This window comes from Corynebacterium sp. HMSC055D05, assembly GCF_001810365.1.
Lineage (GTDB): Bacteria > Actinomycetota > Actinomycetes > Mycobacteriales > Mycobacteriaceae > Corynebacterium > Corynebacterium coyleae.
Window position 1 is genome coordinate 76,928 of the sequence record NZ_KV801051.1, and the last position, 56,063, is coordinate 132,990.

A 56,063-nucleotide genomic window follows, 5' to 3' on the forward strand; every position below is an offset into this window, starting at 1 on the left:
AGGGCGACGTCCTAGGCCGCTAGACGAACGGGGCATTAGGACACAGAACGCAATTGCTCTGCAGCTGGCCTACCAGGACTCGAACCTAGAATGACGGTACCAGAAACCGTAGTGTTGCCAATTACACCATAGGCCATTGTTTTTCAGTCCTGACCTGCGCTTTCCGTTTCCGTTCCGCGCTGTCTGCCTGAACAACATGGAGTACTATAACCATGAATCGCTATGTGTACCAAATCCGCAGGCCACCGCATAGAAACGCGGTGGCCTAAACGTACGAAAACAACAGCGTTGTAGTTCCTACTCCGTAGCGCTCCTACTCTGCAGCCTGGTACGGCGTAACGGCGCGGGCAGCTTTGAGACGCTTCAGCGTGGACTCACGGCCAAGCAGGTCCATGGACTCGAACAGCGGCGGGGACACCGCGGCACCAGTGGTGCCCACGCGCAGGGCGCCGAATGCGACACGCGGCTTGAGCTCGAGGTCCTCGATCAGCGCCTTGTTCAGCGCTGCTTCGATGTTCTCGGTGGTCCACTCCCCCTCACCGATCGCCTCAAGCGCTGCAATACCGGCATCCAAAGGCTCGACGGCGGTGTCTTTGAGGTTCTTCTTTGCACTCTTCTCGTCCAGCACCAAGTCATCGTCCGCGATGACAAGGAACTTCAGCAGGTCGTACGCATCGGAGAGCACCTTGATACGGGTCTGCACGAGATCCGCCGCAATGGTGAACTTGTCTTCCGGGTAATCCGCTGGGAAGTCGGTGTACTCGGTGAAGTACTCGCGCAGGCGGTTTCGGAAGTCTTCCGGCTCAAGCAGGCGAATGTGGTCGGCGTTGATTGCTTCAAGCTTCTTCTGGTCGAAGCGGGCCGGGTTACCCAGCACGTCCGAGACGTCGAAGGCCTTGACAAACTCGTCGACAGAGAAGATGTCCTGATCCGCAGAAAGCGACCAGCCCAGCAGCGCGAGGTAGTTGATCATGCCCTCCGGGATGATGCCGTTGTCGCGGTGGTTAAACAGGTTGGATTCCGGGTCACGCTTGGAAAGCTTCTTGTTGCCCTGGCCCATCACGAACGGCAGGTGGCCGAACTCGGGGGTGAAATCCGTAATACCGATACGCTTCAGCGCCTCGTAAAGCGCGAGCTGACGTGGCGTGGAGGACAGCAGGTCCTCACCGCGCAGGACGTGGGTAATACCCATGAGCGCGTCGTCAACAGGATTGACCAGCGTGTACAGCGGCGCACCGTTAGAGCGGGCGACAACGTAGTCTGGCTGGGTTTCGGACTTGAAGGTGACCTCACCGCGCACAAGGTCGTTCCAGGTCCAATCCTGGTCCGGCATGCGAAGGCGCCAGACCGGCTTGCGGCCTTCGGCCTCAAAAGCATCGATCTGTTCCTGAGTGAGGTCACGGTCAAAGTTGTCGTAGCCCAGCTGCGGGTCGCGGCCTGCGGCCTTGTGACGCTCCTGGACCTCTTCGTTGGTGGAGTACGCCGGGTAGACCTCGCCGGCCTCGATGAGCTTGTTCAGCACATCGGCGTAGATGTCAGAGCGCTGCGACTGACGGTACGGCTCGTGCGGGCCACCGACGTTGATACCTTCATCCCAGCCAAGGCCGAGCCACTCGAGCGACTCAATAATCGCCTGGTAGCTCTCCTCGGAGTCACGGGCGGCATCCGTGTCCTCGATACGGAACACGAACTTGCCTCCGGAGTGCTTGGCTTGCGCCCAGTTGAACAGGGCGGTGCGGACCATGCCCACGTGTGGGGTTCCGGTCGGCGACGGGCAAAAGCGAACGCGCATATTGGGGTTTTCAGTCATGGGGCAATCGTAGCGCGCCATATGCATTGCGCTTGTCGACGCCCAACCACCCCCGGCGCTCACCGCCCAGGATCCAGCAACATATCGCGTTACTTCGGGTTGCGCATGAGGAAGCGCCACATTTCGTCTGCTGCAGACGGCGAGTACCACCAGAAGTGGTTCGAGCCATGCACCTTGATCACTTCCACGCCCTTGCGGCAGTTTCGCGACGACACCCGAGTCGCATTGTTGCCTGCCGGGCGCGAATCGACTCCCCCGAAGCACCCGTTGCGGCGCTCGTAGGATTTAAACAGCTCCGGCACCGGCAGCACTTGCTGGCCTCGTCGAGTAGTGCCGTGGTACGGGGTGAGTGTGTCGTTGGTGCCGTGAATGGCCATGAACGCGACCGGCAGGTTCTGGCAGCCACGGTTCACCGGGGCGTAGTACGCGCCGGACACGCCAGCAACGCCAGCAAACAAGTCCGCCATGTGGCAGGCGGAGACTGCGGCCATGCCGCCACCGGTGGACATGCCGGTGGCGTAGATCCGGCGTCGATCGATGTTGTAGTAGCGCTGGACGTCGTTGATCATTGCGCGGACAAAGGCGATGTCTTGGCCTGGACGTGTCGCTGCGGTTGCGGATCCCTCCCACGATGCTCCGATCGCGCGCGGGTAAACGATGATCGCGTCGCGGCCGACAGATGATTCACGCAGGCGTGAATAGTTACGAAAATTCTCCGTGGAATCCTGATATGCGGAGTACCCCACCATCACCGGGGTGGGACGTGCAGGGTTGTACCCTCGCGGCACCCAGACGAGGTAGCTTCGTCCCGCTACACGGACCTCGCCGTTGGCCCCGTTCGCCACCGGCGCCGGCGCTTGGGGCGCCCACGCACCGGGGAGATTCGGCGCGGGAATTTGCGGGGCGGGAACTGGGTTGATCGGCAACGATGAGCCTTGCGGCAGGGAGTCGTTGGCCATCTGGACAAACTTGTTCCACTCAGCATTTGCCTGGTTGACCGCGTTTGTAACTGCCTGATTCGCCTGCGAAGACAAGTCTTGCGCCTGTGCAGGGACAGGAGTGACCACCCCAGCGGCGATCATGAGCGTTGCCACGCTTCCTGCCAGTGCTTTACGGATCCGCCCAACCCGTTTCGCACCAACTGCCACATTGTTACCATTTTTCACACAGGCAACAATAAATCTGGGGTATATCCGAAGCAACTGATCCGACGAGGCGTCTTCGAGCGTAGCCAGTTAGAGTGTTTCCCCATGTCCGTCAACCCGCTTGCCGGCCCTTCCTCCGGCCGCCCCGACACTGCGCCCGATTTTCTCCTTTCGCGCGCAGAAGGATCGGTCCGCACTCAAGGCGCCACCCGCACGTTCAGCGACGCCTGGGAAGCGAACAACGCGCTAGAGCGCGGCGAGGTGGAAATGGTTGTAGGTGCGCTCCCCTTTGACCAGGACTGCCCAGCGGCGCTCACTGTGCCAGAGCACATCATTCGGGAGCCAGGCCCGCTAGAGCCGCACCCGTATTACCGGATTGGCGCAGGTTCTCGCCTTCACGCAACGCTTATCGACGTCGACCCGTCCCCCGAAGAACACCTGCGCCGCGTCGAGGCTGCCGTAGGGACGATCCGCAACTCCCTGTTGGACAAGGTTGTGCTTGCCCGTGCGGTAGACATCGCCTTCGACCCGCCCGTTGATCCACGCCTCGTCGCGGCCAGGCTGATCGATCTGTCCTACACGCACGACGGTTTCATCGCGGACCTCACCCCATCTGGCCGCACGGGACATTTCCTAGTCGGCTCCTCCCCCGAAGTCCTGGTGCGCCGCCGTGGCAACAAGGTGACCTCCTATCCCCTTGCAGGTTCGGCAGCACGTGTACCGCACGATCCGGCGGCGGACCGCGCCGCAGCGGAGGCACTGGCGTCGTCGCAAAAGGATTTCGACGAACACCGCTTCGTTGTCGAGCACATCCGCGAGGTCCTCGAGCCACTTTGCTCTGACCTGCAGATTTCAGAGCGCCCAATCCTAGAAAAGACCAGCGAGATGTGGCACCTTGCCACACCGATTAGCGGCACGTTGAAGGAACCGGCACCAACAGCGCTGGATCTGGCAATGCGTCTCTACCCCACCCCTGCTGTGTGCGGCACCCCACCCGCCGCCGCAGAAGCCCTGATTACCACCGCCGAATCGGATCGCGGTTTCTACGCCGGCGCGGTCGGATATACCGATGCCGCAGGTGATGGCGAATACATGGTTGCCATCCGTTGTGCGGAGGTCAACGGCGACGGCACACACGCCCGCGCCTGGGCCGGTGGCGGGCTCACCGCAGACTCCGACCCACAGGCCGAACTCGACGAGACTTCAGCCAAACTGCGCACGATCATGCGCGCGCTGGGCCTGTAAACACGGCCCAAAAGCGAGCCTGCGTTCTAGGCGCGCTCGACGGGGTTGCCCAGTTTGCCGATACCTGGGATCTCAACCTCGATGTAGTCGCCCGGAACCATCTCTGCGGTACCCGCCGGCGAACCGGTTGCAATGACATCGCCCGGCAGCAGAGTAAAGGACTGGGAGACCCACTCCACCATCTCTCCAACCGACTTGATCATCTGGTTCGAGTTGGAGTCCTGCTTGGTCTCCGTTTTACCGTCGTGGGTGTGGTGCGCCTTGATCGGCAGGTTGGCAAAGTCGAACTTATCCAGGTCCGTCTCAATCCAAGGACCGAGCGGACCGAAGGTGTCCATGCCCTTGGCGCGCGCCCACTGACCGTCCGCGAACTGGAGGTCACGCGAGGAGACATCGTTGATGATGGTCACGCCACGGATCACAGACTTCCAGTCCTCAGCCTTGACGTTTTTGCATGGAACGCCAACGACGAGCGCCAGCTCGCCCTCAAACTCGACGCCTGTGGCGAACTCCGGGATCTTAATAGCGGCACCAGGGCCAATCACGGCGGTCGACGGCTTGATAAAGATTGTCGGCGGCAGGTGCTCGGCGGATTGCTTGAACACCTCAGCTACGTGGTCCGCGTAGTTGCGTCCCACAGCGACGATCTTCGACGGTAGCGTCGGTGCAAGCAACCTCACCTGGTCAAGGTCGTATTCTTTGCCGGTGTACTCCGGCGCACTAAACGGCGTGCCCTTGATCGCCTTTGCGGTCGTTCCCGCATCGTCGATAACGGCGAACGTCATTCCTTCAGGTGTTGCAATTCGTCCAAAACGCATGTGATCGAGCATACAACCCCACTGTCATTGTGGCGCATTTGGGATTCACTGACGTCTACTGCGCGCTCAGCGCCAGGTACAACTCCGCGCACGCAATCGCGTCGGTAAGCGCGTTGTGGTTCGCGTAGTCGGGCAAATTGTAGCGCTGTCGCACGCGCGCAAGCCTGAGGTCCTCGCCGCGCGGATACGTACCCATGCGCTCCATGTGTCGCCGCTCCATCGCGAAGGTATCCACTACCTCGCTCTCGCGCAGGCCCCATCGCTTGCCCTTGACATCTTTTTGCAGCTTTGCGACGAAACCTAGCTCCATCTGCGCAAAATGGGCCAACAACTTGCGTCCTTCAAGGGCACGATCAAACGCGTCGAGTACTTCGGCAGCGACGACGCCTTTGTTCGCAATATCATCGTCAGTCACCCCGTGAAGCGTCACAGTATCGCCAACTTGGGCACCTGCGAGAACGAAGTACTGTGCCTGTGATAAATCGATCACACGTCCGTCGACGGGAACCCAACCGATGGAGACCATCTCATGCTTCTCCGGCTTGAGTCCAGTGGTTTCGACGTCGACGGCCAGCAGGGCGTCGTCGTTAAGCACCCGCGCTTTCGGTCGAAAGAACATCTCACACCGCCCGCGTCGGGTGCTTCGACGCCAGCGCGTTCTGCAGCGACTTGATCACACCGAACGCATCGCGCAACGCGGCCCGATCCAGGGATTGCAACTGCTTCGGATCAATGCGGTAGTTCGGCTCCTCCCCGGCGCGCACCTGCTGCGACTGGTGTTTCATGACAAGGTCCGAAAGGTACTCGTAAGCGTCTGCCAGATCCGACGCTCCCTTCGTCGATACCGCCTCGCCGGCAGAGGCACGCAGGCGTGTAGGCGTATCCACCGCACTGACACCGGCCACGATGGAGTACAACCGAGCCATCTGCACCACAGCGGCAGTACCACCGCGTTTGATGTCTAGCGTGTTCGCATACTCGCCGTCGCGCTCAAGCACGAAGCCACGGAAAAAGCCCACTGGAGGCTCTCGGAACGTAGCCAGAGCTGCCAAGTGTGTATGTAGACGGCGCGACCCGCGCGCCGACGACAACGCCGCCTCATGCACCTCATCAGCCAGCGAGCGCCACCCCTCGCCTGAGCCGAAGATCGCGCGGAAATCGAAAAATACCTGCGCGTGCAGCAACGCGTTCGGATCAGGTGCAGTGACCCAAGTGTGGAACATGCGCGACCACTGCGACTGCGTCATGCGCCACTTTGGGTTCGACGCCATCATCTCCCCCGGGCATAACGCCTGACCTGCATGCGCGAGACCCTCGCAGACAAACTGTGTCAGCGCGATGAAGTACTCCCCATGGGTTTCTTCGTCGTAACTGTCCGCGAGGACCAACGCGTTGTCTTGGTCGGAGGCTGGCCCCATCTCCGCGCGAGCCTGACTGCCTACCGCGACAAAGGCGTACGGCACCGGTGCTGGCCCCAGCTTCTCCTCCGCTAGCTCGCCTAGACGGCGAGCGATGGAATCCGCAATCGATGTCAGCAGGCGCTGTGTCTCAGCAGCGGACGCGCCTCGCTCAAAGAACCGCACAGCCACGTTTGCCGCGGCATCGTAGGCTCCCTCGAGCTCCTCGTACGTACTCTGCTGCACATCTGCTGCCAAGTAGATCGGGTCTGCTTGCAGCAGGCGCATGATGTCGAATGAGGTCAGCACACCGCACACACCTCCGGCGCCTTCAACCGGCAGGTGGTGGATCCCCAACTCGCTCATCGCGAGCATCGCCTCGAACACCAACGCTGTTTCCGGGATGGTGCGCACTGGTGAGGACATCACATGTGCAATAGGCCGTGACGGGTCCACTTGCGCTGCGACAACGCGAGAACGCATGTCCTTGTCTGTGAGGATGCCGATCTGCTCACCTCCGACGACGACGAGGCAACTCGCATCGTGCTCGTTCATCACACCGGCAGCGTGCGCGATTGATGCAGTTGCGTCACAGGTGACAGCGGGGCGGCCGTCGACAATATGCGCAATGGGCGTACGCAGCACACTCGCCGTCCCCCCATCACGCACCTCTTCCGCCGCTGCTTTGAGACGACGAGACGCCGACTCAAAGAACCTGTGCAGCTCAGGATGCGCATCGAGCAGGCCTGTGAACACCTCGCGCGGCAGCATGAGCAACACGCTGTCTTCCACCGCTTCCATCACATACTGCGATTCCCGCGGACCTACCAGCGTGGAGTAGCCGAAGTTCAGGCCTGTATCGCGACGGTCCAGCAGCAAGTTGTCATCGCTGACGATGTCAATCGCACCCGAGCGAATGATGTACAGCGTGTCGTTGGGCTGGCCGAGATCCACAACGACTTGACCGCGGCGCACATAGGTGATCCCCATCTGTGCGGGCAGGGCCCGGATCTTCTCTTCAGGGAGGCTTGAAAACGGCTCGTGCTGGGCCAGGAAGCCGTAGACCTCGTCCAATTCCACGCTCATGCCCGAAGCCTAGCGTGAGCACGACCCCCACACGGCGAATTTTTGGAAAACTACTGGTAGCTCACAAACCACGGGCGAGGATTCACGTCGGCATAGGTCTGCTCCGGAGTAAACATGGGAGAATCCTCGTCGATAAAGTTCTTCCACGCCATGAAGTAATTCGGGTCCAACCCCTGACGCAGGATGTTCCACGTGTCGAACTTCTGCTCCGGCAGCCCATGACCGTCCGCGTGAAGGATCCATGCCAGTTCCGGCTGCCCGGTGACAATGTTTTCGCGGTCCGGGTACATTCCAACCTGGAACTGGTGCAGAATCAATGCCTTCTGTGGCAGGTTGTTGTCGCGGACAAGCGCTGCAAGCCAGTCGGCGACCTCATTGATTTCGGCTGCGGTTGCGCTACCGATACGCGAAAGCGGCTGCTCACCAGGGTTTAGCTTCCATTCCGCATCAAGTGCCAAGCCAACGTTCGGCTGCTTGAGCAGCTCCTCGTAGATCTTCGCCTGCTCCAAGAAGTTGCCTTGGCCCGGCTGCAGGTCGATTACGGCGTAACCACCTGCGTCCACGATGGCATCCACATACGGGGCGATATCTTCCATCGGCGTCTCGTTGGAGTAGTTACCGTCATCGCCCGGGAATTCCGATGCCACCGACGCAATGACCTCGAAGGCAGGAATGATCGGCTGATCCTCCAGCGGCTCGTACCAGGAGGCGTATTGCTTCGCCAGTTCAACTGCTGCGGCAGGGTCCTGCTCCCCCATCACTCCGAGCTCTGGGCCGTACGGATGGCCGTAGAGCGCAATCATGCGCCGGCCTGGGAACACCAGTCCGCCGCCACCAGGCAGTTCACCATTGGCGGCGAGTGCTGCACGCGCACGGAAGTTCTCGTTCGAGCCCCACTGGCGGCCAAGCGCGAGCACGTCCTGTTCCATAACATCGCGCATGCTTTGCGACGACGCCCGCGGGTCCGCAGCCGCCAACACCTGCACATCCGCACCTGCTGCGCGAGCTGTGGCCACCGACGCACGCGAGGAGACCGCCGTGGCAAACACTGGCGGCATCTGCAAGCCACGCGGGTTCTTTGCCTCGAGTGCCGCAATCGCCGCCACATCTTCTTCGGCACGCTCGGCTACGACCGGTTCAGTCGCTGCTACCGCGTCGTCATCGCCCGGAACCTCAATTACCCGGGACGCGCCAAGGCGTTCAACCTCAGCATCAATCGCGGCGTCGGTGCCATCGAGGCGCACCAGAAGCGGCGCACCTAGTTCCACTGCAATCGCGGCAGCCCGAAGCTGCTGATCGCGATCCTTCGCGGAGACCACCACCGTGTCCGACGACTCGAAGAAGCGCTGCGAGACTTCCACACCCGTGCCGTCGGCGTCCTGAACCACCTCGTCACCATCGGTGGCAAGGGCGTTCTTGGCGCCAGCATCGGACTGAGAGCCCCCACCGAGTCCTCCGTCGCCTGCGCCGCAGCCAGTCAGGGCAAGCGCAGAAGCACAGAAAATGGCAAGGGACGCACGTGTGATCTTCCGGGAAGAAACCATGCGCTCGACCCTACGCGAGGGCGTCGACGATGCGCTCACCTACCTCGGTGGTACGCACCGGCGTGTCTCCACGTTGGGTCACGTCGCGCTCGACTGCTTCTTCGATGCGGGCGGCGTTGGTGTCGTCGCCAAGGAAGCGCAGCATCATCGCCACAGACAGAATCATTGCCGTGGGATCAGCAATCCCCTGGCCCGCGATATCCGGTGCAGAGCCGTGCACCGGTTCGAACATGGATGGGAACTCACGAGCAGCATTGATGTTGCCGGAGCACGCCAGCCCCACACCGCCCGCAACCGCACCTGCCAGGTCAGTCAGGATGTCGCCGAAAAGGTTGTCGGTGACAATCACGTCGTAGCGCGACGGGTCCTGCACCATGTAAATCGTTGCAGCATCGATGTGGTTGTAGTCCACCTCGACCTCCGGGAACTCCTGCGACAACTCGTCGACCACGCGCTGCCACAAGCCACCTGCGTTGACCAGCACGTTGGTCTTGTGCACGAGCGTGACCTTCTTGCGGCGCGTCATTGCCAACTCAAACGCGTACCGAGCAACACGCTCAGCGCCGAAATACGTGTTCTGAGAAACCTCGGAAGCAACTTCGTGCGGGGTGCCCTGACGCAAGGTACCGCCGTTACCAGCATAGAGCCCCTCGGTACCTTCACGGACCACAACAAAGTCGATCTCACCAGGGTTTGCGAGCGGGCTCGTCGACGATGGGTAAAGCTTCGACGGCCGCAGATTAACGTAATGGTCCAACTTGAAACGCAGCGGCAGCAGCAGGCCGCGCTCGAGCACACCCGCAGGCACGCGCGCCGGGTCGCCGATCGCGCCGAGCAGAATCGCATCGTGTTCGGCGAGGCTTTCCAAGTCCTCGTCCGTCAGCAGCTCGCCGTTGCGCAGGTAGCGGCGCGCTCCGAGGTCATATTCGGTGGTCTCGACGTCATCGCGCACCGCGTTGAGGACCTTGAGCCCCTCCGCCATAACTTCTTGGCCGATACCGTCGCCAGCAATCACCGCGATTTTCATATTCTGGGACACCTTTCTCACTGTGTAGATTCTGGCGCCCACATTAGCACTCCTTGGCGCTTGGGTTTAACGATTCCGCTCCGCCTGACGGATACGAAACGCCAACTCCTCACTCGAGCCGAATTGCGTCCCCAGCGCAATAAGCGACTTATCAGAAAGCCCCGCCATGGCGAACAACGTCGCCTCCGCTTTCCGCGGATCCGGCAGCGGCACGATCTCCACCGCGGCGCCGTAACTCCTCGCATTCGCAATCGCGGGTATCGACGACTGCCACGTGGCCACCACCTTTGGCGACATATGCGCATCCCGGCGCGATTGGACGGGAAACGGTTGCGCTTGGGCGCCGGGTTTAGCCACGGGATCTGCCCAGGTAGCACGTAGCCAAGTGGGATCGTTGCCGTTGAGTTCGGCGACTGCGCGGGCACTGTCTGCAGGGTCATCGATAGTGCGTTCAACGAAGCGCAGCGAAGTCATTTCGCCGAGCGCGCGCATCCCGCCGGGGTCGCGTCGGATACGTACTGCACCAGATGCGGGAGCCATAGCGACATCACCGACGGTTAAGACAGTTACCGTGTGCATGTCGGCGATCATGGAGACGTATTCGGCGTGGCGTGCTCCGTCGTAGACCATCATCGGGGCATGTGCGGTCACTGCGATGGAGGCTGCGCGAAGTTGCGCCTCAGGGGTGTCGTCGGAAAGCACGAGCGTTTCGGAGCGCGGGAAGAACAACTTCGCGGTTTCCATGCCAAGTGGGTCGTCGAGCACCACCGGGTGAGGCTCAAACGTTTTGGAGACATGCCCTGCGACGTTGACGCTTCGGGCGCGTTCGTAAGGGCCGAGTTGGACATCCGGAGTGCATGCGGCGAGCAGTACGCCCGCCGATAGCACTGCAAGCGATGCGCACCCGGAATGCTTCACCGGTCCTCCTTCGTGTCTCTCCCCTGTGCTGTTCCTATTCTGCGTCGTCGCACAATCCTTCGTCGCTGAGAACGTTGCGGTCCATCGCGTATTCAATCATGCCGATGAACCGTTCACGACGATCAGCGATAAATCGCTCCCAGTTAGATGTCAGCAGTGCTTCTGGGTCGACTTCGTGGCTTTCGAGCAGGGCGTCAAAGTCATCGTCGTCAAGCAGCGACTTGGACTGCAGCCTGGGCAGGTAGCGTTTCGGCTCATTTTGCTCAATGACGACCTCGGTACGACGGCCCATCGGCGTGCGGTTGAGCACGCTGTCGGCCAGCTGCTCGTCGACACCGAATTCGCGCAGGTACTCCCACGGGAAGATCTGGCCGAAGCGAGGTTTCAGTTCGGCCACTGTGGATTTGTCGAAGTGCTCTCCAGTGCGCCAGTCACGCGCGCCACGTGCCATCAGTAACGAATACAGCCCACGGTAGATCCCACTGTCCGAGGTTGCGGTATAGAGACGGGATTCGTGGAAACGTGCATCGGCGACCGTACGCGGCTCGATGTCGGTCTCTCCACAGACCCACGGGATGACTTCAGAGACGTCTACGCCGATGCGGATTGTCGGCGCGTGCGCGGCATAAAGCTCACCGAACACGCCACACCAGAACCAACGGTTGAGCCTGTCACCGACTTCCTTCTTTCCTGCAAGTTCGGGACGTTCGGCCAGGCGCGCAAGCATAACCGCGAGCGGGATGAGTTGCGCAGGGTAAGGGACTTGATCCGCAGCGACGATACGTCGCTCCTGCAGGAACTGGGCGACCGCAACGAACCCGCGGGCCATCTCGTCAGCGTGTGCACGGTAATCCTCGATCGTGATGTTGAGGATGTCACCACGGTGGCCCAAAGCAGGCCCCTGCCGACTGGTCAGCAACAGTGACAGTGCACGCAGGAATTCCACACGGCCGATGCCCTTGAGCACGTCGTAGCAATCAAACTGGGCTGCGAGTTCTTCCCAGTGGCTAGCCAAGTCGAACGTCGGGTCTTGGGTTGCATATGTCGCGGTAAGGAGCTCGAACACATCCATCTGCACACCTGCCGAGTTAGCAAACGCAAAGATCTGCCCCACTCCCTCTTGTGCAGTATCGCGGTCCAGGCGGATCATTGGAATGTCGTACGCAGGCAGCTCACGCATCACCGCATTGATAAATCGCTTCACGGCAGTACGCACCTCGTCGTGTTGTGCATGTGCCGCCATATCGACGAGGAGATCGTTGCCCTCTTTCCAGAGCAACATCGAAACCGGCATCACAGCGTGCTCGATCATGTCATCGCGATTTCGGATGCCACCTGGAATGTCCGGCCCAAAGTGGGATCGGACATTCCCTTCCCCATCGACAGCAAACACGGCTTCCACCGGCATCGGCGTGTGTGCCACCGCCGCTCGTACGTCCACCATGAACTTCCGGGAAATCGGTCGCCCAAGATAGTCCACCGTGCTCACCTCCCCATCACCCTTAAATGCGTGAAAGAGCGACGTGAGGCGCTGTTGGCCGTCGAGAAGCAACAGGCCCGGTTCCACTCCAGCAACATTCACCCCCTCAAGCGGGCGTGGTTTAAAACGCTGCTCCGCGTTGCGAGTATCGAGCGCGAGGAAAGAACCGACCGGGTAGCCACGCAGCACGGAGGTGACCAACGTGCGCACCCGATCCACGTCCCACAGGTATGAGCGCTGAAAATCAGGCAGCTGCAGCTCGCCGCGCTCAGCGCGGGAAAATAGATCCTTGAGCGAATAGCTCGGCGTAGTAAAGCCCATATGCCTTAGCGTAGGACAGAATCAGCACACCGTCTCGTGCTCGATGTGCTCTGGCAGCTCAATTTGCACTGTCGCATGCTCCACACCCAGCCGGTGCAACTCCGCCTGAACCCGATCCAGCAACTGATCGCGGTCTTCTCCTTCCGCCGCCACAATGTGAACCGTTGCAATCACCGCCACCCCGTCAAGCGACCACAAGTGCAGGTCATGCAAATCCCTCACCCCAGGCAGTGCACGTAACTCAGCCTCGACTTCCTCGGCGTCAAACCCTTCGGGCACACGCTCCAGCATCACACCCACCGACTCCGCCATGAGTTTCCACGCACGAGGAACAATCAGGCCCGCGATCAGCAACGACGCAATGGGGTCAGCCGCGGTAAAGCCGGTCAACGCGACAATTGCGCCGGCCCCCAGCACGGCGATAGACCCGAACATATCCACCAACACGTGGAGGTATGCACCGCGTACGTTGATCGACTCCTTTTGCTGGGAGTACAAAATCCACGCCGACAACGCGTTCGCTGCAAGGCCGATCGCGGCGATGATCATCATCGGACCCGTATCAATCGGGGCTGGATCCCGCAGCCTGCGCAAGGCCTCGATTGCAATCCAGACGGAGACTGCCAGCACTGTCGCGGCATTAATCATCGCCGCGAGCACCTCGACACGGCGGTAGCCGTAGGTCGCGTATGACGTGGCTGCACGCTTACCGACGAGCACCGCCGCCATCGCAATGATCAGCCCGGCCGCGTCCGACAACATGTGCATCGCATCCGCAAGCAGCGCGACCGATCCCGAAATCACACCTCCGACCAACTCCGCAACAAAGACCGTTGCGGTAACGGCAAGTGCAGCGCCGATCGCCTTCGTCGGCGCGTCAACACGTGCGCCATGAGCATGATCATGATGAGCGTGATCTGAATGGTTGTGCATAACGACAACCATAGGAACACCAACACGTTAATGACAATTTATTGAAAATCGCTGCCGGGATGCTTTCCGCAGCGCTCACGAGGAGAAACGAATCCTTCGCGCCTCCCCGGGGCGAAATCCTGCCGAGCCAAATCGTCATACTTTGTTACAGTGGGCGACCGTTCGCATATCCGAGCACGTCACGGGCGGTTCACCATGAATCCGCCCCGAGCGGCGCGGATAAGTAATAACGAAAGGAATTAGCAAATGACTACCCCGAACCCGAATCAAAACCCGAACGACCCGACCGAGGATGTTCGCGTCGAGCGCACTACCCCTGAGGCTTCGACCACCGCACCGGCGCGTCCGGCTGCTGGCTCCACTGCAGTGACTGACGACGATAACGGTGGCGGCGGATGGTGGAAGTGGCTCCTGGGCATTCTGGCAGCACTCCTGCTTTTGGCCTTGCTGTGGAACCTGTTTACCGGCGACGACACCGAGGGCGACGCCACCGTAGACACCTCCACCACGACGGCAGCCACCGAGGTTGTTAACGAGACCACCACGGTCGAAGACGGCACCGTTACCGAAACCGCACCGGCCGAGGACGCCGCTGAGGACGCCACCACTGACGCTACCGCGTCCGAGACGACAAACGTCGTCGAGGAGGTCATCGACTCCATCGCACCGGAAGGCGCCCAGGAGGAGGCTCCGGCTGACGCACCGGCCACCAACTAATTATTCGGCGCGATCCGACTACCCCGCACCCACTCTCCGGGCGCGGGGTTTGCTCTGCCGTGCGGGCTTGTGCGGGAGAAGCACGACAAAGCCCTCGAATCACATTGATCCGAGGGCTACGTTTACCTGCCGAATTAGCGGGCAGTGTCGGTAAGCGGGTTCTTCACCCAGCTCATCATGTCGCGAAGCTCTGCACCGGTCTTCTCAATCGGGTGCTGTGCAACCTTGTCGCGCAGACCCTCGAGCTCCTTGTTGCCACCCTCAACGTTGGCGACGAGGCGCTTGGTAAAGGTGCCGTCCTGGATATCCTTCAGGATGTCGCGCATACGATCCTTCGCCGAGGCGTCGATGACACGCGGACCAGAGAGGTAACCGCCAAACTCTGCCGTGTCAGACACGGAGTAGTTCATGTTGGCAATGCCGCCTTCGTAGATCAGGTCGACGATCAGCTTCATCTCGTGGAGGCACTCGAAATACGCCATCTCCGGCTCGTAGCCAGCCTCGACCAAGACGTCGAAGCCGGTCATGATCAGGTCCTCGAGGCCACCACAGAGCACTGCCTGCTCACCGAACAGGTCGGTGACAGTCTCGGCCTCGAAGGTGGTCGGGATAACGCCAGCGCGTGCGCCACCGATTGCGGCAGCGTAGGACAGCGCAAGCTCACGGCCGTTGCCCTGCGGATCCTGCTCCACGGCGATCAGGCAAGGCACACCCTTGCCGTCGGCGAAGGTGCGACGCACCAGGTGGCCCGGACCCTTCGGGGCAACCATGCCGACGGTGATGTTGTCTGCCGGCTTGATCAGGCCGAAATGGATGTTCAGACCATGCCCGAAGAACAGGGCGTCGCCGTCCTTCAGGTTCGGCTCGATGTCCTCTTCGAAGATCTTGGCCTGGGAGGTATCCGGGGCGAGCAGCATGATCACGTCAGCCCATGCAGCTGCCTCAGCATTCGTCTTCACATCAAAGCCGGCCTCGCGGGCCTTTTCTGCGGACTTGGAGCCGTCGCGAAGGCCAACAACCACCTCGACGCCGGACTCGCGCAGGTTCTGAGCGTGCGCGTGACCCTGGGAGCCGTAGCCGATGATTGCAACCTTCTTGCCCTGGATCAGGGACAGGTCTGCGTCTTGGTCGTAAAGCACTTCAATAGCCATAGTTCTCGCTTCTTTCTTCATTCTGTGAGACGGGCGTTTCACATTATGACACAGCCGCCTCAGTTTGTGGGTGTTTTTAGTCCAATGGAGCCAAAGTTTTAGCGCCACGCGTCAGCGCTACCGTGCCTGATCGGGCAAGCTCGCGGATACCGAACGTATCCATGACGTCCAAAAACGCCTTCAACTTCGGTGACTCACCGGTGGCCTCAATAACAACAGAGTCCACCGCAACATCGATCACGCGCGCTCGGAACAGGTTGGCAGCGTCCACCACCTGCGGACGTGTTTGATTGTCCGCGTTGACCTTGACCAGCAGCAGCTGGCGGCCGACCGTGGTGTCGTCGTCAAGCTGCTGCACCTTAAGCACCTGGATCAGCTTGTAGAGCTGTTTGACGATCTGCTCGACAGAACGCTCCGTTGCATCGACCACCACCGTCAACCGGTTCACGCCCTCTTTCGACGTCTTCGCCGAAACGAGCGAGACCAGGTTGTACCCGCGACGGGTAAACAGGGCGGTAACACGGGTGATAATTCCGTCAACGTCCTCAACCAGCACTGAAAGCGTGTGGCGAGTGATTGCATCTGGTTGTGTCATTGTTAGTTCCCTTCCTGCTCCGCCGCAGCGGTCTCGATGGCCTCGCTGATTGCCTGCGGCGACTCCGCAGCCGACTCCTCATCATCGAAGAACGGGCGCATTCCGCGCGCATACTCAATGTCACTATTCGACGAGCCCGCAGAGATCATCGGCCACACCTGCGCGTCCTCGCCCACGATGAACTCAATGACCACCGGGCGATCGTTGATCTCACGCGCACGTTGGATCGTCGGCAGCACGTCTTCTTCCTTCGACACCCGGAACGCAACCGCGCCGAGCGCCTCCGACAACTGCACAAAGTCCGGAACGTAGGTTTCCCCACCCAACTTCGTGTGAGAGTAATTGCCGTCGTAGAACAGCGTCTGCCACTGACGCACCATGCCCAGGTTGCCGTTATTAATCAGTGCAACCTTGATCGGAAAGCCTTCGAGCGCAGCGGTGGTGATCTCCTGGTTGGTCATCTGGAAACAACCATCGCCGTCGATCGCCCACACCTCTGCATCCGGGTGCGCTGCCTTCGCACCGAGCGCAGCCGGAATGGAAAAGCCCATCGTGCCAGCACCACCAGAGTTGATCCAGTGGCGCGGCGTTTCAAAGTCCACAAACTGCGCAGACCACATCTGGTGCTGGCCCACACCAGAGCAGTAAATTGCGTCCGGCCCGGCGGCCTTGGACAGCGTCTCGATCACAAACTGCGGAGCGAGCGTGCCGTCCTCGTTCTTGTCATAACCGCGCGGGAAACGACGCTTCAGATCCTGCAGACGCTCAATCCACGGCTCAATCGACGGCGCCTTGGCCTTTCCGGATTCCTCAAAGTAATCGGTCAGTTCCGACAGCACACGCTTAGCATCGCCCACGATTGGAACGTCCACCGCGCGGATCTTGCCCACCTCTGCAGGGTCGATGTCAGCGTGAATGACCTTGGCGTGCGGCGCAAACGTATCGGTATCGCCGGTCACGCGGTCGTCGAAACGCGTGCCAACAGCGATGAGCAAGTCGGATTCCTGGAAGGAACCCACTGCCGGTACCGAACCGTGCATACCCGGCATACCCAGGTACAGCGGGTGCGACTGCGGGAACGCTCCGAGCGCCATCAAAGTCGTAGCCACAGGGATCCCGGTCGCCTCAACAAACTCGAGCAGCTGCTTGTTCGCATTCGCCTTCACAACACCGCCACCGATGTAAAGCACCGGACGCTTCGCCTGAGAAATCAGCTTCGCTGCCTGGGCAATCTGACGGTTGTGCGGCTTCGTGTTCGGCTTGTAGCCAGCCAAATCGATCTTCGGCGGCCACTTAAACTCAATCTCCGCGTTCTGCACATCCTTCGGGATGTCCACGAGCACTGGGCCTGGACGGCCGGTCGAGGCAATATGAAACGCCGCCGCAAGCGCGAACGGGATCTGCTCCGGGTCGGTCACCATGAAGTTGTGCTTTGTAATCGGCATCGTGATGCCGCGGATGTCCGCCTCCTGGAACGCATCGGTACCCAAAAGCGACGAGCCAACCTGGCCCGTGATCGCCACCATCGGCACCGAGTCCAGGTAAGCGTCCGCGATCGGTGTTACCAAGTTCGTCGCACCGGGACCAGACGTAGCAATGCAAACGCCGACCCTTCCCGAGGCCACCGCGTATCCCTCTGCTGCATGGCCCGCACCTTGCTCGTGGCGCACCAACACGTGGCGTAGTTTCGTTGCCCGATACAGGGCGTCGTAAAGCGGAAGCACCGCGCCACCCGGAAGGCCGAACACAATTTCCGTGCCAAGCTCCTCCAGGCTGCGAACGACCGCGTCCGCGCCTTTCATCCGCTCCGGTCCATTGCTCTCCGTCGACGGGGATGGTTGTGAACCTGCCACCGTTGCACTCCTTGTGTTCGAATTACCTAAAAATAAAAGCCCCCGGCGAGCGGTGTGCTCTCGAGGGCGCTTGTGTCTGCGGCGTGTAAAACGAACCCGCTACGGCAAGCGCCGCGTGGGTACAATAATTACAAGTCGCTGATTGATCACGTACATGACAATAGTGAGCCAGCCCACCCCTCGCGCATTTTTATTCACAGAAATCACGCGTATCGACGACACCCCGGCGCATCCCGTTACTTCCCCCGGCATCAACATGACTAGCATGCCGGGGTATGACAGCCACACAGGGAACGTCCCCGACCACCCAAAAAGTGTTTAAACCAACCCGTGAGCACATCCTCGCCATCGTGCTCGCAACCGGCATCGCACTCATGGGCATCATGTGGGCGCCGAAATATCTCATTTGGCTCCTTCTTATCCCCATTGTGTGGCTCGCATGGGTACTCTGCTCCTCCACCACAGTGGATAACAAAGGAATTAAAACCCGTTACCTCGTTCGCAAAAATGCCTTTCTTCCTTGGGAAGACCTGGCCGGCATCGCTTTCAAGGGAACTTCCGCACGCGTCGCTGCAAAAAACGGCACCGAGTATCCCCTGCCTGGCGTAACGTTCAACTCATTGCCCGCGCTCGCCGAGGCATCCGGAGGACGAATTACAGACGTCATTGCATCCGCCGAGCAAGCAGCAGACGGCAAGTACGAAATCATTGATAAAGACGGCGACCGCATCCTGCTTACCCGCGAGGAATACGATGCCTACCTCGCAGAACACCCCGATCTGCCGGGACCTCGCCCGTCCGCGAACGAACCTAAGGAGTAAACCGTGATCCCCCTTCGCTCACGTGTCACCACCGTTGGCCGCCAAGCAGCCGGAGCCCGCGCCCTGTGGCGCGCTACAGGCACCGGCGAGCACGAGTTTGGCAAACCCATCGTTGCCATCGTGAACTCCTACACGCAGTTCGTGCCTGGCCACGTTCACCTGAAACATGTTGGTGACATCGTGGCCGACGCTGTCCGCGCCGCAGGCGGCGTACCCAAGGAGTTCAACACCATCGCGGTCGACGACGGCATCGCCATGGGCCACTCCGGCATGCTGTACTCGTTGCCCTCGCGCGAGATCATCACCGACTCGGTGGAGTACATGGTCAACGCCCACACCGTGGATGCCATGGTGTGTATCTCCAACTGCGACAAGATCACCCCAGGCATGCTCAACGCCGCAATGCGCCTGAACATCCCCGCCGTCTTCGTCTCCGGTGGGCCGATGGAGGCCGGCAAGGCGTTTTCTGTCGGCGGTGTGACTAAGCCGAAGTCCGATCTCATCGACGCCATCGCGCTTTCCGCTAACAACGACGTCAGCGACGACGAGCTCGACAGTATCGCCAACAACGCCTGCCCCACCTGTGGTTCCTGCTCCGGCATGTTCACCGCTAACTCCATGAACTGCCTCACCGAAGCACTTGGCTTGTCACTGCCGGGCAACGGCACCACCCTGGCCACCCACACCGCGCGCCGCGAACTCTTCGAGCGCGCTGGCCAGACCATCATGGACCTTTGCGAGCGCTACTACGGCCAGGGCGACGAATCCGTCCTGCCCCGCAACGTGGCCAACGTCCATGCATTCCGCAACGCCATGGCGCTCGACATGGCAATGGGTGGTTCCACCAACACCATCCTGCACATTCTCGCCGCAGCTCAAGAAGGTGAGATCGACTTCGACCTGGCAGATATCGACGATCTGTCACACAAGATCCCCTGCCTGTCCAAGGTTGCCCCGAACGGTGAGGCACACGTCGAGGATGTCCATCGCGCCGGCGGCATCCCGGCGATTCTGGGTGAGCTCCACCGCGCTGGATTGCTGCATGATGATGTGCATTCGATCACGTACTCGTCGCTAAGCCAATGGCTCGCAGACTGGGACATCCGCGGCGGCAGCGCTACCGAGGAAGCGCTCGAGCTCTTCCACGCCGCACCGGGCGGTGAGCGCACCACGAAGGCATTCTCGCAAAGCGCGCGCTGGGAAAGCCTGGATACGGATGCGAAAAATGGCGTCATCCACGACGTCGAGCACCCGTTTACCTCCGACGGCGGCCTTGTCGTCTTGCGCGGCAACCTAGCCCCGGACGGCGCCATCCTGAAAACCGCAGGCGTCGAAGAAGGCTTATGGGAGTTCACCGGTCCAGCACGCGTCGTCGATTCGCAAGAGCAAGCTGTGTCCATGATCCTCAACCGCGAGGTGCTCGAAGGCGAGGTTGTGGTCATCCGCTACGAGGGCCCAGCAGGTGGACCGGGCATGCAGGAAATGCTCCACCCGACGTCATTCCTCAAAGGCGCTGGCCTGGGCAAGAAGTGCGCACTGATCACCGACGGTCGCTTCTCCGGAGGCACCTCCGGTCTGTCCATCGGCCACATCTCCCCCGAGGCTGCCGCTGGTGGCCTGATCGGCCTGATCCAAAACGGCGACACAATTGCCATTTCAGTGTCCAACCGCGAACTGAAGCTGGATGTGCCGGAAGCAGAGTTGGAAAAGCGCCGTGAAGCTATGGAAGCCTCCGACAACCCATGGACACCGAACCGTGTCCGTGAGGTATCGAAGGCTTTGCGTGCGTACGCGAAGATGGCAACCAGCGCCGACAAGGGCGCTGTACGCCAGGTGGACTAACCACAGAAAGCGGGTGGTTTAGGCAAACGGGTTAATCCCAGTGCCGAACCACCACGCTGCGCCCGCTGCGGCCAAGCCGACAATCGCGCAGATCCAGGACGACGCCAGCGGGCGCTTCGCCCAGCCACGCGAAGCATCGATGCCGTAGCGGCCTGGGCCTGTGAACTGCACTGCGAGAGACACTGCCAGCAGCATGACCGGCACCCACGTTTCCGGCGTCCAGGCGAAGACGTTAAAGCCATCCGTCTGACCGTTGAATGCGTGCAGCGCCAAAAAGCCGGTGACGGCGATCGCCACAGCTGCCGCAATCGGTCCGAGCAGACCAAGGACCAAGAACACGCCGGCCGTGAGTTCGAGGGTGGGAACAACAACAGCCAGGCCGTTGCCGTACGGGTAGTTGGCGAATGCATTTTCTAGGCCGGCGATACCGTCGTTGCCGCCGAGTCGGAAGAACACTGCGACGGAATCAATAATCAGGTACGCGCCGAGGAACAGACGCAGCAGCAGCAAGCCGAAATCAGTCGTGCCACGGCGGGCGTCTTCCTCCTCTACTGCAACCGGTGCCGGATCCACCGCAACCGGCTCGACCGGCTCCTCCGCATAGGTTGCGGGGGCTGCCGGTGCGATGGTTTCAGATTCACGGATGAACGCGGATGTCACCGGTGCCGGGTCGGATGAGTATGCAGACGCCGAGGGGACCGCAGTAGAGCCTGCGGACGGCGCAGAGGCTTGTGCTGCCTTATCGGCACTCAGGCGCACCTCGTCGCCCGTCTGGGAAGTCTGCGGAAAAATCTCCGTCGCAGCATCCCCCTTGTATTCTGGCACGTCAGCGACGTTTTCCAGGTTGTTCAGATCGTCGGGTGTGAGATCGCGTGGGTTTTTAGCCATGGCCTACAACTTAGGCGAAAACTTCGCTGTGATTTGTCAACTCGCCGGGGTGCGCTGCACCGATGTCAACAAACCTAGTTAGCCAAGCCCGTGTAATGGTGTTACCCTGCTACGCGCTCTAAATCTTTTACGCAAATTTATATAAGGATTGTTTATCGATGAGTAAAACGCTCAAAGTCGCCCTCGCGCTCGTGGGCCTGACTGTCGGCGCTGGTTTTGCCTCCGGGCAGGAAGTCATCCAATACTTCCTTGCCTTTGGCTACAAGGGCATCATCGGCGCCGCCATCGCAGGTGCCGCGATCGCAATTTTCAGTGGTTGGGTCTACCAGCTCGGTTCCTACTACATGGCCGATGACCACAGTGCCGTGTTCAAGAGTGTCTCGCGTCCGTGGATTGCTAAATACATGGACATCACCACCGTGTTCACGCTGTTCTGCATCGGCTTCGTCATGGTCGCCGGTGCTGGCGCGAACCTCGAGCAACAATTCGGCCTGCCAACTTGGGCCGGATCGACCATCATGGTTGTGCTGCTGCTCCTGTCCGGTCTTCTTGACATCGACAGGCTCACGAACGTTTTCTCCTTCATCACGCCGCTGCTGATCATCTGCCTGCTCGCCGCGTTTGTGATCACACTGACGAACATCCCGTCCGACTTCGGATACATCAACGAGATTGCACAGCAGAACCAAAGCGCATCAGGCACGTTTGGTAACTGGCTGATCACCGCGTTGAACTACGCAACCCTGGTCATGATCATGGACGTTTCCATGATGCTCGTCTTTGCTGGCTCCCACATGAACCCTGCACAGGCCGGTAAGGGTGGCCTGCTGGGCGGCATTATGTTCGCTGTTTTGCTGCTGATCCTCACGTTCATTCTGTTCTGCAACATGGCAGACGTGATGGACGCAGACATGCCGCTACTGATGGTCTTCGACAACATGCACCCGGCAGTGGGCGTGTTCGTCTCCATTGTCATCTACCTGATGATTTACAACACCGCCGTCGGCATGTTCTACGCCAGCGGTCGTCGCCTCAGCCACGACAAGCCGGGCAAGTTCCGCCCGTACTACTTCGCGGCGGTTCTCGTCGGCTACGCCCTGTCCTTCATTGGCTTCGCTGACCTGCTTGGTTGGGTTTACCCGGTTCTGGGCTACCTCGGTCTTGCCCTTGGCATTGCTATGGGTGTGGCTTGGTTCCGCGACCGCAAGAACATCCAGGAGGAGACGGGACGCCGCGAGCGTCTTGCAGAGCTTGCCGAGACCGCGCTCGATCCGGAAGGCGAGCCGCTGACCCGCGCCGAGCGCAACGAAGTCGACGAGCTCACCGGCGATTCCCACATGGGCGGCCAAGACCTGTGGCAGTCCGTCCAGGAAGAGGTTGCTGCGGATCTGCACGCGGACTCTTCCAGCGAATTCGATATCGCGGACGTGCCTGCGCTCGATCCGGAGTCTGAGTCCTACGAGGGCGCACCCGATACCCCGGGCGACGAAATCCACTGGAAGTCCTACGAGGAGATGTACAAGACTGGCGAGTTCCCGGCCGTCAAGCCTCAAAACAAGTAGCACTGCTTGACGACGACTCCCCCCGCCCCGGCCATCCACCACACTGGCCGGGGCTTTCGCGTTTCGCGGTTACATCTCCCAGGGATTAACTAGCTCAACGCCCATCGACTCAAAGCCAGGGGTATTCCGTGTCGCAACGATAAGGCTATGTACTTGAGCGGTAGCAGCGATAAAAGAATCCGCAGTCGCTTTCGGGTCCGGGACGTGCATCGCAGCCGCCACAGAGGCTACGTCCTCATCAAAAGGAAGAATGCGCCCTTTGAATTGAACTTTAACTTGACCATTGAACCAGTCGCGCAACCTTTCAGCCTGCACTGGATCCGTACGTTGCTTGAGCAGAATTCCTCTTTCGATCTCAAAAACTGAGATGGAAGAGATGTATACGTTTCCCTCTGCCAGGTTGTCGGCCCAACTCGCCACTCGAGGATTCACTCGGCCGGGCGGCTTCCGCAGCTCACTAATAACGTTGGTATCGAATAAATACCTCACAGGTCGAGACTCCGCACTTTAAATTCAGCTCGTGGAGGGTCGAATTCTATATCTTCATCCTTCATTTGAACTGCTTTCACCCACCCAGTTTCTGACGATGAGAGCCGACGATAGTCGTCGATCGACAGCAGAACGTGTGACGGCTCCCCACGATCAGTAATGATCACAGGGTGATCCAGCGCGGCGCGCTTCGCGGCACTGACATCCCGATTGAATTCTCTGGCGGAAATAGCGGTCATAACACACCTCCCTGCAGGTACGTACCTACAGGATATGCATTGTTACCATTACCTACAACCCACCAAAGAAGAACCAGCCGGCCCCGTACGTAAGTCGGGGCCGGCTGAGTGGTGCTTCGCTGAAGGTTACTCGGCGAGCTTCTTGGCGATCAACTGGTTGACCTGGCCCGGGTCTGCCTTACCCTGGGTGGCCTTCATCACGGCGCCGACGATTGCGCCGGTGACCTTCTTGTTGCCTGCGCGGTACTTCTCCACGATGTCCGGGTTGGCAGCAAGTGCTTCGTCGACAGCCTTTTCAATGGCGCCGTCGTCGCGCACAACCTCAAGACCACGCTTTGCGACGACCTCATCAACGTTTCCGTCACCCTCAATCACACCGTCAATCGCCTGGCGACCAAGCTTGGTGGTCAGCTTGCCTTCCTTGACCAACGCAACGACGCGTGCGACGTCGTTCGGGGTAACACCGAGGGCGTCCAAGTCCTTGCCTGCTTCATTGGCCTTGCCGGCGATGTAGGACACCCACCAGGAACGAGCCTCGTCCGGGGTCGTGCCAGCTTCCACTGTGTCCACGATGAGATCCAGCGCACCAGCGTTGACCAGGTCACGGAATTCCTTCTCCGGCAGCTGCCACTCCTCCTGGATGCGAGCGCGGCGCACCCACGGCAACTCGGGCAGGGTCGCACGGATTTCCTCAACCCACTCCGGCTTCGCGATCACCGGCGGCAGGTCCGGGTCGTTGAAGTAGCGGTAGTCGGATGCCTCTTCCTTCGGACGTCCCTTCGAGGTGGAGCCGTCCTTCTCCTGGTAGTGGCGGGTCTCCTGGACGATCTCCTCGCCGTTTTCCAACGCGGCAGCCTGGCGCTGCATCTCAAAGCGCACGGCCTGCTCGACCGACTTCAGGGAGTTGATGTTCTTGGTCTCGGTGCGGGTGCCGAACTCTTCCTGGCCGACTGGGCGCAGGGACACGTTGGCGTCGCAACGCATGCTGCCCTGGTCCATACGAGCGTCGGAGACACCGAGCGCCTTGACCAGCTCGCGCAGTGCACCGACGTATGCCTTGGCCACCTCGGGTGCGCGCTCGCCGGCACCGATGATCGGCTTGGTCACGATCTCAATCAGGGGCACGCCTGCACGGTTGCAGTCCACAAGCGAAGCGGTAGCACCGGTAATACGACCGGAAGCGGAGCCCAGGTGGGTGAGCTTGCCGGTGTCCTCCTCCATGTGCGCACGCTCGATCTCCACACGCCACTCGGTGCCGTCCTCGAGGACGACGTCCAGGTAGCCGTCGTACGCAATCGGCTCGTCGTACTGAGAGATCTGGTAGTTCTTCGGCTGATCCGGGTAGAAGTAGTTCTTGCGCGCGAAGCGGGAAGACTCCGCAATCTTGCAGTTCAGCGCCAGGCCGATCTTGATTGCCCACTCCACACCCTTGGCGTTGACCACCGGCAGTGCGCCCGGCAGGCCGAGCGAAACCGGGTCAACGTTGGAGTTCGGCTCCGCACCAAAATGGGCGGAGGCCGTGGAGAACATCTTCGTCTCAGTTGCGAGCTCGACGTGCACCTCAAGGCCCATTACCGGGTCGTACTTTTCCAGTACCTCGTCGTAATCCATCAGATCGTAGGCAGTCATGCGGGCCATTCTACTGCCCCACCCGTTGTGCTCGCGCTCCAGCTCGCCGTGGCGAAATTTACCTAAAATAAAACCTCCTTCAAGACTGAGAGGTGCGGAGGATGGACAACGAATTACTTGCACAGATGACTCGCGCCTACGAGGCTTGGATGCCCCGACAGTTGCGCGACTGGTACCAGCGAGACGAACGCCTCCGCCTCGCGCGAAAGGAAATGCGCCCGCACGCGGAGCACGTAGCTAACCGCGAGTTCGGCGTGGGATTTCGCGATCACCTCAACAGCATCGACGGGCCGAACGTCGAGGACCCGCTGGCGTGGGCAAACCGGCACGTTAAGTTTGCCGACGGGCACTGGTGTGTGGCCGGAATCCGGTTTCTGGGATTGGACCCGAAGAAACCGTTTGTGCATGTCGTCGCTACGTCTGTGCCTCCGGAACTCGACGGGTTAGCACCGTATGCGCAGCACTTGCACTACGAGTTCGCTGATTTTGCGCCGGTTGCAATCCGGTTCGAATTGCCCAACCCGCCGGAGAGCGCCGATGTGGATCAGTGGATCGTTGCCGGCCTCATCTCCGAACTGCGCGCTGCACCACGCCGTCCGCAGAGCCACCTGGTGCGGCTTATTCCAGCAGCTCCTGAGGAGATGACGGGGTACGCAGATGAGGTGCTGGGAAACATCGTGAAGCAACGGCCCGAAGTGGCGACGTGGACTGAAGCAGCGACACTGCCGCAGTTACAAGGCTGCGCGGAAACCGGTGCGATGTGCGCAGTGAAAATCGGAGGCAAACGGGCCGGTGTGATCGCTGCCGCGCGTGACGATGCCAACGGCATGCGGGGGTTTCAGGTCTACGAGTTTCTTCTCGACGACCACGCGCGCGGCCGCGGCCTCGCCCCCGCTGCAATGCAGCACCTGTGCGACGTTCTTCCCGCGCACCCCGGCGATACGTTGTGGGGAACGATTCATGCGGGCAATGGGCCGTCGCTAGGCAATGCGCTCGCTGTTGGTCGCGAGAAAATCGCCGCGTTTGTGTGGGTGGAACGTCGCGGCGATCTCTAACGCGTTGCCCTAGACCGTCAGAGGCTCAGCGCTGGGTGCTGTTTTCCCGGAGCGCTTCGCGCGGTCGTCGCGAAGACGCATGACCATGGCGAAGATCCCGCCCGACAGGGTATGCCACACAGAGAAGATGACACCTGGCAGGGCGGCCAGCGGGGTCATGTACTGCACCGCCAGCGTCGCGGCAAGACCGGAGTTTTGCATCCCGACCTCCACCGCGATGGTGCGCGAGGCCGATTCTGTTTGCTTCGTTCCTTTGCCGGTGAAGTAGCCAAGCGCGTAGCCGAGCAGATTGTGGATCATGACAGCCACCAGCACGAGCAGGCCCGCTTCGACGATCTTGTCCCGTGAACCCGAGACGATGATCGCGACGATGGCGGCAATGGCACCAACGGAAATCCACGGCAGCGCGGGCAGAATGGCCTCTGCGATCTTCGGCAGGAAGAACGTAATCGCCAGGCCGAGCAGGACAGGAAGCAGCACCATCTTCACCGTTGAGATCGCCATCGAACCCGCACTTACCGGTAGGTACTGCCCCGCCAGCCACAGGGTGAGCAGTGGCGTGAAAATCGGCGCGAGCAGCGTAGACACCGTGGTCATCGCAACCGACAGCGCCACATCACCGCGGGAGAGGTACGTAACCACGTTGGAGGTCGTGCCACCCGGAGCGCAGCCGACGAGGATGACGCCTGCGGCGATCTCCGGCGGCAGTTTCAGCAGCCACGTGATCAGCACGGCGAGCACCGGCATGATGACAAACTGCGCGATCACACCGATGAGCACAGGCATTGGGCGCTTCGCGATGATCGCAAAATCAGCAACCTTCAACGTCAATCCCATGCCGAACATGACCACGCCCAGAAGCCAGGTTGTCCACCCGGTAATCGGCGCAACAACAGACGGGGTGAAGTATCCGATGCAGCCGCCGACAACGACGAGGATCGGGAAGACAACAGAGGCGATCAGGGCCGAACGATCTTCGGCGGTGGTCGCCCCACCACTCGATTGACTCATAGCGTGAGATTCTACTCTCACATTATGGACTCTCGGGGCGGTTTTGGAGATTGCGTTAGGAAACCCCAGCGTGGCTTAGGTGAACATCGCCTTTGCGGTGGCGTAGCGGCGCTCGGGCACCGTCTTGAGCTTTGCCACGGCTTCCTCGAGCGCAACAAGTTCAATGTCTTCGCCACGAAGAGCCACACAGCTGCCGAAGTTGCTGTCGTGGGCTGCACGGGTGGCGTGCACACCGTCGCAAGTAGCCAAGCACTGTGGTACGCACGTCGTAGCCCAGGCGCTTCTTCATCTCGTCGCCAAGGCCAGCGTCCATCGTGCCTTCCTTCGGCACCGCACCTTCGGCGACGACGATGATGCCGTACTTCTCCCCCATTTGGAAGCGACGCTCCATCGCTTTGCAGATCTCTGCAATATCGAACGGCTCCTCGGGGATCACGGTGTAGTGCGCACCACCTGTCGTGCTCGCGATACAGCTCGCCCCGCCTCTGCACCCACACAAATGCCGCCGTCTTCTCGCGGTCAACAGCGAGCGCATTGCCTATCGACGGCCCATTGCCCACGTGCACTGTCCCCCACAAAGTGTCGCCGGTTTGGGCCTGCAGGACGTCGCAAAGCAGCTGCTCCAGGGCCGCGGCCTCCGTCCAGGTGCACACTTCGGGCCGTTGCCTGAGGCTGAACGTGCCATCATTCGCGAGCGACAGGCCGAAGGTTTTTCCAGAGCCAAAGCCCGCGGTGTCTACAAAGGTCGGGCAGGCAAAAGCTCTCCGCGACAAACAGCTAGCTCAGGCGCGCAAGTGGGTGAGTGAGGGGATAACGAAAGCCGAAGTTGCCCGACGGCTCAATGCAGGAAGAACCACCCTCCGTTAATACTTTTCTTCCAATGGAGAGACTTGGAAATTTAATGACACCCTTGGCGCGGACATTCGCACTGATCCCACCTTGTTGCCATAATGGAAATCGGTTACACTGTAGGCAACTTGAAGGAAGGATCGCCAAAATGACTGCAGGTCGCTTCACCGACAGAGCCCAAGCCAGCCGATCAGCATCGCCTCAAAAGGTCTCCAAAAAAGAGGGGTACTGGATCTTGTTGATGTCGGGATTGACATTTCTCTTCGTGAGCATCCACCTAATCTCGCAGACCTCTTCCTCCGTATGGCTGTCCGTAGCTTACGTACTATCCCCTTTCCTCTATCTCCTGTCGACCCTTGCCGTTGCGGTGGGGATCAGAGAAACAAGGAAGGTTCAACCCTACGGATGGAAAAGGGCTTACGTGGCCGCCACTCTCCTATCGATTGCCGTTGTCGTGATCGGCGAATGGAGCTGGGCAAACACGAGCGGAGACGCGAATCCCCCGGCAGTGGCTTTTCTAATTGCTGCGCTGACGGCCATCCCGTTTGCGGGGCTTGGCGCCTGGAAAGTTAAGTCGGGTAGCTAGTGGAGATCAGTCAAGCCTTGGAGGGGATCGACCCCCTCCTTCATTCGCCCAACAGGCTGGGGGTAATGGCGTGCCTAGCGTCGGTAGATTCTGCTACATACCAGACGCTAAAAGAACACCTAGACCTCAGCTATCCTACCTTGTCAAAAAGTATTAGCGCTCTCGAAGACGCGGGAATGGTCAGCGTTGCGAAGGGATTTGTAGGAAAGAAGTCCACAACTGACCTCTCCCTGACTAGGAAAGGTCGCCAATCGTATTCCTCATATCTCGCATGCCTTGACCGTATAGTTATGGGCTTTTCCGCACACACAGAATAGTTGAGAGAAGAGACCATCTTTAACCGTGAATGGGATGGAAGTGCCCTAAAACTCAAGAGCACTACTCATCGAATCGGAAGATCCAACAATCCCCGTCCCACTAGGTTTATGCTCCTCCGCCGACATCCTCGCAATTTCTTCAACCCAAGACCGAGAGGGAAGGACAGATGTGCCGATAGCGCAACATTTCGCTCTCGCGGTAGTCAAGTCCCGTGAGCTTCCCGGTGTCGCGGGTCTCGTCGGCTCGATCGCGGTCACGGTCCTGCTGTGGGTGCTGCTGATCTGGCTTTACCGCCGTTCCCGCGCTGTCGCCTCCCAGACCTCCCGGTAGCTCTCAGCGAGCGTGGCCACGGTCTCATGCGCGTTGAGCCCGCTGGGGTTGCCCACCACCCACACCGGCACTCCGGTGAGGGTTTCGGGTTGAAGGCCGCGGGTGGCCTTTGGTCGTCGATAGGCATCGCGGTATGCCCCGATGCCTGCGAACATCACAGCTCTGGGCTGATGCTTTTCGACGACACTCCGCACCACCTCCCCTCCCTCCACGAGCTCCGCCTTGGAAAGGTCCGACGCTTTCGGCGTCATGCGCCCCACCAGGTTGGTAAACCCGATGCCGCGCTCGGCGAGCATGGCCGCGTCTTCCTCCGATAACCCCTCATTGGCGTGGACACGGTATGGGGTGATGTCTGCGGCCTCCAACGCCGGCCAGAAGCGATTTCCCGGGTAGGCAAACGGCGCGTCCACCTCCTCGGTGAGGCGGCCGGGGTTGATGCCGACGATGAGCAGGCGGCAGGGGTTAGGAATGCGGTTTTTCATAGCATGCGCGTCCGGGTGCTATGTAAACATCGCCTTCGCGGTGGCGTAGCGACGCTCCGGGACCGTCTTGAGCTTTGCCACGGCGTCCTCGAGCGCAACAAGTTCGATGTCTTCGCCGTGTAGGGCCACACAGCTGCCAAAGTTGCCGACGTGTGCCGCTCGGGTGGCGTGGACGCCGTAGCGGGTGGCCAACACGCGGTCGTAGGCGGTCGGCGTGCCGCCGCGTTGGATGTGGCCAAGCACTGTAGTGCGCACGTCGTAGCCGAGGCGCTTCTTCACCTCGTCGCCAATGATCTGGCCCATGCCATTAAAGGTTTTGTGGCCGAACTCATCCTCTTCACCAAGGCCGGCGTCCATCGTGCCCTCCTTGGGCACCGCGCCTTCGGCGACGACGATGATGCCGTACTTCTCCCCCATCTGGAAGCGACGCTCCATCGCTTTGCAGATCTCCGCAATATCGAACGGCTCCTCCGGGATCACGGTGTAGTGCGCCCCACCCGCCATGCCCGCATGCAGGGCGATCCAGCCGACGTGGCGGCCCATGACCTCCACGATCAGGATGCGGTTGTGGGATTCCGCGGTGGTGTGCAGGCGGTCGATCGCGTCGGTGGCCACGGACACGGCGGTGTCGAACCCGAAGGTGTAGTCGGTCGCGGCAACGTCGTTGTCAATCGTCTTCGGCACGCCCACAACCGGGATGCCATTGTCGGAGAGCCACTTCGCACCCTTGAGCGTGCCCTCACCACCGATGGCGATCAGTGCGTCGATGCCAGCATCGTCCAAGTTGGCCTTAATCGTGTCGATTCCAGCCTTGAACTTGTCCGGGTGCAGTCGCCCCGTGCCTAGAATCGTGCCGCCGCGTAGAAGCAGGGAGTCCATGTAGGCGTCGTCGTAAAGATCGACCCTGCGGTCCTCCATCAAACCGACCCAACCGTCGCGGTATCCAACGACGGTGGAGCCGTATTCGGTGTTCGCGGTACGGACCACGCCGCGGATAACGGCGTTGAGTCCGGGGCAATCTCCTCCAGAGGTCAACGTGGCAAGTCGCATGCACGCCAGCCTAGCGCGCTGCGCCTGCCCCTGCCCGCGGCGCAATGCGTATCGACGACACCACGCCCACCACCATCGCCACAACCGGCAACACCAGCGCCTTCGACGCCGTCACATCGATCTCCCCGGAGGCGAGCACTGCCCCCACAAGTGCCACGCCGAGCACGCTGCCAACCTGGCGCGCGGTGTTGTACAACCCGGACGCAGCGCCGGTCTGTCCCTCGGTGATGCCGCGCATGGTGACTGCCGCGTTCGGCGCCCAGACAAACGCGCCGCCGATACCCAGCAGCGCCGTGACTGCGGTGAACCACCACAGGTTAGCGCCGGCGTTGATGAGCGCGATCGCCAGCACCAGCGCCACAGCGCTGAGCGTGAACCCGATCGCGCAGAGTTTGCCGGGGTTGCGCCGATCCGTCAGGTAGCCGGCCACCGGGGTGAGCACCAGTGCGAACACCGACATCGGTGCCGTGATCAGGCCCGCCGCCGAGGGCGAGGCCCCTGCGACCGTCTGCAGCCAGTACATCAGCGGGATAAACATCGAGGCGACGGTGAACCCCATGGAGGCCACGCCGAGCGTGCCCAGTGAAAAGGCGCGGTCCGAAAGGAGCTCGATTGGTAGGAACCCGTCATCGGTGCCGTTGCGTGCGGACTGCACAAGCACGCCCAGCAGCAGCACACCGAACAGGATCGAGGGCCAATAGCCGAACTGGATGCCGTAGACCAACAGCCCAAGCCCGCCGAAGGACAGCACGACCGGTAATAAGGTGACCCGCTCCCCTGTCGTCGTCAATCGCGGCAGCGCGATGACACCGGCGACCAGCGCAACGGCGCCTAACCCAGCCTGGGCGTAAAACGCCGCACGCCAACCCTGGGACTGCGCGATTGCACCCCCAACCACCGGCCCGATGAGCGAGGCCACCGAACCGATCACGCCCCACACGGCGAACGCGCGTCCCTGCTTGTCGGCGGCAAACACGCGCGGGATCAGCCCGAAGGCCTGCGGTAAGAACACCGCCGCGCCGAAGCCCTGAAGCGCACGCGCGACGATCAGGGAACCGAAGGACCACGACGCACCTGCCAGCGCTAGTGCCGCCACGTAGACGGTAAGGCCGGCGAGGAACATGCGGCGTTGCCCGAAGGCGTCGCCAAGCCGTCCCGTGGCCGGCATGGGCGCGACCGTGCACAGCAAGTACACACTGGTCAGCCACACCGCGCCGCCGACCTCGTACGGCAGAAGCGGGGTGATCACGGGCATAAAGCCCTGATCAATCAGGACAAGAAAATACCCCGCAGCCAAGGCTGCGAGGGTATTCCAGGGATTAACGGCCGGCTTCAAATGCGGCACCCACGCGGTAGAGCCGTGCGTCCTCGAACGCCGGGGCGATCAACTGCAGACCAACCGGAAGGTCGGTATCGGAGGCGTTGCCCGCCGGAACCGACATGCCCGGCAGACCCGCCAGGTTCAGCGGCAGCGTGAACAGGTCGAAGTTGTACATGGCCAACGGGTCATCGACCTTCTCGCCCAGCTTGAACGCGGTCGACGGCACAGACGGCGCCGCGATGACGTCGCAGCCCTCGAACGCCTTGGCAAAGTCCTGCGCGATCAGGGTGCGCACACGCTGTGCCTGCAGGTAGTAGGCGTCGTAGTAGCCCACCGACAGTGCGTAGGTGCCCAAGATGATGCGACGCTTGACCTCAGCACCGAAGCCTTCGCCACGCGTTGCGGCCATCACCTCTTCTGCGGAGCGGGAGCCGTCGTCGCCGACGCGCAGGCCGTAACGCATGCCGTCGAAACGCGCGAGGTTCGAGCTCACCTCGGACATCTGGATGAGGTAGTACGCGCCCATGACATCGTCGAAGCTCGGGCAGTCGACCTCGACGATCTCTGCGCCCTGGCGCTCGAGCTGTGCGTAGGCGGCGTCGATGGCCTCCTTGACACCTTCCTGGGTGCCGGGGCGCTCGAACTGCTTCACGCGGCCGATCTTGACACCCTTGAGGTCGCCGGACGCACCCTCACGAGCAGCGTCGGCACACGCCGGAACCTCGCGGTCCACGGAGGTAGCGTCGAACTCGTCGTGGCCAGCGATGATCTCGTGCAGCAGCGCAGTATCAAGCACATTGTTCGCGCACGGGCCGACCTGGTCAAGCGAGGACGCACAGGCGATCACGCCGTAGCGCGACACGCCACCGTAGGTCGGCTTCACGCCAACGGTGCCGGTCAGCGATGCCGGCTGGCGGATCGAGCCGCCCGTATCGGTACCGATGCCCAGCGGGGCCTCACCAGACGCAAGCGCTGCAGCGGTGCCACCGCCGGAACCACCCGGGACGCGCTCCAGATCGTGCGGGTTCTTCGTCTGCTTGTACGCGGAGTTCTCCGTGGAAGAGCCCATGGCGAACTCATCCAGGTTGGTCTTGCCCAGAATCGGGATGCCAGCGGCGCGCAGCTTCTTGACCACGGTGGCGTCGTACGGGCTCATGTAGCCCTCAAGCATCTTCGACGCAGCCGTCGTCGGCGCATCCGTGGTCACCAGCAGGTCCTTCAGCGCCAGCGGCACACCAGCAAGCGCCGAGGCCGGCTCCTCGCCGTTCTTTACCTGCTCGTCGACCTTGTCGGCTGCAGCCAGAGCCTCTTCGGCGCCGACGTGCAGGAAGGCTCCCAGCTCGTCGTCAATCTCCGCGATACGGTCCAAAAACGCCTGAGTAACTTCGCGCGAGGTGACCTCACCAGCCTGAATCATCGCTGCAAGTTCGTGCGCTGGCTTTGCGACGAGCCCCTCTGCCGGAATCGTGTACTGCGTCATCGTTTAGTCTCCCTCTCCGAGAATCTGCGGCACCATAAAGCGGTCGTCCTCCACAGCCGGCGCCTGATCTAGCGCCTGCTCCTGCGTCAGCACCTTCTTTTCCACATCGGCGCGCATACCGGCGTCGATGGAGTGCGGGTGGCTCATCGGGGTCACGCCCTCGGTGTCCACGCTTTGCACCTTCGACACTGCTTCCACAATCGTGTCCAGCTGCTGGGCAATCGTGTCCAGCTCCTCGTCTTTCAGCGCAATTCGCGCCAGGCGTGCGATGCGCGACACCTCGTCGCGTGAAATCTCAGCCACAGTCCCATCCCTTCGGCATAACGTGGGTTGCGATTAACGCGCCTTATCTTACGTCACGTCGTGCCACCGCCTCTCCACCCCCAGTTGCTATAAATAAGGCCATGTCGTACCTCATCCGCGTTTCACTCCCCGATGTGCCGGGCAGCCTCGGCCAGCTCGCTGAGGCGTTCGGCATCGTGGAGGCCGACATCAACTCCGTGGACATCGTCGAGTCCTCACTCGACGGCACCGTGACCGACGACATCGTGGTCACCCTGCCCACCGGAGTCATGGTGGACACCCTGATCACCGCCGTCGCATCCGTCGACGGCGCCGAAGTGGACTCGATCCGCCCCTTCACCGGGCGCGTCGACCGCCGCGGACAGATCCAGATGCTCGCCCAGATCGCGGCACATTCCGGCAAACAGGCCGACACGCTCGAAGAGTTGGTCAACGTCATGCCGAAGGCCGTCACCTCCTCCTGGGCGGTGGTGCTGAACAACTCCGACGCCGGTTTGGAGCGCGTCGCTGCCTCCTCCGCCGCGCCCGAGGATGACGGTTCCACCCCGCAGATGCCCGCAATCGAGGGCGCGCGCATCTTGCAGCCCGATTTCGACGAATGGGTGCCAGAGTCTTGGTTCCAGTTGGACACCGCCCTGACCGTGGCACCCCTGCACGGCACCGACCTCGTGCTCGTCGTCGGCCGTGTGGGCGGGCCCGACTTCTTGGCCTCCGAGGTGCGCGAAGTCGGCGATTTGGGCTACATCATCGGCGCGATCCTGCGCTAGCGCAGACCTCAGCCGTTGCATGCTTTCTAGAATTCTGTAATTCTAGAAAGCATGCAACCGATTGAAGCACGCGTCGCCGCGCTCGAACAGGCCTCATCGCCCGAGTCCACCTCACTCCCCGGTTCCGGAGCTGAGGCGGACCACGGAACAGTCACCTTCAAAGGCGACGTGGAGCTTCCGACCGGCACCTACTCCTACGAATGGATCCGCCCAACAGCGTGGATCACGGACCAACCGTGGGACGACGCAATGGACCGCATCGCCGCGCTCGCGCACCCCGTCCGCGGCGCCATCTTGCGCCACCTTTTAGCTGCACCGGCGAGCGTGACGGAGCTGGTCGAATCTGAGCTGGTTTCCTCCACCGGCACCGCGTACCACCACCTGAAGGAACTGCAGGCCGCCGGCTGGGTGCGCAAGCAGGGCGGGATGTTCGAGATTCCCCCGGCCCGCGTTATCCCGCTCATGGCGATCGTGATCGCCGGAGAGGACCACTGATGCGCGCTACCAACATTGCTGCCGGCGTAATCGCCGCCGCCATCGCCGCCGCGTTGATGCTCTCCACCGGCCCCCGCGACATTTCCGTGGCCTCTGAACACACCGGCGATACCGAGATATCCTCTGCCCTCGAGCGCCTCGCAGAGGACGGCCACCACAATCTCGCCGCCTTCACCTACGACGACGGCGAAGTCCGCTTCGGCGGCCTCGGCGCCGACGAGCACAATGACTTCGAAATCGGCTCAATCACCAAAACATTCAACGCGGAGCTTGTCCGCCAGTTCATCGACGCCGGCGAGCTCAGCCTGGATACTCAGGTGCAGGAGCTTATCGACGTCCCCTCCGCCCCCGTCGCCGATGTCACCATCGAGGAGCTGCTCAACCACACCTCCGGGCTCGCCCCCACCGAAAGTCTGAGCCTCGCGGACATGTTCGTGGCGAACATCCGCGACGGCGGCAATCCCTACCGGCGCGACACACCGCAGGACATACTCGACGCCGCCGGTTCCGCCGAGCTGAACAACCGCGGCGAGGAACAATACTCAAACTACGGCCACGCGCTGCTCGGCCAGCTGCTGGCCATACACGCCGGCGTGCCCTACGACGAACTGCTGTGCACCCGAATCTTCGAGCCCGCTGGCATGACGTCGACCTACGTGGCGCTACCTGGCACCGTCGACGAAGCACCGACAGGCCTGGCCGCCAACGGGCACCCCGCCGGCCCGTGGGACATGGACGGCTGGGCCCCGGCTGGCGCGATCCGCTCCACTGCTGCCGACATGGCCAAATACGTGGAATGGGTGTCCTCGCACGGTGTGCCCGACTATGGCTGGGCAAGCCTCGACGAAGGCGGTGAAGAAATCACGTTCCACAACGGCGGCACCGGCGGTTTCCGCACCATGCTGGTCTGGGACCCGGAACGCGCCGACCACAGTCGCGCCGCGTTCGTCGCGGGCGACACCGAAGCCTGGGTAGACGCGCTCGGCATCGACCTGATGGAGGAAACCCGATGATCGCACTCGTCATGATTCTGCTGCTCCTTGCGTCCTCGACCTTCGGCGCCGTGCGGAACGCCAAGGGCCCCATCTACGCCCTCGTCAACGCGGTCATCACCGCAGTGGTGATGTGGTTGCTCTCATTCGGCGTGAACTGGAACGGCCAGTTCCCCATCTGGCTGTGGTGGGCCCTCGCCGTCTGGGCGGCAGCGCTGGTCGGCCTCAGCGCCGCGCGCCTTACACAAGCGCGTCGGGGCCGCCCTCGAGCAGTTGCACGAACTGTTCCTCGGTAAGAATCGGCCTGCCCAGCTCTTCGGCTTTCGCTGCCTTGGAGCCGGCGTTTTCACCGACGACCACATAGTCGGTTTTCTTCGACACCGAGCCTGCCGCTTTGCCACCGCGGGACAAGATTGCTTCCTTGATTTCGTCGCGGGTAAAGCCCTCAAGCGTGCCCGTGGCCACGATGGTCAGCCCCTCCAGGGTCTGCGGGGCGCGTTCCTCTTCGTCGGACTCCATGGTCACGCCGGCGGCCGCCCAGCTATCGACGATCGCCTGGTGCCACTCCACCGTGAACCACTCCTTGAACGACTCCGCAATCACCTCGCCTACGCCGTCGGTTTCTGCCAGGTCTTCCACGGGGGCGTCGATAAGCGCCTGCATCGAGCGGAAGCGCGACGCGAGCGCGCGAGCCGCGGTGGGGCCGACATGGCGGATGGATAGCGCCACGATCACGCGCCACAGGTCGGCGTGCCGCGCGGTTTCCAGGTTGGCCAGGAGCTTCTTGCCGGAGGCGTTGACCTCGCCGTCCTTGCGGGTGTACACGCTGGACTTTTTCAGGTCCTCCTCGGTGAGGTCGAACAGCTTCGCTTCGTCCTCCAGCACCCCGGAGGCAATGAGGTCGACCGCGCCCTTCTCCCCGAGCGCCTCGATGTCGAAGGCACCGCGCGAGGCGATGTACTCCAAACGCGTGGCCAGCTGCGCCGGGCAGGAGCGGGTGTTCGGGCAGCGCCAGTCTGCATCACCCTCCTTCGCGGGGGCGAGCTTCGTGCCGCAGGCCGGGCAGTTTTCGGGGTAGACGAACTCGCGCTCGGTGCCGTCGCGAAGATCCGCAACCGGGCCTAGTACCTCCGGGATGATTTCGCCGGCCTTGCGCACCACCACGGTGTCGCCGATCATCACGCCCTTGCGCTTAACTTCGTGCTGGTTGTGCAGGGTTGCCATGGACACCGTCGAGCCTGAGACGAACACCGGCTCCAGCACCGCGTACGGCGTCGCGCGGCCCGTGCGCCCGACGGAGACCTCAATGTCGAGCAGTTTCGTGGTCACCTCCTGCGGCGGATACTTGTAGGCAATCGCCCAGCGCGGCGCGCGCGACGTCGCGCCAAGACCGCGCTGTTCAGCGACAGAATCCACCTTGACCACAAGCCCATCCATCTCGTGGATCGCATCATTGCGGTGCTCACCCCAGTACTTCACGGCCTTGAGCACATCGTCCGCAGTCTCTGCCCGGCGCGTGTACTCGGAGACCGGCAGGCCCCACTCGGCGAGTTTCTCGTACGCCTCGTGCTGGGTTGCCGGGTTGAAGCCTTCGCGCGCGCCGATGCCGTGGCAGATCATGCGCAGTTTGCGCTTCTTCACGTCCTCCGGATTCTTCTGGCGCAGGCCGCCGGCTGCGGTGTTGCGGGGGTTGGCGAATGGTTTGCCGCCTTCCTTTTGGCGCAACTCATTGAGTTCCGGGAAGTCCTCAGGCCGGATGAACACCTCGCCGCGCACCTCGAGGAACGCAGGTGCGTCGCCGGTGAGCTTGTGCGGGATGTCCTCGATGACGCGTGCGTTGGCGGTGATGTCCTCACCGGTGGTGCCGTCGCCACGCGTAGCTGCGCGGGTCAGTTCCCCGTTTTCGTAGATCAAATCGATGGACAGACCGTCGATCTTCAACTCCGTCAGGTACGGCCCCGGGGTCTTGTCCAGCCACTCGCGCATCTCCTCTTCGGAGAACACGTTGTCCAGGCTCATCATGCGCTCGGGGTGTGTCACGTCCGCGAACGCGGAATCGGCCGTCGGCGCACCGACTTGCTTGGTCGGCGAATCTGGCACCGCCAACTCCGGGTGCTCCTCCTCCATCTTCTGGAGGCGGCGGAACATCTCGTCGAACTCGGCGTCGGTAATCACCGGCTGGCCGTTGTAGTACAGGTCGCGGTGCTTGCGGACCTCTGCGGCTAGTTCGTCCCATTCACGGTGCAGATCAGCGGAAATTTCACTCACAAGGAGCAAGTGTAGGTGCTAAAACAATCTCTGCGTCGCTTGCAATCGGCCTCTCCAATTTCACCAGGTTGCATTCCACAAGGTAACCGAGCTGCTACTACAATGCGCTGGAAGAAGGGAGGCACACCATGACCGCAACACACGCACAATGCTTCGAAGCATCCAAGGCCTCGAACCGCGCCGCTCGTGCCTCAATGGCGCTTGAGGACCGGGCGGTTCCTAGCGACTACGAACCTTCCGAGCTTGAACAGCAAATTCTTTCCCGGCTTTTCGAGGAACGCGGATGGGGTTAGACCCCGGCTACGGCGAAACTCCGCTCGACGGAGATGAAATGAGTGCGCTCGAACCGGCGCTGCTCGAATACTTTGACCGTATCCCTGACAAGCTCACAATTCATAGCCTTGAACAGCAGACCCTTGCAGTTGCTCGTGCCCGGATGCTCGAGGTCATCGACAGTTCGGAACTTACTCTCGACGAGATACTGACAACATCGTTCCTTGTTGAGCTTCACCGCTTGCTATTTGGCGGCATCTGGACCTGGTCTGGTGCGTTCCGTCGCACTGGGCTCAATATCGGTGTTGATCCGCAGTTCATCTCCACTGAGTTACATGCTTCCTTCGGCAATCTTGGTTACCAAGCAGAGGCTTCGTTGCTCACAGCCAGGCAGCTAGGTATTGCAACCCACGCGGAATTAGTTCGAATCCATCCGTTCACTGATGGTAACGGGCGAGTCACCCGCCTCATGGCTGATCTCGTTTTTGCAGCGTCGCAGGATCTTCCTCATACACATGAGTACGACTGGAATCTGGATAAGACTTCGTACATCGATCTGTTGCGCACTTATGACCTCAATCGGGATCCGACTCCGCTCTCCAGGTTTATCGGAGTCCGCAAGCTCGATTAACGACTTTGGCTCACTCGTTTCGGCGCGCTCGTTACAATGACCGGCATGGCCACATTCGATGCCTCCCGCATGCTCTCCTTCGACCTGGAGACCACCTCCGCTAACCCGCGCGAGGCTCGCGTGGTCACGTCTGCGCTAGTGCGTATCGACGACGGCGTGGTCGACGCCAACGAAACCCTCGCCGATCCCGGGATTGAAATCCCCGAGGAAGCCGCCAAGGTGCACGGCATTACGACGGAGAAGGCGCGTGCGGAGGGTCGCGACCACGACGAGGTGGTGCGCGAGACGGTCGAGGCGATCAAGAAGGGCTGGGAAGACGGCCTGACACTCGTGGTGTTTAACGCCCCCTATGACCTGACGGTGCTGCGCAACCTCACCGGTGATTTCACCGTCACCGGCCCTGTGTTCGACCCGCTGGTGGTCGACCGGGCGAAGGACCGCTACCGCAAGGGCCCGCGCAACCTGACCGCGATGTGCGAGCACTACGGGGTGCGCATCGACAACGCCCACGAGGCAACCGCCGACGCGTTCGCCGCCGCACGTGTGGCGTGGATGCAGGTGCGCAAGGCCTACCCAGACCTCGCCGAGATGGAGTCTGGCGATCTTATGGAGTGGCAGGCCGTGGAGTACTTCCGCATGCAGACCGACCGCAAGAAGTATTTTGAGGCCAACGGTCGCGACGCCTCGGGTGTGCTCACCGCCTGGCCAATGCAGGGTTAAAGCGCTACTACTGGCTTGCCAGTTCTTCGTGCATCTCGCGAGCGGCAGCGTAGTTGCGTGCGCTCCCAAGAAGTGTGTCGGCCGGGTTGGCGTACACATCGATCTGGGTCTGTGCCGGGTCGATCTGTAACTCGTCGAACACGCGGTAGAGCTCGCGCGGCTGCATGGTCGGGATCGCGATGCGCGCCCCCGTATCGAGCAGACGTGCCAGTGCATCACGGTTGCAGGTGCGGGGGTCGGTGGTCTGCCACGGGGTGTCGTCGATAAGCACAGGTGTGTGCAACAGATGCTCGCCGAAGCGGTGCAGGGTCTCCTGTGGCTCAGGGATAGCCGGGATGGCTTCGTAGTCGGTCGCGCCTTTGAGCGTGCCAGCCATGACGTCGCCGAGGCGCGGCTCATCGAGTTGCAGCACCGTGGCGCCGAAGCGGCCGGCGACATCGCTGCGGTGCTGATTAGATGCTTCGAGCAGCGCGTCGGTGAGGTCGCGCAGCGCGCCGGGGTCCGTGATCATGCGGTGGCCGTTGGCCATCTCCACCTCGGCGGCGAGCGTGAACGGGCCGGCAAGCTGCACCTTGACCGTGTCTACCTTGCCGTGCCAGAGCTCCTCGAGGTGGTCGAGGTCGCGCGCCATGCGGTCGGCGTCTGCGCGCTTGCGGGCGGCAACGCGCCACCCGCGCGGGCCCGGCGCGATTGGGATTTCTAGCAGCGCTGCGGTGCGCCCAATGAGATCGGAGCCGACGCCGCGGTCCGGCAGTTGCGGGATGTGTGGCAGCGGCGACTCGGAAAGCACCACGTCCGCGGCTTGCGCGAGGTCGGTGCCGGGCAGGGGCCCGAGGCCGAACGCGGTGGTAGGAAGTGTTGTCACGGCGCTGATGTTACGCGGTAGCGCCTAGGCACTGCTCAACGCATAGTCTGACACGTCCCTGCTGCGCTACTTCTTTTGTCGCCCGATCGCGCCTTCGTCTGCTCCCACGCCCCGCCAACCGCTTTCTAGACCTGCCGACCTTTTGCATAATAGCACAAAAGGGCAGGTGGATCCTGTCGGAGATAGCCCACACCTCCCGGCTCAAACCGCGACCATTCCAGTTTTGGAGTAAGCGTCCGACATTTTATCGCGCTCGATTAAGTATTCGGTCTGAGTGCAGTCTTGACCAACGTAGTGGAACTCGAGGGTGTGTGCCCCCAATGGCGTTCTATCTTTCGTCCGGAGTCTTGCCCTCGGCACTGGCCTCAAGGCCACTGTTGAGGTATAGAAACGCTGTGGAATGCCCCCGTGGAACGTTCGGCGACTTCCCAAACCCTTGAAGTAGATAACCTCCCAGGAGGGGGGAGACGTCTATTGTCGGCAGTTGGACAAACGCGTTGTTCTACTCGGAGCCCGACGTAAAAAGAATGGTGTCTTCCCTGCTAAAGAAGATGGACTGCAGCTCCAGGGTAGAGCTCATAGCGCTCTCATTCTGAACGGCCTATATAGTTGGCGGACCCACACCGCTTAGTGCTCGAGTGAGCCCACCAACCTTTTCATAGTGCGAGTGTTTTGCACCCGACCTTGATTCAATCCTGGCACTCGGTGCTAGGACCATCCCCGGGAAAAGTTATACACAATTCGACGGGCTGCCTGCCACCCGGATTTTGTCAGAGCTACACCTGCGATAAGCCCAGCGATGCTTCCAAAGAATACAGAAGGGAACCAAGGCATATCAGTGTAAAAACGAAATATGCCAAGTGTCACTAAAAATCCGCAAATCGTTACCAATGAGCGCATGTTTTACCACCCTATGTAGGTTGAAAAGACGCCACCTGCACTGGCAATGCAGCTGATCGCAAGTCCTGGTCCAATTTTCTTAGCGAGGAACTTTACCAAGTCCCAGTAGGAAACTCTCTTCTCTAGAATTTCAGAATTTCCGGAATGGTATTATAACCGATTACGCCACCAGCACAACCAGCAATGCTTGCGGCAGCTGCACTAAGAACTCCCTTATCGTCTTGGTTCTCTGCGATCCTAGTCTGGACGGGTGGTCAAGTCCCGTGCAGTGGTGTAGCCGCCTAGCTTTCGGCTCGGTATGAAGTTGGGGGTTTTGGTTAGGCGGTTAGCTGGTGTTTGTTAGCCGTAGCTCTGGTTCGACTCGGCAACCGCCTGCATGATCAACGGTTTGAACTGCTCACGACGCGTGGTGCGCTGAGCTACGACACACTGGTGCTTGCCCTTGTGGTGATAAAACGTGAAATCAACAATGCCAACTTGGCTGCAGGCTTTTTGGTGGACAAACCGTGGGCGTCCGTGATGGCGACTACGCCCGCGACCTTCGCCGCCGTAGTGAGCGCACTGTCGCGGACGATCTCTTTTCCCCGGATGTCACCGCCCATGAGCACTTCAATAGTTGCGTCTTTGACTACCTGCAGCCTCGCGAACGTCATCAGGAAATTTTGCGGGCATCGGAATACCTTCCAGCCCCCAACACTCCAACGAAATGTCCGCGGTCCCTTTTCGGCGATAAACGAGGTGCGACTAACGAGGTTTGCGCGACCTCGGCGGGCCCGGCCTCTACGCGGTGGCGCAGATGGTGCCTGAGCCGAGCACGATGTCGCCCTTACCGTCCGGGTCCGGCAGGTACAGCACCGCCGCCTGGCCGCGGGCCACGCCCTCGAGTGGTTGGTGGAGGGTAAGTGTCATCTGGTCGTCCTCGATACGCGCAGTGCACGGCACAACGCCACCGTGGGCGCGGATCTGCACGTTCGCTTCGAACTCGGCTGCTTCGGACATCGCAGGGTGCAGCACCTTCAGGCGGTCGGCGGTGATCTCCGAAACGCGCAGCGCGTCACGCGGACCGACGGTCACGGTGCCGGTGGCGGTGTCCACGTCGGTGACGTAGCGCGGCTTGCCGTCGGCGGCAGGCACGCGGAGGTTCAACCCCTTGCGCTGGCCGATCGTGTACTGGAAGGCACCGTCGTGCTCGGCAAGTTCGTTGCCGTCGGTGTCCCGAATCATGCCGGGACGCATGCCGATGGAGCGGCCCAGAAACGCCTGGGTGTTGCCGTCGGGGATAAAGCAGATGTCGTAAGAATCCGGCTTGGACGCGGTGGCAAACCCGTGACGGGCGGCCTCCTCACGAATCTGGGGCTTCTCCGTATCACCAACCGGGAAGATGCAGCGGTCCAACTCGTCGCGGGTCAGCACGCCGAGCACGTACGACTGGTCCTTCTTCGGGTCTTCTGCGCGGCGGAGGTTGCCGGCGTCGTCGATAATTGCGTAATGCCCAGTGGCAATCGCATCGAAGCCGAGCGTCACCGCGCGGTCCAACAGGGCTGCGAACTTGATCTTCTCGTTGCAGCGCAGGCACGGGTTCGGGGTCTCGCCGTTTTCGTACGACCAGACGAAGTTGTCGATGACCTCTTCTTTGAACCGGTCAGAGAAATCCCACACATAAAACGGGATGCCCAGTTTGTCGCACACGCGACGCGCGTCGGCGGAATCCTCGAGCGAACAACACCCGCGGGCGGATTCGCGCGTTTGCTGCGCGTCTTTGCTCAGCGCGAGGTGCACGCCGACGACATCGTGGCCGGCCTCCACCAGGCGCGCGGCGGCGACAGATGAATCGACTCCCCCGCTCATGGCCGCTAATACTCGCATGTCGCGGGAGTGTAGTCCCGCGAGCACGAAAGGCGAAACGTCCGGCTGCATGCATCGAGATAATCCCCTGGACATATACCCCCATGGGGTAATAACGTGGGAGACGGTCGCCACGCTAGCCCCCGGCGCGGCCGAACCGATCACAACAATGAACTGCAACGAAAGGACAGAACCATGAACGACAGGCACGCCCACTCCGGCACCAGACCCGGTGGGCACGCCAGCCATCATGAGCATGACGCTCACGAGGCCCATGCAGGACACGGTGGTCACGACCACGCGGGCCACGCAGGCCACGGCGATCACGTAGCCCAATTCCGCACGCTCTTCTGGATCATGCTGGTTCTCGCGATCCCGGTCGTCGGATTTAACGAAACCTTCGCCCATCTCATCGGCTACCAGCTGCCTGACGCGGAATGGGTCCGGTGGATCTCGCCGCTTTTGGGCACGGTCATTTATTTCTGGGGAGGTCGCCCGTTCTTGACGGGTGCTGTCTCCGAGATCCGCTCACGAAAACCCGGCATGATGCTGCTGATCGCGCTCGCGATCACGGTCGCCTTCGTCTCCTCTTGGGGTGCGAGCCTGAACTTGCTAGACCCCGGGCTGAATTTCTGGTGGGAACTGGCGCTGCTGGTGGTCATCATGCTGCTTGGGCACTGGATCGAGATGCGCTCCCTCGCCCAGACCACCTCGGCCCTGGATTCGCTCGCCGCACTTCTGCCCGACGAGGCCGAGAAGATCGACGGCGACGAAGTGGTGAAGGTCACCCCGGCGGATCTTGAGGTCGGCGATGTCGTGATCGTGCGGCCCGGCGCTTCCGTGCCTGCCGACGGCACAATTGTCGACGGCAGCGCCAGCATGGACGAGTCGATGGTCACCGGTGAATCGAAAACGGTGCGCCGCGGTGAAGGAGAGCAGGTGGTCGCTGGCACCATCGCGACAGACTCGGGCCTGCGCATCGAGGTCACGGCCACGGGTGGCGACACCGCGTTGGCCGGCATTCAAAAGCTCGTCACCGATGCGCAGGAATCGTCGTCACGCGCGCAACGTCTCGCGGACAAGGCTGCTGCCTGGTTGTTCTGGTTCACCCTCGGCGCCGCCATCTTGACCGCTGTGGTCTGGACCGTCGTCGGTGTGCCAAATGAAGCGGTAGTGCGCACTATCACGGTGCTCGTCATCGCCTGCCCCCACGCCCTAGGCCTTGCGATCCCGCTGGTCGTCTCAATCGCGACTGAGCGCGCGGCACGCGGCGGGGTCCTTATCAAGGATCGGCTCGCGCTCGAATCGATGCGCACCGTCGACGCAGTACTGTTCGACAAGACCGGCACCCTCACCAAAGGTGAGCCCACCGTCACCGCGATCGAACCCGCCGGCGGGCGTGATAAAGAAGACGTGCTTGCCCTGGCAGCGGCCGCCGAAGCAGACAGCGAACACCCGCTCGCCCGCGCCATCACCGGGGCTGCTCAGGCCCGTGGCGTAGCCGTCCCGCAGGCAATCGACTTTTCTTCGTCTCCAGCAGTGGGCGTGAAGGCAACTGTTGACGGTGAGGTAATCGAGGTCGGTGGCCCCTACCTGCTTGAAAAGCATTCCGCCGGGGAGCTCCCGGTCGCCGACGAGTGGCGAAAGGAGGGCGCGATCATTCTCCACGTCCTCGCCGACGGCGAAGTGATCGGAGCACTCCGGCTTGCCGACGAGATCCGCCTTGAGTCCCGCGACGCCGTCGACGCACTGCACTCTGCGGGCGCCCAAGTCGTCATGATCACCGGCGATGCGCAAGCCGTCGCCGACACCGTAGCCAAGGACCTGGGCATTGACCGGGTCTTCGCAGGCGTGCGTCCCGAGCACAAGGCCGCGAAAGTCAAGGAACTGCAAGCCGAGGGCCACAAGGTCGCCATGGTCGGCGACGGCGTCAACGACGCCCCCGCGCTGGCTCAGGCCGATGTCGGCATCGCGATCGGTGCCGGCACAGACGTGGCGATCGGCTCGGCGGGCGTCGTCCTGGCAAGCTCCGACCCGCGATCGGTGCTTTCGGTCATCGAGCTCTCCCGTGCGACCTACCGGAAGATGAAGCAGAACCTGTGGTGGGCGGCCGGCTACAACCTGCTGTCCGTTCCGCTGGCTGCCGGTATCCTCGCCCCAATCGGGTTCGTGATGCCGATGAGCGTCGGCGCAATTCTGATGTCGGCCTCGACTGTCGTCGTCGCCCTCAATGCGCAGCTGCTCCGCCGCCTCGACCTCACCCCGCAGAGCAGCACCGACCGGATGCTTGACCGGTCCAAGTGACTCGACACCGTCCACACTACTCAGGAGGCCCATGATGAACGACCACGGCTACATCAGCGATAAAGACCGCTACCTCGCCCGGCTCAAACGAATCGAGGGGCAAACCCGCGGTATCCACCGCATGATCGACGAAAACGCCTACTGCATCGACATCCTCACCCAGATCAGTGCGGTCAACGCGGCGCTGAAGGGCGTAGCACTGGGTTTGCTGGACGACCACTTGAAGCACTGTGTTGCCGATGCGATCAGCGACGGGCAGGAAGCCGACGCCAAGATCGAAGAGGCGTCCGCCGCAATCGCGCGAATGGTGAAGTCCTAAACGTCATACCGCAGTACGACGCGCGCATGCGGAGCGACAACTAGCCTTTGCGAGCATGCGCTTGTCGACGACACCCCTAACCACGATCCGCAACGCCTCGTTTGCAGCCTCGCTGGTGATGATGTGTGCACTTGGCGTCGTGTCGTCCCCGCAGGCATTGAGCTTTGCGTTGCTTGTCGGCGCGCTGGTGGTGCCGTTTACGCGGTGGCGCTGGCCGCTGGCAACTGTGGTCGGAATTGCTGCGGCCCTGGTAGTCGCGTCGTTTAGCGAGGTGCTGCCGATCGGTGTGATCGCGCTTGGCCCATTCGCTGCGTATGTGACGAGGCGCCATCTGCCTGTGCCGTTGCGTGACGTCGCAACCGCTGGCCTGCTCGTCGGCGATATCGTCGCTATCGGGTTCGTTGTGCCAGCTCTTCGGGAACTCGAGCCAACGGACCGAATCCCATACGTCGTTTGGAGCGTAACCCTGCTGACCGTGGCGTTACTCTTCGGCGAGCTGCGACGCCGAGCCGACGAAAGTGCGGAGCAGGAGCTGGCGCGCCAGCGTGCCGAGTTTGAACGCGCAGCCCAGGAGCAGCGCGCCCACTTGGCGCGAGAAATCCACGACATTGTCACCCACTCACTGACCGTCATTGTTGCGCAGGCCGACGGCGCGCGCTTCGCCGCTACCCCGGAGGCGAAGGACGAGGCGCTGCACACCATCGGCAACGTCGGCCGCGACTCGCTGCGCCAGATGCGCGGCGTGGTGGAGCTGCTGCGCGACCCTGAACAGCGCCCCCTTGAACCAACAACGCAACTGGACATCGACGGCTTGGTCGCCACCAGCCGCGCGGGCGGGCTTAACGTCGCATACACCGCCGAGGGCACCCCTCCCGAGCACCTGGCCCCGGCCACCGCGCTTACCGTCCAGCGCATCGTGCAGGAGTCCCTGACCAACGCCATGAAGCACGGCACCGGTCACGCCGAGCTCTCGGTGCGCTGGGGCGCAGATACCGTCGTGGTAGAAATGACGAACCCGGTCGCTCCCGGCGCGACTACTCGTCCGGGCCACGGAGTGGAGGGCATGCGGCAGCGCGCGGCGCTTTCCGGCGGCACGGTGACCGCATCCGCCACCCCCGCCGGCACCTGGACCACAACGGCAAGGATCCCGCTGAACTCATGATCACTCTCGGACTCGCAGACGACCAAGCGTTGTTTCTCCACGGCATCCGCAACGTCATCGACTCGCAGCCGGATTTGGAGGTGCGCTGGCTCGCCGCCAATGGTGCTGAAGCTATCGAGGCATCCGGCAATGCCACGGTGGACGTCGTGCTCATGGATGTGCAGATGCCGGTGCTGGACGGCATCGCCGCGACGAGGCAGGTCGTCGCAAAGCATCCGGCGACAAAGGTGATCATCCTGACCACGTTTGACGACGAAGCCTACGTCCTCGGCGGCCTTGGCGCCGGTGCCAGCGGTTTTCTGCTCAAGGATGCCGAGCCGGAGGCTTTGCTTGACGCTATCCGCACCGTGGCTCACGGCGATGCGGTGATTTCGCCACGGGCGACGAATAGGGTCGTCGCAAAGCTGCATGCGCCGGATGAGGAAACGGTCGCTCTGTCCCCCGCCGACCGGCTGGCGTTTCGCGAACTGACGGAACGCGAGCGCGAAGTGCTCGTGGCAATCGGCCGCGGGTGGTCCAACGGGGAGATTGCCCAGCGGATGTTCATCTCCATGCCCACGGTGAAAACCCACGTGGGCCGGGTGCTGGCGAAGACACAGTCGCGAGACCGCGTCCACGCAGCACTTTTCGCCTACCGCACCGGGCTAGTGTCGCGCACCGACCTGTTGGACTCCTGACGCGTCATACCCCGGTATCACCTTCAAAATCGTCCCTCGCGCCGACGCGAAACCCCCTTCCGTTGCGCGAGCCTTGGGGTCATGGAAACACCGATGATTCAGACCCACGGTCTGACCAAAACCTACGGACACACAGACGTCGTCCACAACCTCGACCTCAAGGTCGCTCCCGGCGTCGTACACGGCTTGCTCGGCCCGAACGGTTCCGGCAAATCCACCACGATGAAGATGCTGCTTGGCCTCGTCACCCCAACGCACGGCGACATCAGCGTGCTTGGCCAACCCATGACGCGAGCGAACCGCGCACAGGTGCTTTCGAGTGTCGGCTCGCTCATCGAAGCACCTGCGGCCTACCCGCACCTCACGGGTGGTGAAAACATGCGCATTGTCACGCGTCTGCTCGGCGCCGATCCCGAAGCGGTGCGCCGCGCGGTATCGCTAGTGCGCCTCGAGGGTCAGATGGACAAACTGGTGAAAAACTATTCGCTGGGCATGAAGCAGCGCCTCGGCATCGCGATGGCACTCGCACGCGACCCACAGTTGCTTATTCTCGACGAGCCCACCAACGGCCTCGACCCCGCCGGCATCGAGGAGATCCGCGAACTCATCATCAGCCTCGCCCGCGACCAGGGCCGCACCGTGCTGGTGTCGAGCCACCTGTTGTCAGAGATCGAGAAGATGGCGACCGACCTGACCATCATCAACCACGGCAAGCTCGTGTTCCAGGGCTCCCAAGACGAGCTGTACAGCGCGCAACTGCCGGATGTGTTCATCCAGACGCCGGATGCTGCAACTGCGGTCTCGGTCCTTCGCGCACTGCAACCGAAACGGGTCGAGGGTGGCGTGGAGCTTTCCGGGCTTGACGACGACCACCTCGCCCACACCATCGCCCTCCTGGTTACACACGGCGTACCGCTACACCAGGTCCTGCGCAAGCGCCGCAGCCTCGAGGACATCTTCATCGGCTTGACCAACGACGAGGTGGCAAGCGCATGATGGTGGAATTTGCCAAACTCAAACGCACCAAAATCGTGTGGCTTAGCCTGCTCATGACGGTGGGGATCGTCCTCTTCGCCAACATGAGTCTCTTCGCAGGCGACAATGCCGCCGCATTCCAGGCCAACCCAGATACCGCATGGGCGGGACATCTCATCGGAATCGCCATGGCGCTGGCGTTTCTGACCCCGTTGCAGTTAGCACTGGTGGCTAGCCGCATCGTGGATACGGAGCACATCAGTGGCGGGTGGCGGCTCAACGCCATCGCAGGTACTCGCCCCGGGGCGCTGCTTCTTCGAAAGTTTGGTGTTGCGACGGTGGTAGTTGTCGTCGCAAAGTGTATTGAGTTCGCTGGGGCCATAGCGCTGCCTGTCGCGATGGGCGCGCCTGCACCGCGCGGAGCGATGCTGGAGACATGGCTGCGCTTCGGTCTCGGTGTCGCGGGCACCACACTTGCGCTCCTCGCTGTGATGCTGCTGCTCGCCGCGCTTGTCGAGTCGCAACTTGTCGTGCTCGCCGTCGGGGTCGTCGGCGGGTTCTTTGGCATCGCATCACTGCTGTCCCCACCGTGGCTGGCTGCAGTCAATCCCTTCGGATACGTCGCTGTGATCCTCCCGTTCGGCTTCACTGAAGCAGGGGTCACCCCGTCGCAGCCCGGCTGGTTGCTGTGGAGCGGCTACCTCGTCCTCGCCGTAGCGGTCTTGGTCGCCGGTACCAAAGCCCTGGATCGAAAGGAGATCTAGACCATGGACCTAATCCTTAACGACCTGCTCAAGTTTCGACGCTCCCACGTCTGGGCGGTCGCGTTCCTCGTCCCCGTAGTTGCCGTCGCGATCGGCGCCGGCAACTACGCCGCGAACACCGGCACCCTGACCGCCGGTTGGGGCAGCTACTTCTCGCAAGTCATGCTGTTTTATGGGTTGCTGTTCTGCACTGCTGGCATCGCGATCCTCGCCGCAGCCGCCTGGCGGGTCGAGCACCGCGGACACAACTGGCTCACCATGCTCACTTCGACGCGTTCGGTGGGCAACCTGGTGGCGTCGAAAATCGCCGCGATCGCGGTTACTGTCGCAGCGATGCACGCTGTTCTCATCGGCCTCACGTTGTTCGTCGGTTGGGCGTTGGGGATTCCCGGTGCAGTGCCAGGCGAGCTCCTCGTCGCAGCGTTATTGGCCCTGGCACCAGCCGTTGCGGTGGCGTCATGGCAGTCACTGCTGTCTATGGTCATCCGTAGTTTTGCAGCACCCATCGGCATTGCGGTGGTGGTAAGTCTCGTATCGTTTGGCGCACTCGCGGCTGGGGTGCCTGGCGTGCGGTTCATCGTGGCGCCTGCGTTGTTGTCGCACACGCTGTGGCTGGGCAGTTCCGCCGTCGCCACCGCTGGAGCGCTCGATACTGGCACCGTTACAGGCGTTCTCGCCGCCTCCGCAGCGTTGACCGTGGCTGGCTGGGCGGTTGCTGTGGCCTACCTACGGGGCACCGACGCGCGCCTCTAGGCGCCAGGTACCCTCACCAGCCATGGTCGCCAAAAGTGAGTTTTATGAAATCGACACCGGTGTCGCGGAAGTGCTCCACGAGCCGGACGGGTCGATGGTGTTGCTGGTCAACGGGGTGCCCAGTTCCCATATCGTGCCGGGTGATCCGCAGCGCCTCGACTTTGAGTACATGCGCTGGATGGCGGACTTTTTGGATACCCACTACCCCGACGAGGCGAAGCCGAAGTCGCGGCTGACGCACCTGGGCGGCGGCGCGTGCACGTTGGCGCGCTACTTTGCCAGCGCGTGGAAGGGCTCGCGCAACACGGTGGTGGAGATCGATTCCGAGTTGGCGGTGCTCGCCCGCGAGCTTTTCGACATCCCGCGCGCCCCAGCCGTGAAGATTCGTGTCGACGACGCCCGCGACGTCACCAACACCTTCAAACCCGCCACCCGCGACGTGATCATCCGAGACGTGTTCTCGTCGGCCACCACACCGCGGAATCTGACGACGGTGGAGTTCTATGCGGCGGTGCGGTCGTCGATAAGCGATCGTGGCTTCTACCTCGCCAACTGCGGCTCCCAAGCCGACTTGAAGGAGGCGAAAGAGGAACTCGCCGGCATGCTGGAGGTGTTTCCCCACGTTGCGGCGATCGCCGACCCGCCGATGTTCAAGGGGCGCCGCTACGGCAACATCGTGCTCATCGGCGCGAACCACCCCATCGAAGCCGGCGACGTACTCACCCGCGAACTGCTCAAAGGCGCAGTGCCAGCGCAGTTCAAGGGGCTTGCGTGGGCGCGCCGCTTTGCGACGACCCCACGCCACGACTAGTGCTTCAGCGCGTTATCCAACAAAATCAGCAGATCACCGATTTGGTAGTTGCCGACCATCATGTTGCGTAGGTCGTCGATAGGCAGCTCGCCTTGGCCCGCGAGCTGCTGGACCAAGCGCGCGATGTTGTTCGCATCCGTCAGATCAAAGCCTGCGACACGTGCGGCGTCGATGAACTGCTGCACACCAAGACCACCCGCGGCCAGTGCAAGGACTGCGACAACCAACTTCGTGCTGTCCTGCTCAAGCACCTTTAACTCGCCGGAATCAGGCGCCTGGAAACGCTCCAACACGCCACCAGCAGCGTTCAAGTTGCCCGCGGCGAACTGGTTCAACTGGCCCGACGTGCCGTTGAACAGGTTCATGTCCACCGGGGTGTTGATGCCGACGACGCGACCGGAGTCGCTGCGCTGCCAAAACGACAGTTTGTCCCAACCACCAACCGGCGCCGGGGGTTGATTCTGGTACGCGGCAAGCCACAGTGGGTAGGACGTGAACGCAGAGGTGTCGTTCATGTGCTCGTACCAGAAGTAGCGGTACGTGTAGATCATCGGCTTCTTGCCCGTCTGCGCCTGCACCTCAGACAAAAAGCGCTGCGTCCACGCCGCAAGCTGGACCGGGCCGAGGCCCTCGGCGACCTCCAGGTCGAGCACCGGCGGCAACTGCGTTGCCGGGCCCTCGTTGATCACGGAGGCGAAGTAGCGCGCCTGGGTGACCGGATCCTCGGCGGGGCGTGCGTAGTGGTAGGCGCCGACCTTCAGGCCGGCTTCAGCAGCGGCTTTGGCGTCCTCGTCGTAAAACTCGTTCTTCCAGCCCTCGCCCTCAGAGGCCTTGACAAAAGCGAAGTCCTGGCCGCCGATCGTGCCCACCGAGCGCCAGTCGATGGCCGCACCGCCCGGACGCTGGTGCCCTGCAACATCAACGCCGGAGACCAACCCAGGGATCGACTGGGCGTCGGCCTGGCCAAGCGGCGTGACGGTTGTGGCAAACAGCAGGGCGGCGACAGCGGCTGCTGCGGTACGGATTCGGCGAGACATCTGCATGCGGGCAACACTAGTGCACCCAAATCACACACATCACATGCGACACGCGCGTTGCGGGTTAGAGCGCGCCGGCCTCCCGCGCCTTAGCCACCACATCCGGAATCGCGTTGAGGAACGCTTCCACGTCCTGCGCTGTGTTCGTACGCCCGACCGTCACACGCAGCGCCCCCATCGCCTCACGCTCGCTGTAGCCCATCGCCTCAAGCACGTGACTCATGCGCAGCACGCCACTGGCGCACGCCGAGCCTGCCGACACCGATATACCCTGCACGTCCAGCAACATGATCAGCGCGTCCGCGTTCGCGCCGGGGAACATGAAGTGCGCGTGCCCCGGCAGCGCGGGCTCTTGCGTTGCGACGACCACCCCATCCACACGTTGCCTCACCCCCTCAATGAGCGCATCCCGCAGGCGCTCAATCTCGGTATGTTCTGCGATCGCCTCCTCGAGCGCCACCGCCGTGGCGGCGGCCGATGCGACGTCGACGGTGCCGGAGCGGATCCCGCGCTCCTGCCCCCCGCCCAGAATCACCGGCTTCGGCGCGGGCGAACGCTTCGCCAGCAGAATGCCGGTGCCGCGCGGGCCGCCAAACTTGTGAGCGCTGGCCGCAAGCGTGGTCGCGCCTAGCGCGTGGAAGTCCACCGGCACGTGACCTACGGCCTGCACGGCGTCGACATGCACCGGCGTGCCGGCGGCGGTGGCGCGCTCAATCGCCTCACCCACCGGTTGAATCGCGCCAGTTTCGTTGTTCGCCCACATCATCGTCGCAACCGCCGCCGGCGTATCCAGCGCACTCAAGTCCGTAACGTGCCCGTCGCGACCCACCGGCAGCCACTCCACATCCGCCCCAGTCTGGCCCAGAGACTTGACTACCTCGAGCACGGCGGGGTGCTCGATCGGCGTGGCAACCACCCGATCCAGCTCGGATGCATCAAACAGCCCACGCACCCCAATGTTGTTGGCCTCTGTGCCCGAGCCGGTAAACACCACCTCGACGGGGTCAGCGCCGAGGGCGCCCGCGATGCGCTCGCGGGCGTCGGCAAGCACAGCGTTCGCCTTGCGCCCCGCGGCGTGTTGGCTTCCCGCGTTGAGGGCGCCTGCGTGTTCCACCCACGCGTCGATCGCACTTTGGCGCATCGGAGTTGTAGCAGCGTGATCGAAATAGACCATGCGCCCAAGGTTAGGCGTGCACGCGCGGCTCGCACACATGCGCCACCGCCTGATCCCCAATCCGCGCGATCACCACCGCCATCTGTGCCTTGCCGCGCAGCTTCAATTTCTTGCGCAACTGGTCCGGGTCCACATCCACGCCACGTACGAGGATCTCCACGCTTCCCGCACCGTGGGAGGCAAGCGCCTTCTTCAGGCTGCGCAGCGGCACGGCTTCCAGGAAGGGAAAGCCACTGTAGCCTGCTGGGATCTGCTCGCCGGTCAGATACGCAATGTGCTCGTCGAGCATGCTCAGCCTGTGGCGCGCCGCCCACCCGCGCACCAGTCCCGCGCGCACCACTGCCCCGTCCGGGTCGATGATGTAGCGCTGTGGGGCGGTGACGTCGACGGTGTCGTCGTCAAGATCGGTGACGCGCTCCTCGCCATCTCGCAGGACCACCGCTTCTCGACGAACCCCTCCCGCCAACCCCGGCGTATACAAACACGCCTCCTTGACACCGCCGTCGACGGACACCACGCTGACCAGACCGTCCCACTCCGAATAGTCGATGCCCGGCGCGCACTTCACTGCCATCTCGCGGCCGGCGTGCGCATCGAGCAAATCCGGCAGCGGTGGAAGCAACTGGGCTGGGTCGGTGATTCGGCGGCCCCCGGCGCGACGCGCTGGATCAGCAACCACCACCCCGTCAGACGTCACCGGCTTGAGCGCATCCGCCTGCGCCAGCCACGCCTCTTGCCCCAAGTTGTGCCGCGCCATGATCAAACGAGGCATGTCTAAGTCGCTGCCCATCCACGCAATGCCGCGCTGACGAAACGCCGGCGCCTCCGAGCCGACAGAACACGTCACGTCGTGCACCATCTGCGCTCCCGCCTCGGCAATGCGCGCGGCACGTACCCCCGCTACGCGTGCTGGGGTGGCCTGCTGCGCGGCGTCGGCATCGGTAAGCCAAAGGGCAGGAAACTTGCCGGCTGCGGCGCGCCGGGCGGCGATAAGCGCGCTGACGGCTCGGGCGTAGTCGCCAAAGTGTTGGTCCAACACCGCACGGTCGGCGAACACGCTCTTTTTGGTCAGGGCGATCTCGGGCTCGACTGCGGAGATCGCGTCAGCGTTCGCTGCGAGGAACCGTGCCTCTGCGACGCTAAATGTCATAGCGTTTTCCAATCCGGTCTACTGGTCGGAACGTGAAGAACTCTTCGTATCGCGCATCGTCGACCGGGTCACCGATCACGGGAGCGAGGCTTGCTCCTTCCGCGGCGTGCAGGACGTCGTCGACAGTTTCAAAGCGTCGCAGCTCGCTTAACTGCGCCCACGTGGAGGGGGCGAGGCGAACGAGGCCGTGGCGCCAGCCGTCGAGAAGCAATTGCGGCGGGAACCAGTTCGCATCATCTGCCTCGTCCGTATTCGAGTCAGGCTCTTGGCCCTCCGGGTTGGCAGCAACAAACGTAAACGTGTCAAACCAGTTGCCACTTTCAGACACCCCGACCCAGCGCGCCACCGGCTTGAGCAGGTCCGCGCACACGTTGAGGTTGCTCTCCTGCAACACGTCAGTCAGGGAAAGCTCGTGAGATTCGAGCCGGAGGCGGTGGTTGTGGAAGGGGCGGGCGTCGTCGAGAAGCGTGCCGTCATCGTCAACCGCAAGCAGCGTGCCAGTCTCCTCGAACAGCTCGCGCACCGCCGCGAACAACACCGCGTGAGCCTTGTATTTGGTCACCCCGAGCTGGCGAGCAAGCGAAATCGCGGAACGCCCAAGCCACAACTCGCCATCGTCCCAGGCACGCGGCGGGAAATCACGCGAATCCACCCCGCCGCCCGGAAACACCGTCAACCCCGGGTAATTCGGCATGGACAGGACACGCTCCTGCACCCACACCTCAATGCCATCGGCGCTGTTGCGCAGCAGAATCACCGTCGCAGATAAACGCGCACCGAAAAACCCGCTCTTCTCGCTCGGGTCAATCGAATCGGCCTCGTCGTGCGACAACACGGCCTCGTTGCGCTTCTTCTCCGTCGGCATTGCTCCCACCCCGGCGGTCTA

General features: G+C 62.0%; 55 protein-coding genes, 1 tRNA gene and 1 pseudogene (1 of these 57 cut by a window edge). 23 read left to right on the forward strand and 34 right to left on the reverse strand.

Annotated features, from left to right (window positions below; all coding sequences use genetic code 11):
* Positions 1–64: 64 nt before the first annotated feature.
* The 3 genes from HMPREF2734_RS03710 to HMPREF2734_RS03720 form a co-directional block, all read right to left on the reverse strand.
* Positions 65–136 (reverse strand) — tRNA-Gln (locus HMPREF2734_RS03710).
* A gap of 177 nt (positions 137–313) precedes the next feature.
* Complete coding sequence (gene gltX / locus HMPREF2734_RS03715; RefSeq protein ID WP_070484224.1) at positions 314–1,810, reverse strand: glutamate--tRNA ligase; 1,497 nt, start codon at positions 1,808–1,810, stop codon at positions 314–316.
* A gap of 89 nt (positions 1,811–1,899) precedes the next feature.
* Positions 1,900–2,904 (reverse strand): CE1 family esterase, encoded by a 1,005-nt coding sequence (locus HMPREF2734_RS03720; protein ID WP_083308071.1) that lies wholly within the window; start codon positions 2,902–2,904, stop codon positions 1,900–1,902.
* Between the two features lie 156 nt (positions 2,905–3,060).
* Here HMPREF2734_RS03720 and HMPREF2734_RS03725 point away from each other — a divergent pair, with 156 nt between their 5' ends.
* Positions 3,061–4,200, forward strand: coding sequence for an isochorismate synthase (locus tag HMPREF2734_RS03725; protein WP_070569303.1), 1,140 nt, complete (start codon positions 3,061–3,063; stop codon positions 4,198–4,200).
* A 26-nt stretch (positions 4,201–4,226) separates the two neighbouring features.
* Here HMPREF2734_RS03725 and HMPREF2734_RS03730 read toward each other — a convergent pair whose 3' ends face one another.
* The 8 genes from HMPREF2734_RS03730 to HMPREF2734_RS03765 all read right to left on the reverse strand — a co-directional run bounded on the left by HMPREF2734_RS03730 (position 4,227) and on the right by HMPREF2734_RS03765 (position 13,724).
* A complete protein-coding gene (locus tag HMPREF2734_RS03730; RefSeq protein ID WP_083279509.1) occupies positions 4,227–5,018 on the reverse strand; it encodes a fumarylacetoacetate hydrolase family protein in 792 nt (263 codons plus the stop codon).
* A 55-nt stretch (positions 5,019–5,073) separates the two neighbouring features.
* Complete coding sequence (locus HMPREF2734_RS03735; RefSeq protein WP_070484230.1) at positions 5,074–5,637, reverse strand: exonuclease domain-containing protein; 564 nt, start codon at positions 5,635–5,637, stop codon at positions 5,074–5,076.
* A gap of 1 nt (position 5,638) precedes the next feature.
* Entirely contained in the window at positions 5,639–7,501 is a 1,863-nt protein-coding gene (locus tag HMPREF2734_RS03740; protein WP_070569308.1) for a DUF294 nucleotidyltransferase-like domain-containing protein, read from the reverse strand.
* Between the two features lie 50 nt (positions 7,502–7,551).
* A complete protein-coding gene (locus HMPREF2734_RS03745; RefSeq protein ID WP_070569313.1) occupies positions 7,552–9,045 on the reverse strand; it encodes a cell wall-binding repeat 2 family protein in 1,494 nt (497 codons plus the stop codon).
* Between the two features lie 10 nt (positions 9,046–9,055).
* Positions 9,056–10,072, reverse strand: a complete 1,017-nt coding sequence (locus HMPREF2734_RS03750; protein ID WP_070569316.1) for a 3-isopropylmalate dehydrogenase — start codon at positions 10,070–10,072, stop codon at positions 9,056–9,058.
* A gap of 66 nt (positions 10,073–10,138) precedes the next feature.
* Positions 10,139–10,990: a hypothetical protein gene (locus HMPREF2734_RS03755; protein ID WP_070569319.1), complete on the reverse strand. Its 852-nt coding sequence runs from the start codon at positions 10,988–10,990 to the stop codon at positions 10,139–10,141.
* 34 nt (positions 10,991–11,024) lie between these two features.
* The gene (locus HMPREF2734_RS03760) at positions 11,025–12,791 is read right to left on the reverse strand and encodes a DUF262 domain-containing protein (protein ID WP_070569322.1); all 1,767 of its coding nucleotides are present in this window, start codon (positions 12,789–12,791) and stop codon (positions 11,025–11,027) included.
* A 21-nt stretch (positions 12,792–12,812) separates the two neighbouring features.
* Positions 12,813–13,724 carry a cation diffusion facilitator family transporter gene (locus HMPREF2734_RS03765; RefSeq protein WP_070569415.1) on the reverse strand — a complete coding sequence of 304 codons (912 nt, stop codon included), beginning with the start codon at positions 13,722–13,724 and terminating at the stop codon, positions 12,813–12,815.
* Between the two features lie 246 nt (positions 13,725–13,970).
* Between HMPREF2734_RS03765 and HMPREF2734_RS03770 the strand changes: the two genes are divergently transcribed.
* Positions 13,971–14,441 (forward strand): hypothetical protein, encoded by a 471-nt coding sequence (locus HMPREF2734_RS03770; RefSeq protein WP_070569323.1) that lies wholly within the window; start codon positions 13,971–13,973, stop codon positions 14,439–14,441.
* 134 nt (positions 14,442–14,575) lie between these two features.
* On the opposite strand, the gene ilvC is transcribed toward HMPREF2734_RS03770, so the two are convergent.
* From ilvC to HMPREF2734_RS03785, 3 genes are read right to left on the reverse strand one after another with little or no spacing between them, the layout of a single operon-like run.
* Entirely contained in the window at positions 14,576–15,613 is a 1,038-nt protein-coding gene (gene ilvC, locus HMPREF2734_RS03775) for a ketol-acid reductoisomerase (protein ID WP_083279502.1), read from the reverse strand.
* A gap of 55 nt (positions 15,614–15,668) precedes the next feature.
* Positions 15,669–16,187: an acetolactate synthase small subunit gene (gene ilvN, locus HMPREF2734_RS03780; protein WP_070422976.1), complete on the reverse strand. Its 519-nt coding sequence runs from the start codon at positions 16,185–16,187 to the stop codon at positions 15,669–15,671.
* A gap of 2 nt (positions 16,188–16,189) precedes the next feature.
* On the reverse strand, positions 16,190–17,989 hold the full coding sequence (locus HMPREF2734_RS03785) for an acetolactate synthase large subunit (RefSeq protein ID WP_070484259.1): 1,800 nt from the start codon (positions 17,987–17,989) through the stop codon (positions 16,190–16,192).
* Positions 17,990–18,315: 326 nt separating this feature from the next.
* On the opposite strand from HMPREF2734_RS03785, the gene HMPREF2734_RS03790 reads away from it, so the two are divergent.
* Together HMPREF2734_RS03790 and ilvD are read left to right on the forward strand one after the other, a co-directional pair.
* Positions 18,316–18,861: a PH domain-containing protein gene (locus HMPREF2734_RS03790; protein WP_070452319.1), complete on the forward strand. Its 546-nt coding sequence runs from the start codon at positions 18,316–18,318 to the stop codon at positions 18,859–18,861.
* A 3-nt stretch (positions 18,862–18,864) separates the two neighbouring features.
* Positions 18,865–20,703 carry a dihydroxy-acid dehydratase gene (ilvD, locus tag HMPREF2734_RS03795; protein ID WP_070569326.1) on the forward strand — a complete coding sequence of 613 codons (1,839 nt, stop codon included), beginning with the start codon at positions 18,865–18,867 and terminating at the stop codon, positions 20,701–20,703.
* Between the two features lie 18 nt (positions 20,704–20,721).
* Here ilvD and HMPREF2734_RS03800 read toward each other — a convergent pair whose 3' ends face one another.
* Entirely contained in the window at positions 20,722–21,591 is an 870-nt protein-coding gene (locus HMPREF2734_RS03800) for a DoxX family protein (protein ID WP_070452316.1), read from the reverse strand.
* Between the two features lie 158 nt (positions 21,592–21,749).
* Here HMPREF2734_RS03800 and HMPREF2734_RS03805 point away from each other — a divergent pair, with 158 nt between their 5' ends.
* Complete coding sequence (locus tag HMPREF2734_RS03805) at positions 21,750–23,153, forward strand: YkvI family membrane protein (RefSeq protein WP_070422981.1); 1,404 nt, start codon at positions 21,750–21,752, stop codon at positions 23,151–23,153.
* Between the two features lie 69 nt (positions 23,154–23,222).
* Here HMPREF2734_RS03805 and HMPREF2734_RS03810 read toward each other — a convergent pair whose 3' ends face one another.
* The 3 genes from HMPREF2734_RS03810 to gatB form a co-directional block, all read right to left on the reverse strand.
* Positions 23,223–23,642 carry a type II toxin-antitoxin system VapC family toxin gene (locus HMPREF2734_RS03810; RefSeq protein ID WP_070422982.1) on the reverse strand — a complete coding sequence of 140 codons (420 nt, stop codon included), beginning with the start codon at positions 23,640–23,642 and terminating at the stop codon, positions 23,223–23,225.
* Complete coding sequence (locus HMPREF2734_RS03815; RefSeq protein ID WP_070422983.1) at positions 23,639–23,881, reverse strand: type II toxin-antitoxin system Phd/YefM family antitoxin; 243 nt, start codon at positions 23,879–23,881, stop codon at positions 23,639–23,641. The genes HMPREF2734_RS03810 and HMPREF2734_RS03815 overlap by 4 nt, the downstream gene beginning before the upstream one ends.
* 126 nt (positions 23,882–24,007) lie before the next feature.
* Positions 24,008–25,510 carry an Asp-tRNA(Asn)/Glu-tRNA(Gln) amidotransferase subunit GatB gene (gene gatB, locus HMPREF2734_RS03820; RefSeq protein WP_070569418.1) on the reverse strand — a complete coding sequence of 501 codons (1,503 nt, stop codon included), beginning with the start codon at positions 25,508–25,510 and terminating at the stop codon, positions 24,008–24,010.
* Positions 25,511–25,611: 101 nt separating this feature from the next.
* Between gatB and HMPREF2734_RS03825 the strand changes: the two genes are divergently transcribed.
* A complete protein-coding gene (locus tag HMPREF2734_RS03825; RefSeq protein WP_070569329.1) occupies positions 25,612–26,565 on the forward strand; it encodes a hypothetical protein in 954 nt (317 codons plus the stop codon).
* A gap of 9 nt (positions 26,566–26,574) precedes the next feature.
* Here the strand turns inward: HMPREF2734_RS03825 and HMPREF2734_RS03830 are convergent, their stop codons facing one another.
* Together HMPREF2734_RS03830 and HMPREF2734_RS03835 are read right to left on the reverse strand one after the other, a co-directional pair.
* Entirely contained in the window at positions 26,575–27,576 is a 1,002-nt protein-coding gene (locus HMPREF2734_RS03830) for a bile acid:sodium symporter family protein (RefSeq protein WP_070569332.1), read from the reverse strand.
* Positions 27,577–27,651: 75 nt separating this feature from the next.
* Positions 27,652–28,042 (reverse strand): annotated as a pseudogene (locus tag HMPREF2734_RS03835) (6-phosphofructokinase); the annotation flags it as partial.
* A 531-nt stretch (positions 28,043–28,573) separates the two neighbouring features.
* Between HMPREF2734_RS03835 and HMPREF2734_RS03840 the strand changes: the two are divergent.
* Entirely contained in the window at positions 28,574–29,011 is a 438-nt protein-coding gene (locus HMPREF2734_RS03840) for a hypothetical protein (RefSeq protein WP_070452306.1), read from the forward strand.
* Complete coding sequence (locus HMPREF2734_RS11520) at positions 29,011–29,328, forward strand: transcriptional regulator (protein ID WP_070771757.1); 318 nt, start codon at positions 29,011–29,013, stop codon at positions 29,326–29,328. The genes HMPREF2734_RS03840 and HMPREF2734_RS11520 overlap by 1 nt, the downstream gene beginning before the upstream one ends.
* 288 nt (positions 29,329–29,616) lie before the next feature.
* Here HMPREF2734_RS11520 and HMPREF2734_RS03845 read toward each other — a convergent pair whose 3' ends face one another.
* From HMPREF2734_RS03845 to gatC, 5 genes are read right to left on the reverse strand one after another with little or no spacing between them, the layout of a single operon-like run.
* Complete coding sequence (locus HMPREF2734_RS03845; protein ID WP_070569338.1) at positions 29,617–30,141, reverse strand: mismatch-specific DNA-glycosylase; 525 nt, start codon at positions 30,139–30,141, stop codon at positions 29,617–29,619.
* 18 nt (positions 30,142–30,159) lie between these two features.
* Positions 30,160–31,191: an ATP-dependent 6-phosphofructokinase gene (locus HMPREF2734_RS03850; RefSeq protein ID WP_070569341.1), complete on the reverse strand. Its 1,032-nt coding sequence runs from the start codon at positions 31,189–31,191 to the stop codon at positions 30,160–30,162.
* Positions 31,192–31,201: 10 nt separating this feature from the next.
* Positions 31,202–32,488 carry an MFS transporter gene (locus HMPREF2734_RS03855; protein ID WP_246816776.1) on the reverse strand — a complete coding sequence of 429 codons (1,287 nt, stop codon included), beginning with the start codon at positions 32,486–32,488 and terminating at the stop codon, positions 31,202–31,204.
* Positions 32,489–32,510: 22 nt separating this feature from the next.
* Positions 32,511–33,992 carry an Asp-tRNA(Asn)/Glu-tRNA(Gln) amidotransferase subunit GatA gene (gene gatA, locus HMPREF2734_RS03860; protein ID WP_070422993.1) on the reverse strand — a complete coding sequence of 494 codons (1,482 nt, stop codon included), beginning with the start codon at positions 33,990–33,992 and terminating at the stop codon, positions 32,511–32,513.
* 3 nt (positions 33,993–33,995) lie between these two features.
* Positions 33,996–34,295, reverse strand: a complete 300-nt coding sequence (gene gatC, locus HMPREF2734_RS03865; protein ID WP_070422994.1) for an Asp-tRNA(Asn)/Glu-tRNA(Gln) amidotransferase subunit GatC — start codon at positions 34,293–34,295, stop codon at positions 33,996–33,998.
* Between the two features lie 101 nt (positions 34,296–34,396).
* Between gatC and HMPREF2734_RS03870 the strand changes: the two genes are divergently transcribed.
* From HMPREF2734_RS03870 to HMPREF2734_RS03885, 4 genes are read left to right on the forward strand one after another with little or no spacing between them, the layout of a single operon-like run.
* Positions 34,397–35,062: an ACT domain-containing protein gene (locus HMPREF2734_RS03870; protein ID WP_070569345.1), complete on the forward strand. Its 666-nt coding sequence runs from the start codon at positions 34,397–34,399 to the stop codon at positions 35,060–35,062.
* Between the two features lie 51 nt (positions 35,063–35,113).
* Entirely contained in the window at positions 35,114–35,557 is a 444-nt protein-coding gene (locus HMPREF2734_RS03875; protein ID WP_070569348.1) for an ArsR/SmtB family transcription factor, read from the forward strand.
* Entirely contained in the window at positions 35,557–36,570 is a 1,014-nt protein-coding gene (locus tag HMPREF2734_RS03880; protein ID WP_070569351.1) for a serine hydrolase domain-containing protein, read from the forward strand. The genes HMPREF2734_RS03875 and HMPREF2734_RS03880 overlap by 1 nt, the downstream gene beginning before the upstream one ends.
* Positions 36,567–36,845, forward strand: coding sequence for a hypothetical protein (locus HMPREF2734_RS03885; protein WP_070569354.1), 279 nt, complete (start codon positions 36,567–36,569; stop codon positions 36,843–36,845). Before HMPREF2734_RS03880 ends, HMPREF2734_RS03885 begins: the two co-directional genes overlap by 4 nt.
* On the opposite strand, the gene ligA is transcribed toward HMPREF2734_RS03885, so the two are convergent.
* Positions 36,790–38,817: an NAD-dependent DNA ligase LigA gene (gene ligA, locus HMPREF2734_RS03890; RefSeq protein ID WP_070569421.1), complete on the reverse strand. Its 2,028-nt coding sequence runs from the start codon at positions 38,815–38,817 to the stop codon at positions 36,790–36,792. The two genes, HMPREF2734_RS03885 and ligA, sit on opposite strands and share 56 nt — an antisense overlap.
* 128 nt (positions 38,818–38,945) lie before the next feature.
* On the opposite strand from ligA, the gene HMPREF2734_RS11975 reads away from it, so the two are divergent.
* The 3 genes from HMPREF2734_RS11975 to HMPREF2734_RS03900 are packed head-to-tail and all read left to right on the forward strand — an operon-like array spanning position 38,946 to position 40,441.
* Complete coding sequence (locus tag HMPREF2734_RS11975; protein WP_168163596.1) at positions 38,946–39,110, forward strand: hypothetical protein; 165 nt, start codon at positions 38,946–38,948, stop codon at positions 39,108–39,110.
* 38 nt (positions 39,111–39,148) lie between these two features.
* Complete coding sequence (locus HMPREF2734_RS03895; protein ID WP_168163597.1) at positions 39,149–39,721, forward strand: Fic family protein; 573 nt, start codon at positions 39,149–39,151, stop codon at positions 39,719–39,721.
* Positions 39,722–39,766: 45 nt separating this feature from the next.
* The gene (locus tag HMPREF2734_RS03900; protein ID WP_070423028.1) at positions 39,767–40,441 is read left to right on the forward strand and encodes a 3'-5' exonuclease; all 675 of its coding nucleotides are present in this window, start codon (positions 39,767–39,769) and stop codon (positions 40,439–40,441) included.
* Positions 40,442–40,448: 7 nt separating this feature from the next.
* Here HMPREF2734_RS03900 and HMPREF2734_RS03905 read toward each other — a convergent pair whose 3' ends face one another.
* The 3 genes from HMPREF2734_RS03905 to mnmA form a co-directional block, all read right to left on the reverse strand.
* Complete coding sequence (locus HMPREF2734_RS03905) at positions 40,449–41,306, reverse strand: uroporphyrinogen decarboxylase/cobalamine-independent methonine synthase family protein (RefSeq protein ID WP_070569360.1); 858 nt, start codon at positions 41,304–41,306, stop codon at positions 40,449–40,451.
* Between the two features lie 1,319 nt (positions 41,307–42,625).
* Positions 42,626–42,859, reverse strand: coding sequence for a hypothetical protein (locus tag HMPREF2734_RS03910; RefSeq protein WP_070569362.1), 234 nt, complete (start codon positions 42,857–42,859; stop codon positions 42,626–42,628).
* A 127-nt stretch (positions 42,860–42,986) separates the two neighbouring features.
* The gene (gene mnmA, locus HMPREF2734_RS03915; protein WP_070569423.1) at positions 42,987–44,072 is read right to left on the reverse strand and encodes a tRNA 2-thiouridine(34) synthase MnmA; all 1,086 of its coding nucleotides are present in this window, start codon (positions 44,070–44,072) and stop codon (positions 42,987–42,989) included.
* A 174-nt stretch (positions 44,073–44,246) separates the two neighbouring features.
* On the opposite strand from mnmA, the gene HMPREF2734_RS03920 reads away from it, so the two are divergent.
* The 8 genes from HMPREF2734_RS03920 (at position 44,247) to HMPREF2734_RS03955 (ending at position 51,816) form a co-directional block, all read left to right on the forward strand.
* Positions 44,247–46,355 carry a heavy metal translocating P-type ATPase gene (locus tag HMPREF2734_RS03920; protein ID WP_083308072.1) on the forward strand — a complete coding sequence of 703 codons (2,109 nt, stop codon included), beginning with the start codon at positions 44,247–44,249 and terminating at the stop codon, positions 46,353–46,355.
* A gap of 31 nt (positions 46,356–46,386) precedes the next feature.
* Complete coding sequence (locus HMPREF2734_RS03925; protein ID WP_070569367.1) at positions 46,387–46,674, forward strand: metal-sensitive transcriptional regulator; 288 nt, start codon at positions 46,387–46,389, stop codon at positions 46,672–46,674.
* A 55-nt stretch (positions 46,675–46,729) separates the two neighbouring features.
* Positions 46,730–47,836, forward strand: a complete 1,107-nt coding sequence (locus tag HMPREF2734_RS03930) for a sensor histidine kinase (protein WP_083308073.1) — start codon at positions 46,730–46,732, stop codon at positions 47,834–47,836.
* A complete protein-coding gene (locus HMPREF2734_RS03935; protein ID WP_070569369.1) occupies positions 47,833–48,513 on the forward strand; it encodes a response regulator in 681 nt (226 codons plus the stop codon). Before HMPREF2734_RS03930 ends, HMPREF2734_RS03935 begins: the two co-directional genes overlap by 4 nt.
* A gap of 81 nt (positions 48,514–48,594) precedes the next feature.
* The gene (locus HMPREF2734_RS03940; RefSeq protein WP_070569373.1) at positions 48,595–49,509 is read left to right on the forward strand and encodes an ABC transporter ATP-binding protein; all 915 of its coding nucleotides are present in this window, start codon (positions 48,595–48,597) and stop codon (positions 49,507–49,509) included.
* On the forward strand, positions 49,506–50,252 hold the full coding sequence (locus HMPREF2734_RS03945) for an ABC transporter permease (RefSeq protein ID WP_070569375.1): 747 nt from the start codon (positions 49,506–49,508) through the stop codon (positions 50,250–50,252). Before HMPREF2734_RS03940 ends, HMPREF2734_RS03945 begins: the two co-directional genes overlap by 4 nt.
* Before the next feature lie 3 nt (positions 50,253–50,255).
* Positions 50,256–51,005 carry an ABC transporter permease gene (locus tag HMPREF2734_RS03950; protein ID WP_070569378.1) on the forward strand — a complete coding sequence of 250 codons (750 nt, stop codon included), beginning with the start codon at positions 50,256–50,258 and terminating at the stop codon, positions 51,003–51,005.
* Positions 51,006–51,027: 22 nt separating this feature from the next.
* Complete coding sequence (locus HMPREF2734_RS03955) at positions 51,028–51,816, forward strand: spermidine synthase (protein ID WP_070569381.1); 789 nt, start codon at positions 51,028–51,030, stop codon at positions 51,814–51,816.
* Here the strand turns inward: HMPREF2734_RS03955 and HMPREF2734_RS03960 are convergent.
* The 5 genes in view from HMPREF2734_RS03960 to HMPREF2734_RS03980 are tightly spaced (at most 58 nt apart) and all read right to left on the reverse strand, a layout consistent with a single transcriptional unit that may run on beyond the window.
* A complete protein-coding gene (locus HMPREF2734_RS03960; protein ID WP_070569384.1) occupies positions 51,813–52,859 on the reverse strand; it encodes a glycoside hydrolase family 25 protein in 1,047 nt (348 codons plus the stop codon). The genes HMPREF2734_RS03955 and HMPREF2734_RS03960 overlap by 4 nt on opposite strands.
* 58 nt (positions 52,860–52,917) lie before the next feature.
* Complete coding sequence (locus HMPREF2734_RS03965; RefSeq protein WP_070569387.1) at positions 52,918–54,027, reverse strand: cysteine desulfurase family protein; 1,110 nt, start codon at positions 54,025–54,027, stop codon at positions 52,918–52,920.
* A gap of 10 nt (positions 54,028–54,037) precedes the next feature.
* Positions 54,038–55,177: a THUMP-like domain-containing protein gene (locus tag HMPREF2734_RS03970; RefSeq protein ID WP_070569391.1), complete on the reverse strand. Its 1,140-nt coding sequence runs from the start codon at positions 55,175–55,177 to the stop codon at positions 54,038–54,040.
* Complete coding sequence (locus HMPREF2734_RS03975) at positions 55,167–56,042, reverse strand: NUDIX hydrolase (protein ID WP_070569394.1); 876 nt, start codon at positions 56,040–56,042, stop codon at positions 55,167–55,169. The genes HMPREF2734_RS03970 and HMPREF2734_RS03975 overlap by 11 nt, the downstream gene beginning before the upstream one ends.
* Positions 56,043–56,060: 18 nt before the next feature.
* Positions 56,061–56,063, reverse strand: partial view of an ABC transporter ATP-binding protein gene (locus HMPREF2734_RS03980; protein ID WP_371440414.1) — the end only. The gene runs 792 nt beyond the window's last position; the window shows 3 of its 795 coding nt (coding positions 793–795); its start codon lies beyond the right edge, outside the window — the gene reads right to left on this strand; its stop codon occupies positions 56,061–56,063.

Bases quoted from the DNA above. Each gene is read 5' to 3' on its own strand.
- gltX (WP_070484224.1), bottom strand. From the start codon at position 1,810: ATGACTGAAAACCCCAATATGCGCGTTCGCTTTTGCCCGTCGCCGACC.
- HMPREF2734_RS03725 (WP_070569303.1), top strand. From the start codon at position 3,061: ATGTCCGTCAACCCGCTTGCCGGCCCTTCCTCCGGCCGCCCCGACACT.
- HMPREF2734_RS03730 (WP_083279509.1), bottom strand. From the start codon at position 5,018: ATGCGTTTTGGACGAATTGCAACACCTGAAGGAATGACGTTCGCCGTT.
- HMPREF2734_RS03735 (WP_070484230.1), bottom strand. From the start codon at position 5,637: ATGTTCTTTCGACCGAAAGCGCGGGTGCTTAACGACGACGCCCTGCTG.
- HMPREF2734_RS03740 (WP_070569308.1), bottom strand. From the start codon at position 7,501: ATGAGCGTGGAATTGGACGAGGTCTACGGCTTCCTGGCCCAGCACGAG.
- HMPREF2734_RS03745 (WP_070569313.1), bottom strand. From the start codon at position 9,045: ATGGTTTCTTCCCGGAAGATCACACGTGCGTCCCTTGCCATTTTCTGT.
- HMPREF2734_RS03750 (WP_070569316.1), bottom strand. From the start codon at position 10,072: ATGAAAATCGCGGTGATTGCTGGCGACGGTATCGGCCAAGAAGTTATG.
- HMPREF2734_RS03760 (WP_070569322.1), bottom strand. From the start codon at position 12,791: ATGGGCTTTACTACGCCGAGCTATTCGCTCAAGGATCTATTTTCCCGC.
- HMPREF2734_RS03765 (WP_070569415.1), bottom strand. From the start codon at position 13,724: ATGCACAACCATTCAGATCACGCTCATCATGATCATGCTCATGGCGCA.
- HMPREF2734_RS03770 (WP_070569323.1), top strand. From the start codon at position 13,971: ATGACTACCCCGAACCCGAATCAAAACCCGAACGACCCGACCGAGGAT.
- ilvC (WP_083279502.1), bottom strand. From the start codon at position 15,613: ATGAAGAAAGAAGCGAGAACTATGGCTATTGAAGTGCTTTACGACCAA.
- ilvN (WP_070422976.1), bottom strand. From the start codon at position 16,187: ATGACACAACCAGATGCAATCACTCGCCACACGCTTTCAGTGCTGGTT.
- HMPREF2734_RS03785 (WP_070484259.1), bottom strand. From the start codon at position 17,989: ATGAAAGGCGCGGACGCGGTCGTTCGCAGCCTGGAGGAGCTTGGCACG.
- HMPREF2734_RS03790 (WP_070452319.1), top strand. From the start codon at position 18,316: ATGACAGCCACACAGGGAACGTCCCCGACCACCCAAAAAGTGTTTAAA.
- HMPREF2734_RS03800 (WP_070452316.1), bottom strand. From the start codon at position 21,591: ATGGCTAAAAACCCACGCGATCTCACACCCGACGATCTGAACAACCTG.
- HMPREF2734_RS03805 (WP_070422981.1), top strand. From the start codon at position 21,750: ATGAGTAAAACGCTCAAAGTCGCCCTCGCGCTCGTGGGCCTGACTGTC.
- HMPREF2734_RS03815 (WP_070422983.1), bottom strand. From the start codon at position 23,881: ATGACCGCTATTTCCGCCAGAGAATTCAATCGGGATGTCAGTGCCGCG.
- gatB (WP_070569418.1), bottom strand. From the start codon at position 25,510: ATGACTGCCTACGATCTGATGGATTACGACGAGGTACTGGAAAAGTAC.
- HMPREF2734_RS03825 (WP_070569329.1), top strand. From the start codon at position 25,612: ATGGACAACGAATTACTTGCACAGATGACTCGCGCCTACGAGGCTTGG.
- HMPREF2734_RS03830 (WP_070569332.1), bottom strand. From the start codon at position 27,576: ATGAGTCAATCGAGTGGTGGGGCGACCACCGCCGAAGATCGTTCGGCC.
- HMPREF2734_RS03840 (WP_070452306.1), top strand. From the start codon at position 28,574: ATGACTGCAGGTCGCTTCACCGACAGAGCCCAAGCCAGCCGATCAGCA.
- HMPREF2734_RS03845 (WP_070569338.1), bottom strand. From the start codon at position 30,141: ATGAAAAACCGCATTCCTAACCCCTGCCGCCTGCTCATCGTCGGCATC.
- HMPREF2734_RS03850 (WP_070569341.1), bottom strand. From the start codon at position 31,191: ATGCGACTTGCCACGTTGACCTCTGGAGGAGATTGCCCCGGACTCAAC.
- gatA (WP_070422993.1), bottom strand. From the start codon at position 33,992: ATGACGCAGTACACGATTCCGGCAGAGGGGCTCGTCGCAAAGCCAGCG.
- HMPREF2734_RS03870 (WP_070569345.1), top strand. From the start codon at position 34,397: ATGTCGTACCTCATCCGCGTTTCACTCCCCGATGTGCCGGGCAGCCTC.
- HMPREF2734_RS03875 (WP_070569348.1), top strand. From the start codon at position 35,114: ATGCAACCGATTGAAGCACGCGTCGCCGCGCTCGAACAGGCCTCATCG.
- HMPREF2734_RS03880 (WP_070569351.1), top strand. From the start codon at position 35,557: ATGCGCGCTACCAACATTGCTGCCGGCGTAATCGCCGCCGCCATCGCC.
- HMPREF2734_RS03885 (WP_070569354.1), top strand. From the start codon at position 36,567: ATGATCGCACTCGTCATGATTCTGCTGCTCCTTGCGTCCTCGACCTTC.
- HMPREF2734_RS11975 (WP_168163596.1), top strand. From the start codon at position 38,946: ATGACCGCAACACACGCACAATGCTTCGAAGCATCCAAGGCCTCGAAC.
- HMPREF2734_RS03895 (WP_168163597.1), top strand. From the start codon at position 39,149: ATGAGTGCGCTCGAACCGGCGCTGCTCGAATACTTTGACCGTATCCCT.
- HMPREF2734_RS03900 (WP_070423028.1), top strand. From the start codon at position 39,767: ATGGCCACATTCGATGCCTCCCGCATGCTCTCCTTCGACCTGGAGACC.
- HMPREF2734_RS03910 (WP_070569362.1), bottom strand. From the start codon at position 42,859: ATGACGTTCGCGAGGCTGCAGGTAGTCAAAGACGCAACTATTGAAGTG.
- mnmA (WP_070569423.1), bottom strand. From the start codon at position 44,072: ATGCGAGTATTAGCGGCCATGAGCGGGGGAGTCGATTCATCTGTCGCC.
- HMPREF2734_RS03920 (WP_083308072.1), top strand. From the start codon at position 44,247: ATGAACGACAGGCACGCCCACTCCGGCACCAGACCCGGTGGGCACGCC.
- HMPREF2734_RS03925 (WP_070569367.1), top strand. From the start codon at position 46,387: ATGATGAACGACCACGGCTACATCAGCGATAAAGACCGCTACCTCGCC.
- HMPREF2734_RS03930 (WP_083308073.1), top strand. From the start codon at position 46,730: ATGCGCTTGTCGACGACACCCCTAACCACGATCCGCAACGCCTCGTTT.
- HMPREF2734_RS03935 (WP_070569369.1), top strand. From the start codon at position 47,833: ATGATCACTCTCGGACTCGCAGACGACCAAGCGTTGTTTCTCCACGGC.
- HMPREF2734_RS03940 (WP_070569373.1), top strand. From the start codon at position 48,595: ATGGAAACACCGATGATTCAGACCCACGGTCTGACCAAAACCTACGGA.
- HMPREF2734_RS03945 (WP_070569375.1), top strand. From the start codon at position 49,506: ATGATGGTGGAATTTGCCAAACTCAAACGCACCAAAATCGTGTGGCTT.
- HMPREF2734_RS03950 (WP_070569378.1), top strand. From the start codon at position 50,256: ATGGACCTAATCCTTAACGACCTGCTCAAGTTTCGACGCTCCCACGTC.
- HMPREF2734_RS03955 (WP_070569381.1), top strand. From the start codon at position 51,028: ATGGTCGCCAAAAGTGAGTTTTATGAAATCGACACCGGTGTCGCGGAA.
- HMPREF2734_RS03960 (WP_070569384.1), bottom strand. From the start codon at position 52,859: ATGCAGATGTCTCGCCGAATCCGTACCGCAGCAGCCGCTGTCGCCGCC.
- HMPREF2734_RS03965 (WP_070569387.1), bottom strand. From the start codon at position 54,027: ATGGTCTATTTCGATCACGCTGCTACAACTCCGATGCGCCAAAGTGCG.
- HMPREF2734_RS03970 (WP_070569391.1), bottom strand. From the start codon at position 55,177: ATGACATTTAGCGTCGCAGAGGCACGGTTCCTCGCAGCGAACGCTGAC.
- HMPREF2734_RS03975 (WP_070569394.1), bottom strand. From the start codon at position 56,042: ATGCCGACGGAGAAGAAGCGCAACGAGGCCGTGTTGTCGCACGACGAG.